Annotated in this window: 55 protein-coding genes and 1 pseudogene (2 of these 56 cut by a window edge); 33 read left to right on the forward strand and 23 right to left on the reverse strand. The window is 46.2% G+C overall.

The genetic code is table 11. The features are described from left to right. The 3 genes from E8M12_RS08110 to E8M12_RS08120 form a co-directional block, all read left to right on the forward strand. On the forward strand, window positions 1-318 hold the end of the coding sequence (locus tag E8M12_RS08110; protein WP_136735610.1) for a low temperature requirement protein A. It extends 849 nt beyond the left edge of the window; only the last 318 of its 1167 coding nucleotides appear in the window; its start codon lies beyond the left edge, outside the window; the stop codon is at window positions 316-318. Window positions 319-396: 78 nt separating this feature from the next. Then, on the forward strand, window positions 397-1122 hold the full coding sequence (locus E8M12_RS08115; RefSeq protein ID WP_136735611.1) for a YebC/PmpR family DNA-binding transcriptional regulator: 726 nt from the start codon (window positions 397-399) through the stop codon (window positions 1120-1122). A 222-nt stretch (window positions 1123-1344) separates the two neighbouring features. Next, on the forward strand, window positions 1345-1740 hold the full coding sequence (locus E8M12_RS08120) for a hypothetical protein (protein ID WP_136735613.1): 396 nt from the start codon (window positions 1345-1347) through the stop codon (window positions 1738-1740). A gap of 69 nt (window positions 1741-1809) precedes the next feature. Here the strand turns inward: E8M12_RS08120 and E8M12_RS08125 are convergent, their stop codons facing one another. The 3 genes from E8M12_RS08125 to E8M12_RS08135 all read right to left on the reverse strand — a co-directional run bounded on the left by E8M12_RS08125 (window position 1810) and on the right by E8M12_RS08135 (window position 4679). Then, complete coding sequence (locus E8M12_RS08125) at window positions 1810-2475, reverse strand: glutathione S-transferase family protein (RefSeq protein ID WP_136735615.1); 666 nt, start codon at window positions 2473-2475, stop codon at window positions 1810-1812. Window positions 2476-2846: 371 nt separating this feature from the next. Further along, window positions 2847-3503 (reverse strand): SDR family NAD(P)-dependent oxidoreductase, encoded by a 657-nt coding sequence (locus E8M12_RS08130; RefSeq protein WP_136735617.1) that lies wholly within the window; start codon window positions 3501-3503, stop codon window positions 2847-2849. 93 nt (window positions 3504-3596) lie between these two features. Further along, window positions 3597-4679, reverse strand: coding sequence for a polysaccharide deacetylase family protein (locus E8M12_RS08135; protein ID WP_136735619.1), 1083 nt, complete (start codon window positions 4677-4679; stop codon window positions 3597-3599). A gap of 96 nt (window positions 4680-4775) precedes the next feature. Between E8M12_RS08135 and dinF the strand changes: the two genes are divergently transcribed. Next, on the forward strand, window positions 4776-6137 hold the full coding sequence (gene dinF / locus E8M12_RS08140) for an MATE family efflux transporter DinF (RefSeq protein ID WP_246034060.1): 1362 nt from the start codon (window positions 4776-4778) through the stop codon (window positions 6135-6137). A 17-nt stretch (window positions 6138-6154) separates the two neighbouring features. Then, window positions 6155-7447 carry an MFS transporter gene (locus tag E8M12_RS08145; protein WP_136735620.1) on the forward strand — a complete coding sequence of 431 codons (1293 nt, stop codon included), beginning with the start codon at window positions 6155-6157 and terminating at the stop codon, window positions 7445-7447. On the opposite strand, the gene E8M12_RS08150 is transcribed toward E8M12_RS08145, so the two are convergent. The 4 genes from E8M12_RS08150 to E8M12_RS08165 form a co-directional block, all read right to left on the reverse strand. Further along, complete coding sequence (locus E8M12_RS08150; RefSeq protein ID WP_136735622.1) at window positions 7437-7868, reverse strand: hypothetical protein; 432 nt, start codon at window positions 7866-7868, stop codon at window positions 7437-7439. The genes E8M12_RS08145 and E8M12_RS08150 overlap by 11 nt on opposite strands. A gap of 163 nt (window positions 7869-8031) precedes the next feature. Continuing rightward, window positions 8032-9303 (reverse strand): amidohydrolase family protein, encoded by a 1272-nt coding sequence (locus E8M12_RS08155; protein WP_136735624.1) that lies wholly within the window; start codon window positions 9301-9303, stop codon window positions 8032-8034. After that, on the reverse strand, window positions 9300-10727 hold the full coding sequence (locus E8M12_RS08160; RefSeq protein WP_136735626.1) for an amidohydrolase: 1428 nt from the start codon (window positions 10725-10727) through the stop codon (window positions 9300-9302). The genes E8M12_RS08155 and E8M12_RS08160 overlap by 4 nt, the downstream gene beginning before the upstream one ends. 242 nt (window positions 10728-10969) lie before the next feature. Beyond that, window positions 10970-11497 (reverse strand): DUF1579 family protein, encoded by a 528-nt coding sequence (locus E8M12_RS08165; protein WP_169303077.1) that lies wholly within the window; start codon window positions 11495-11497, stop codon window positions 10970-10972. 171 nt (window positions 11498-11668) lie between these two features. Here E8M12_RS08165 and ubiD point away from each other — a divergent pair, with 171 nt between their 5' ends. The 4 genes from ubiD to E8M12_RS08185 all read left to right on the forward strand — a co-directional run bounded on the left by ubiD (window position 11669) and on the right by E8M12_RS08185 (window position 16151). Beyond that, window positions 11669-13135 (forward strand): 4-hydroxy-3-polyprenylbenzoate decarboxylase, encoded by a 1467-nt coding sequence (gene ubiD, locus E8M12_RS08170; RefSeq protein ID WP_136735630.1) that lies wholly within the window; start codon window positions 11669-11671, stop codon window positions 13133-13135. Between the two features lie 117 nt (window positions 13136-13252). Continuing rightward, window positions 13253-13951, forward strand: coding sequence for an NAD(P)H-flavin reductase (gene fre, locus E8M12_RS08175; protein WP_136735698.1), 699 nt, complete (start codon window positions 13253-13255; stop codon window positions 13949-13951). Between the two features lie 117 nt (window positions 13952-14068). Continuing rightward, window positions 14069-15259 carry a cation:proton antiporter gene (locus tag E8M12_RS08180; protein WP_246034061.1) on the forward strand — a complete coding sequence of 397 codons (1191 nt, stop codon included), beginning with the start codon at window positions 14069-14071 and terminating at the stop codon, window positions 15257-15259. 118 nt (window positions 15260-15377) lie between these two features. Beyond that, a complete protein-coding gene (locus E8M12_RS08185) occupies window positions 15378-16151 on the forward strand; it encodes a biotin/lipoyl-containing protein (protein ID WP_136735632.1) in 774 nt (257 codons plus the stop codon). On the opposite strand, the gene E8M12_RS08190 is transcribed toward E8M12_RS08185, so the two are convergent. Further along, window positions 16152-16631 carry a protease complex subunit PrcB family protein gene (locus E8M12_RS08190; RefSeq protein WP_136735634.1) on the reverse strand — a complete coding sequence of 160 codons (480 nt, stop codon included), beginning with the start codon at window positions 16629-16631 and terminating at the stop codon, window positions 16152-16154. Between the two features lie 235 nt (window positions 16632-16866). Between E8M12_RS08190 and E8M12_RS08195 the strand changes: the two genes are divergently transcribed. Continuing rightward, a complete protein-coding gene (locus tag E8M12_RS08195) occupies window positions 16867-17958 on the forward strand; it encodes a zinc-dependent alcohol dehydrogenase family protein (protein ID WP_136735635.1) in 1092 nt (363 codons plus the stop codon). A gap of 116 nt (window positions 17959-18074) precedes the next feature. Here the strand turns inward: E8M12_RS08195 and E8M12_RS08200 are convergent, their stop codons facing one another. The 7 genes from E8M12_RS08200 to E8M12_RS08230 form a co-directional block, all read right to left on the reverse strand. Continuing rightward, on the reverse strand, window positions 18075-18731 hold the full coding sequence (locus tag E8M12_RS08200; RefSeq protein ID WP_136735637.1) for a GNA1162 family protein: 657 nt from the start codon (window positions 18729-18731) through the stop codon (window positions 18075-18077). Between the two features lies 1 nt (window position 18732). Next, entirely contained in the window at window positions 18733-19077 is a 345-nt protein-coding gene (locus E8M12_RS08205) for a DUF4810 domain-containing protein (protein ID WP_136735639.1), read from the reverse strand. Continuing rightward, complete coding sequence (locus E8M12_RS08210) at window positions 19074-19400, reverse strand: hypothetical protein (protein ID WP_136735641.1); 327 nt, start codon at window positions 19398-19400, stop codon at window positions 19074-19076. Before E8M12_RS08210 ends, E8M12_RS08205 begins: the two co-directional genes overlap by 4 nt. A gap of 11 nt (window positions 19401-19411) precedes the next feature. Then, entirely contained in the window at window positions 19412-20356 is a 945-nt protein-coding gene (locus E8M12_RS08215) for a CsgG/HfaB family protein (protein WP_136735642.1), read from the reverse strand. A gap of 299 nt (window positions 20357-20655) precedes the next feature. After that, entirely contained in the window at window positions 20656-21984 is a 1329-nt protein-coding gene (locus E8M12_RS08220; RefSeq protein WP_246034062.1) for a hypothetical protein, read from the reverse strand. After that, window positions 21981-22568 (reverse strand): c-type cytochrome, encoded by a 588-nt coding sequence (locus E8M12_RS08225; RefSeq protein ID WP_136735644.1) that lies wholly within the window; start codon window positions 22566-22568, stop codon window positions 21981-21983. The genes E8M12_RS08220 and E8M12_RS08225 overlap by 4 nt, the downstream gene beginning before the upstream one ends. Window positions 22569-22631: 63 nt before the next feature. Further along, window positions 22632-22931: a c-type cytochrome gene (locus E8M12_RS08230; RefSeq protein WP_136735646.1), complete on the reverse strand. Its 300-nt coding sequence runs from the start codon at window positions 22929-22931 to the stop codon at window positions 22632-22634. 583 nt (window positions 22932-23514) lie between these two features. Between E8M12_RS08230 and E8M12_RS08235 the strand changes: the two genes are divergently transcribed. Together E8M12_RS08235 and E8M12_RS08240 are read left to right on the forward strand one after the other, a co-directional pair. Next, window positions 23515-25038 (forward strand): protein adenylyltransferase SelO, encoded by a 1524-nt coding sequence (locus tag E8M12_RS08235; RefSeq protein WP_136735647.1) that lies wholly within the window; start codon window positions 23515-23517, stop codon window positions 25036-25038. 15 nt (window positions 25039-25053) lie between these two features. Further along, window positions 25054-25362 (forward strand): DUF3630 family protein, encoded by a 309-nt coding sequence (locus E8M12_RS08240; protein WP_136735649.1) that lies wholly within the window; start codon window positions 25054-25056, stop codon window positions 25360-25362. 94 nt (window positions 25363-25456) lie between these two features. Here the strand turns inward: E8M12_RS08240 and E8M12_RS08245 are convergent, their stop codons facing one another. Then, complete coding sequence (locus tag E8M12_RS08245; protein WP_136735651.1) at window positions 25457-26530, reverse strand: zinc-binding dehydrogenase; 1074 nt, start codon at window positions 26528-26530, stop codon at window positions 25457-25459. A 110-nt stretch (window positions 26531-26640) separates the two neighbouring features. Further along, window positions 26641-27630: an HpcH/HpaI aldolase/citrate lyase family protein gene (locus tag E8M12_RS08250; RefSeq protein WP_136735653.1), complete on the reverse strand. Its 990-nt coding sequence runs from the start codon at window positions 27628-27630 to the stop codon at window positions 26641-26643. A 507-nt stretch (window positions 27631-28137) separates the two neighbouring features. Here E8M12_RS08250 and E8M12_RS08255 point away from each other — a divergent pair. The 8 genes from E8M12_RS08255 (at window position 28138) to E8M12_RS08290 (ending at window position 37442) form a co-directional block, all read left to right on the forward strand. Then, a complete protein-coding gene (locus E8M12_RS08255) occupies window positions 28138-29259 on the forward strand; it encodes an HpcH/HpaI aldolase/citrate lyase family protein (RefSeq protein ID WP_211245009.1) in 1122 nt (373 codons plus the stop codon). Continuing rightward, the gene (locus E8M12_RS08260) at window positions 29259-30932 is read left to right on the forward strand and encodes an acetate--CoA ligase (RefSeq protein WP_136735657.1); all 1674 of its coding nucleotides are present in this window, start codon (window positions 29259-29261) and stop codon (window positions 30930-30932) included. Before E8M12_RS08255 ends, E8M12_RS08260 begins: the two co-directional genes overlap by 1 nt. Beyond that, on the forward strand, window positions 30929-31846 hold the full coding sequence (locus tag E8M12_RS08265; protein WP_136735659.1) for an HpcH/HpaI aldolase/citrate lyase family protein: 918 nt from the start codon (window positions 30929-30931) through the stop codon (window positions 31844-31846). Before E8M12_RS08260 ends, E8M12_RS08265 begins: the two co-directional genes overlap by 4 nt. A 59-nt stretch (window positions 31847-31905) precedes the next feature. Continuing rightward, window positions 31906-33003 (forward strand): MaoC family dehydratase, encoded by a 1098-nt coding sequence (locus tag E8M12_RS08270; RefSeq protein WP_211245010.1) that lies wholly within the window; start codon window positions 31906-31908, stop codon window positions 33001-33003. A gap of 156 nt (window positions 33004-33159) precedes the next feature. Continuing rightward, window positions 33160-34617 (forward strand): sodium/proline symporter, encoded by a 1458-nt coding sequence (locus tag E8M12_RS08275; RefSeq protein ID WP_136735661.1) that lies wholly within the window; start codon window positions 33160-33162, stop codon window positions 34615-34617. Between the two features lie 122 nt (window positions 34618-34739). Beyond that, entirely contained in the window at window positions 34740-35672 is a 933-nt protein-coding gene (locus E8M12_RS08280; protein ID WP_136735663.1) for a peptidylprolyl isomerase, read from the forward strand. Window positions 35673-35685: 13 nt separating this feature from the next. Then, entirely contained in the window at window positions 35686-36048 is a 363-nt protein-coding gene (locus E8M12_RS08285) for a hypothetical protein (RefSeq protein ID WP_136735665.1), read from the forward strand. Window positions 36049-36512: 464 nt separating this feature from the next. Beyond that, entirely contained in the window at window positions 36513-37442 is a 930-nt protein-coding gene (locus E8M12_RS08290; protein ID WP_169303078.1) for an MBL fold metallo-hydrolase, read from the forward strand. A gap of 4 nt (window positions 37443-37446) precedes the next feature. On the opposite strand, the gene E8M12_RS16545 is transcribed toward E8M12_RS08290, so the two are convergent. Then, on the reverse strand, window positions 37447-37830 hold the full coding sequence (locus tag E8M12_RS16545; protein WP_136735669.1) for an amidohydrolase family protein: 384 nt from the start codon (window positions 37828-37830) through the stop codon (window positions 37447-37449). After that, window positions 37827-39143: pseudogene (locus E8M12_RS16470) on the reverse strand (amidohydrolase). The gene E8M12_RS16545 and the pseudogene E8M12_RS16470 overlap by 4 nt, the downstream one beginning before the upstream one ends. Window positions 39144-39431: 288 nt before the next feature. On the opposite strand from E8M12_RS16470, the gene E8M12_RS08310 reads away from it, so the two are divergent. Next, window positions 39432-39899, forward strand: a complete 468-nt coding sequence (locus E8M12_RS08310; RefSeq protein ID WP_136735675.1) for a DUF6174 domain-containing protein — start codon at window positions 39432-39434, stop codon at window positions 39897-39899. A gap of 26 nt (window positions 39900-39925) precedes the next feature. Here E8M12_RS08310 and E8M12_RS08315 read toward each other — a convergent pair whose 3' ends face one another. Continuing rightward, the gene (locus tag E8M12_RS08315; protein ID WP_136735676.1) at window positions 39926-41158 is read right to left on the reverse strand and encodes a M14 family metallopeptidase; all 1233 of its coding nucleotides are present in this window, start codon (window positions 41156-41158) and stop codon (window positions 39926-39928) included. Further along, entirely contained in the window at window positions 41145-41966 is an 822-nt protein-coding gene (locus E8M12_RS08320) for an SGNH/GDSL hydrolase family protein (RefSeq protein WP_136735678.1), read from the reverse strand. Before E8M12_RS08320 ends, E8M12_RS08315 begins: the two co-directional genes overlap by 14 nt. 184 nt (window positions 41967-42150) lie before the next feature. On the opposite strand from E8M12_RS08320, the gene E8M12_RS08325 reads away from it, so the two are divergent. From E8M12_RS08325 to E8M12_RS08350, 8 genes are all read left to right on the forward strand, one after another. Beyond that, the gene (locus tag E8M12_RS08325; protein ID WP_136735679.1) at window positions 42151-43542 is read left to right on the forward strand and encodes a lyase family protein; all 1392 of its coding nucleotides are present in this window, start codon (window positions 42151-42153) and stop codon (window positions 43540-43542) included. A 129-nt stretch (window positions 43543-43671) separates the two neighbouring features. Continuing rightward, window positions 43672-44232 carry a sigma-70 family RNA polymerase sigma factor gene (locus E8M12_RS08330; RefSeq protein ID WP_136735680.1) on the forward strand — a complete coding sequence of 187 codons (561 nt, stop codon included), beginning with the start codon at window positions 43672-43674 and terminating at the stop codon, window positions 44230-44232. Beyond that, window positions 44232-44585, forward strand: coding sequence for a FecR/PupR family sigma factor regulator (locus E8M12_RS08335; RefSeq protein WP_136735681.1), 354 nt, complete (start codon window positions 44232-44234; stop codon window positions 44583-44585). The genes E8M12_RS08330 and E8M12_RS08335 overlap by 1 nt, the downstream gene beginning before the upstream one ends. Before the next feature lie 115 nt (window positions 44586-44700). After that, a complete protein-coding gene (locus E8M12_RS16475) occupies window positions 44701-45954 on the forward strand; it encodes a TonB-dependent receptor plug domain-containing protein (protein ID WP_246034064.1) in 1254 nt (417 codons plus the stop codon). A gap of 149 nt (window positions 45955-46103) precedes the next feature. Next, a complete protein-coding gene (locus E8M12_RS16480) occupies window positions 46104-46610 on the forward strand; it encodes a hypothetical protein (protein ID WP_246034066.1) in 507 nt (168 codons plus the stop codon). Further along, the gene (locus tag E8M12_RS16485; RefSeq protein WP_246034067.1) at window positions 46594-47730 is read left to right on the forward strand and encodes a TonB-dependent receptor domain-containing protein; all 1137 of its coding nucleotides are present in this window, start codon (window positions 46594-46596) and stop codon (window positions 47728-47730) included. Before E8M12_RS16480 ends, E8M12_RS16485 begins: the two co-directional genes overlap by 17 nt. A gap of 63 nt (window positions 47731-47793) precedes the next feature. After that, window positions 47794-49269, forward strand: a complete 1476-nt coding sequence (locus E8M12_RS08345) for an SLC13 family permease (RefSeq protein WP_136735682.1) — start codon at window positions 47794-47796, stop codon at window positions 49267-49269. Window positions 49270-49499: 230 nt separating this feature from the next. Next, entirely contained in the window at window positions 49500-50321 is an 822-nt protein-coding gene (locus tag E8M12_RS08350; RefSeq protein WP_136735683.1) for a c-type cytochrome, read from the forward strand. A 75-nt stretch (window positions 50322-50396) separates the two neighbouring features. Here E8M12_RS08350 and E8M12_RS08355 read toward each other — a convergent pair whose 3' ends face one another. Next, the gene (locus tag E8M12_RS08355; protein WP_136735684.1) at window positions 50397-52457 is read right to left on the reverse strand and encodes a S9 family peptidase; all 2061 of its coding nucleotides are present in this window, start codon (window positions 52455-52457) and stop codon (window positions 50397-50399) included. 246 nt (window positions 52458-52703) lie between these two features. Here E8M12_RS08355 and E8M12_RS08360 point away from each other — a divergent pair, with 246 nt between their 5' ends. Beyond that, a complete protein-coding gene (locus tag E8M12_RS08360) occupies window positions 52704-52904 on the forward strand; it encodes a hypothetical protein (RefSeq protein ID WP_136735685.1) in 201 nt (66 codons plus the stop codon). Window positions 52905-53294: 390 nt separating this feature from the next. On the opposite strand, the gene E8M12_RS08370 is transcribed toward E8M12_RS08360, so the two are convergent. Beyond that, window positions 53295-53663, reverse strand: coding sequence for a PEGA domain-containing protein (locus tag E8M12_RS08370; RefSeq protein ID WP_136735687.1), 369 nt, complete (start codon window positions 53661-53663; stop codon window positions 53295-53297). Between the two features lie 117 nt (window positions 53664-53780). Between E8M12_RS08370 and E8M12_RS08375 the strand changes: the two genes are divergently transcribed. From E8M12_RS08375 to E8M12_RS08385, 3 genes are all read left to right on the forward strand, one after another. Further along, a complete protein-coding gene (locus E8M12_RS08375) occupies window positions 53781-55556 on the forward strand; it encodes an Lnb N-terminal periplasmic domain-containing protein (protein WP_136735688.1) in 1776 nt (591 codons plus the stop codon). Window positions 55557-55719: 163 nt separating this feature from the next. Next, a complete protein-coding gene (locus E8M12_RS08380; protein WP_169303080.1) occupies window positions 55720-56406 on the forward strand; it encodes a serine aminopeptidase domain-containing protein in 687 nt (228 codons plus the stop codon). Between the two features lie 77 nt (window positions 56407-56483). Then, window positions 56484-57671 carry the 5' portion of a DUF945 family protein gene (locus E8M12_RS08385; RefSeq protein ID WP_136735690.1) on the forward strand. Its footprint extends 105 nt past the window's final position, so the window shows 1188 of its 1293 coding nt (coding positions 1-1188); it begins with the start codon at window positions 56484-56486; the stop codon falls past the right edge of the window.

The raw sequence follows: 57671 nt of genomic DNA on the forward strand, positions 1-57671 counted from the left end.
CTCTGTGCGGTGATGGTAGGCTCAGGTCTTACCTATATGCATCATGGCTATGAGGAACATCATGTCGGCCAGAATGCCGCACTGACAGTATCGATACCTATTGGTTTATTTATCGTCAGCATATGGTTTGTTCGCGACCGATTGTTATTGTGCAGGAAAGGTCAGGCCATTGTGTTGCTGTTGGCGTTATTATTGATGGCTACGGGCTTTTTACCTTATGGTCTGGTTATTGCCACCATACTACTGATTGGTATTGTGGTGTACCGACAACATATGTGGCGAACAATGGAGAATATTGACAGAAATTTGTCAGACTAAAGTGGTCAGGAACTACACTCCGATGGCAATCCTTGCTAAAATTGCCGCCGGGCAGTAATCAATGAAAGAGACAAGTTAATGGGTAGAGCGTTCCAAAACCGTAAAGAGTCCATGGCTAAAACCCAGGGACAAAAGACTAAGGTGTATTCCAAATACGGTAAAGAAATCTATGTTTGCGCCAAGAATGGCGGTGTAGATCCTGATGGTAACCTGGCACTACGTCGTTTAATTGAAAAAGCGAAAAAAGATCAGGTACCAACTCACGTAATTGAAAAGGCCATTGATAAAGCCAAAGGTGGCGGCGGAGAAAACTACGAAACTGCGCGCTACGAGGGCTTTGGACCGGGTGGTTGCATGGTAATCGTTGACTGTCTTACCGATAACACTAACCGGACGATTAAAGACGTTCGTCAGGCCTTTACGAAAACGGATTCCAAAATCGGTGGTCCGGGCTCTGCGGCTCACATGTTTGACCATCAGGCACTGTTTTCTTTTGAACATGATGATGAAGAGGCAGTACTGGAAGCCCTGATGATGGCTGATGTCGATGTGACTGATATCGAAAATGAAGACGGCATGATGACCGTATTCGCGCCGCATACGGAATTCTTCAAAGCCAAAACCGCCTTAACCGATGCGTTTGACGGTATTAATTTCGAAATGGAAGAAATTACCTGGGTACCGCAAACCTATACCAAAATCAGTAGCGAAGAAGATTTGGCGAACTTTGAAAAGTTCATCAATATGCTAAATGACAGTGATGATGTGCAAAACATTTATCATAATGCGGAATTAGATAACTAGTCCTATCCGCATTAAGTTTTAACGTAAAAAAGCCAGCTTAAGTTAAGCTGGCTTTTTTGTGTTTAAAGTAAGCATCAGGCGCTGCCCCGGCAATATCTGGCCACCAGTCTGCAGCCGTTCAGATTTGTGCAAGATAAGCTCTTGAAAAAATTACCGTTACCTTTGATTTAAGCAATTTTCTGCTAATCTCATTACAAACATGAAAACTTTACAAGGTATCCGATGGAAGCAACAGTAACTACCTGGGCCCTGGAGTTTATTCGCTGGTTTACCATGCTTTTCGGTGCATTTGGGGTGGTTATCACTATCGTGCCGTCGCCGATATTTGCCTTGCTGGGCCGGCTCAAGCATCTCTTCTTTCTTCACTTCGTCGCGGTTGCCCTGCGCTTTCTATTCGGCGCTGCCTTGCTTTATACCGCAGGCCAAAGTAAGTTTCCGGAAGTGATCACCGTTCTTGGTTATATTTCCCTGGTTGCCGGCGTGGTACTGATGTTGATTGGCCGTAATCGCTTTATGCGCCTTATCGCCTTTATCGTACGCCTGACACCTTTGGTGCACGTGGTGGTTGGCCTGGTAACGGTAATACTTGCGGTTTTTATCCTCTACGCCTACCACTAACTAATGGGCCGGCGCTCCCGTTTTACCAACGATGGTTCGGAGCATCGGCCCTAAAAGTCGCTTAACCGCTTAGCTAATAAACGCCTGCATCATTGCCTTTTCTTCAGCAATGATGTTGGCAAAGATAGGCTGGTTATGTAAACGTTCAACATAAGCGGCTAGCTTCGGATATTGGCTGGCATCGACACGCTCATTACAATAATGCAGGGTCATAAACATCCCGCCGACCATAATGTCCGCAAACGTCATACTGTCACCGACCAGATAATCGTTGTTTAGCTCACTTTCTAAATAGGTAAGGATCGCTGGAATTTCCGTTTCCAGGGCAAGTTTTATATCGGCTTCGATAGGAGCGCGCTTAAAGACGAATGGCGCAAGAATGCGCTCAGCAAACAAGTGAGCACCGAATGCTGTCATCATTACGCTGCTGGCGTACTGGCTGAACCACAAGGCCCGGGCTGACAAAATCGGGTCGTTAGGAAGCAACGGCTTTTCCGCAAAGGCTTTTTCCAGATAGGCACAGATCACTTCAGAATCACTGATATATTGTTCACCAACCTTAAACAAAGGGATTTTGCCTAACGGACTGTTGTCTTTGAATTCTTCAGGGATATCACTACTGAAAGGCACCACATTGACCTGCTGGTAATCCAGGCCTTTATAGGCCAATACCAAGCGCACTTTACGAACAAAAGGTGATATTGGTGCACCAAACAGGGTTAATTCTTGACTCATTTATTTATACCAATTCCACTGAGTGTTTTCCCACTCAGTGAGAATTTAAAGGCGTTTAGGCAAGGCGTTGATTGCAGAGAATGGTCGCTCCATTGTCAAAATCAATAACGCAGAATAAACGCCTTTAAAACTCACCCGTAGGGAGTTTATCAGAGGCCCATTTACCGCCCTATATTTCATTAATATAGAATGACTATATCAATGAAATCTATGTTGTAAATGAGCTTCTGCCCTAACTCTGAGTTGTGCAAAAACTCAATGGAATTGGTATTAGTCTCTATTTACTTACGAAAACAGAGATATTGGGTTTGTTTGGCTAAATTCAATTGGTTGTCGTCATGGCAATCAGTAAATTCCATGGCGAGGTTTCACTACCATGAAATTTCCGTGCGATCGCGAAAGAAACCTCCGCTGGGGCCATCATCTGGCAAGGTTGCCAGCCAGATTCCGGTATCAGCGCCTTCTGCAACTGAACGATCCGCCTCTTTACCGCCCATTCGGGTTCGCACCCAGCCAGGACACATGGCGTTAATCTTTACGTTATCGGGCAGATCACGAGCGGCACAAACGGTAAGCGCATTGAGAGACGCTTTGGCAACGCCATATGCGCCGGGACCTTCGAGACCTGCGGCAAACGCCCCCCAACCGGAGGAGATGTTTACGACCCGGCCATAATTTTGCTGTATCATCGCTGGTACCAACAAATGCATCAGCAAAAAGGGTCCACGCACCATGACTGCCATCGATGAATCAAATTCATTAATTTCATCAAGGACATGGCCTTCGCCGAGAATTCCCGCGTTGTTTACCAGAACATCAACACTTCCTAACATTGCAACGGCACGTTTAATGCTGTTTTCATCACCAACATCTAATGCTATCGCTTCAGCACCTATCTCTTTAGCCGCTTTTTCTCCCAGGGAAATATCGCGAGCGCCGATAATGACCTGGTAGCCTTTGGTCGCCAATCCTTTGGCTATTTCCAGTCCGATGCCACGGTTTGCTCCGGTGACTAATGCGCGCTTCATAGCCAATGCCTCGCCATCAATGTGAACTTTGCTTCATGTAAAACAAAGTTTATACCAATGTGTCGAATGATCAGTCTTCAATAGGGATTGGTATTAATCGCTATACCAGCTACCATCGGCTTTTTTCACAAACCAGGGGCGGGAATACCAATAATATCGACCCGGATTATTGATACTCGGTGCGGTGCAGTTTGCCCTGACCCGACCCGTCGTTAACGGTTGCTTAATTAACAGGTTAACTGCCGATTTATCTTCTGCCCACTTAACATCAACTCGACCCTGTCCGGAAACAAAGCAACTTAATTGTGATGGCGAAAAATCATCTACGCTCAGATGGATGATCTTATCTAGTTCTTCCGGGTCAGTGCTAGCGGCAACAATCGTGTCACTTCGCTGGCTGTCACTGGCAATGTTAAAAGGTAAAGAGTTAAGCTTAGTGGCAAGCGGTTTTAACTTGTCATAGGGCTGAGAAGCCGGAAACCTTGGTACGGCGGTCAAATCGGTATTCAGGCCAACGGCTCCGGATTGCTGGGTAAATACCACATAATCCAGCGCCTGGAGTTGCTGTTGTATATCGGCATGGTATTCTCCGTAAGGCAAAGCAAAGTATTTCCATGACTGTCCCAGTTTCTCTTTGAGGATCTGTTCCGATTCCTGCAACTGCTTGATTTTTTCCGCTACCCAGCTCTGATTCGTCATCCCTGCAGGCGTTTTTATTAATGAATCATGGTGCAAACCATGATTGGCAATTAATACGCCATCATCAGACATGACTTTGAGCTGTGCCCAGGTCAGATAACCTGATTTTTGTTTCGCGACTTTGCCCGGGTTGATGAACAGGGTATAGGGATAATCGAACTCCTTCAGGATTGGATGGGCTTGCTCATAAATATCGGTATAGCCGTCGTCAAAGGTAATGACCACAGTTTTATCGGCAATTTTTTTGCCTGCTTTTAAATTATCTACCAGTTCATTTAACGGGATAACAGTAAAACCATGATCGCGTAAATAGGTTAAGTGCCTGGTAAATTGAGCCGGAGATAACGAGGTGCTGACGGGCGTGTCTTCACTGACATGGTGATAGACTAGGATCACCGCAGCCTGAGCGCTGGCAACTGGAAGTAATATTAATAGCGTTACTATTAGACGATGGATAAATGACTTTAGGAGCTTCATATAAGCCTCGTGAACGAACCGCTAATTTAATGCTGATGATCGCTTAACACGTGTTATTATTCAAGAAGTTAATCGCATCAGAGCAAAGGCAAATCCTTGACTGTATCGTCAACCCGGGACACTTCACCGATAAATGCAAAGACCGAACGAAAAGCTCTTTTCGCGCTTGCCGTTCCGATGATCTTATCGAATATCACGGTGCCACTTTTAGGCCTGGTAGATACTGGAGTGATTGGTCACTTACCTGAAGCTTACTTTCTTGGGGCTACTGCCGTCGGTGCGATGATCATCACCTTTATCACCTGGTTTTGTGGATTTCTCCGCATGTCAACGACCGGCCTGGTGGCCCAGGCATTCGGTAGTGAAAACCAGACTCAGATGTTTTTAGTATTAAGCCGCGGACTTATAGTGGCTCTGGCTATTGGCGTTCTGATGATAATGTGTCAGGTGCCATACATTCAATTTTCATTGGCACTCGCCGGAGGCAGCGAGCAGGTTCAGTATTACGCAGAGCAGTATGCCAGTATTCGCATCTGGGGCTTTCCCGCTTCTTTATGTAACCTGGTTATTCTCGGCTGGTTGCTCGGCATGCACAAAGCCAAATACGCCATGTGGCTGTTGATCATCACCAACGTCATCAACCTGTTACTCGACTTGCTGTTTGTTATCGGTTTTGACTGGCAGGTTCTGGGTATTGCCTGGGCGACGATCATCGCTGAATACACGAGTTTTATTCTCGGCTTGTATATGGTTCACAAAACCATTGGTCTGAACAAACGACAAAGACAGGAAATCTGGTCAGGTTTAAAGCAACACTTGCTGGATAAAGCGCAGCTTATTCCCTTTGTGAAACTGAATAGAGATATTGTTATTCGTACCCTGTGCCTGGAAATCTGCTTTGTTTTTATCACGTTTCAGGGAGCTCGCCTTGGTGATACGGTGGTTGCCGCCAATGCAATCTTGCTAAACTTTTTACTGTTAATATCCTTCGGACTCGATGGCATTGCCTATGGCGCTGAGGCCAGGGTGGGTCGCGCTAAAGGGGCAAAAGACCAGTCAGCCCTGGCGCTTTCCGTTAATACCGCCCTTATCTTCAATGGCTTATTCGCGGTTTTCTATAGCCTGTTATTTTTGTTTTTAGGACACTGGTTCATTACCTTGCTGACCAGTATTGATTCAGTGATTACCTATGCGGATCAATTTTTACCCTGGATGGTCGCCCTGCCGATTGTTGCCTGTTGGTGTTATCTGTTTGATGGCATTTATATCGGCCTTACCCAGGCCAAAGCGATGCGAAATTCGATGGTGATTGCGACGTTTGGCTGTTTTTTCCCGGCCTGGTGGCTGCTCCAGGATTTTGGTAATCATGGGCTTTGGGCAGCATTTACTATTTTTATGGCAAGCCGGGGAGTAACCTTAGGCCTGCATTATCAAAAACATCATCATAAATTTGTATAATTAGAGCTAATCAAACCATGGAATCGTTTTTATCGTGGATCAACCCAACCCTGTTTGTGGTTTGCCTGGCCATGCTGGCAGGTGTCTGGGTACTGAATAAAGTCTATCGTTACCCGAGAAATATCTGGGTGCTTGTCGTGTCTCAGCCTCTGCTGCTTTGTATTTCTCCAACGATGACATTTATCAGCGGCTTATTGGCCAGGGAGATTGCTCCGAATCCAACGCTTGCGACGTTACCGCTCAGTATGATGATCGTCGGATTGGCATTATCCACATTGTTAGCCGCTCGATTAAGCGCCGTATTTGGGCGTAAAGCATCCACCAATATTGGCTATAGTATTGCAATTTTCGGGGCGGTATTGGCGACATTGGCGGCAAAGCATCAAAATTTCTATTTATTAATTAGCGCAAGTGTTTGCTTTGGCTCCAGCCTGGCGTTTTCACAGCAGCTAAGGTTTGCGGCGCTGGAAAGTGTTGCTGAAAAAGATGGACCGAAAGTCATTTCTGCGCTGATGTTATCTGGTATAGCGGCAGCGATGATAGGTCCAGAGGTCGCCTTGATCAGCAAAGACTGGTTACCATCCCAGGGGGCTTACGCAGGCTCCTTTGTTGCCCTCGCGGGTTTGATTTTGCTGAGCATGGCAGTCTTTCAGTGGTTCAGTAATCCACAGGTGACGGAAATCGCAACCGTTGAGACTAAGGGCAGACCGTTAGGCGAGATTGCCAGGCAACCAGTATTCATGGTGGCGGTGTGCTCTGCGGCTATCGGCTATGGAGTGATGAGTTTGTTGATGACTGCCACGCCGTTAAGTATGCACGATGTTCATGGTCATAGCCTGTCGGATACCAAATGGGTGATTCAAAGCCATATTGCCGCCATGTTTTTGCCGTCCTTATTCACAGGTAGTCTGATTAAGCGCTTTGGCGCAGGAAATATTCTTATTGCGGGTACTATGGTGATGTTGCTTGTACTGGTAATCGCCTTACGCGGACATCAGGTTGTGCATTATTGGTGGGCTCTGGTGTTGCTTGGCATCGGCTGGAATTTTCTGTTTATTACTGGCACGGTCATTTTACCGCAGAGTTATCAGCATAATGAGAGATTTAAAGTCCAGGCCGTGAATGATTTTACGGTATTTACGGTCCAGGCTCTCGGCTCTTTACTAGCGGGGTACCTGTTGTTTTCCAGCAATTGGCACACATTAATTATGATTGCTTCGCCTTTGGTGGCTATTATGCTGCTGATCAGTGTCATTCAGTACCGACGAGAAAAACGAGCCAGGACAGAGTTGGTTAATTCTAACCTTTAGGTCCCGATGCGCCTTCATTGCACTCGCCGCGGATGCTTAAAAATTCGCGGCTGAGGTTTCGTTCAAACACCATATAGCCCTTAGTGCAAAATCCAGTTTCAGTCATCACCAGTTGCAGGCGCTGTTCAAGTAGTTCCGCCAGGCTTTCCGTCTGACGCTCAGCACCCATACCCCCTGAAAAATTTTCATCCCCTCTTCGTTTAACCGCTTTATCACCTTTTCGATCAGGTTTTGCTTTCTTGAGCTTTGCTAATTCGATAAATAACTCAAATCGTTTGGAACCATCATCGCTGATATTGGTGACAAAATTTTGATTGAGTACCTTAGGTTTGCTGGTGCAGGCGACGAGAGCGAGTGTGGCAGTTATTAGGGAAAGGTATTTGAGTTGGACAATCATCCGCAATCCAATTTTTATCAACAATATGTTGAGGTTACAGGGAAATTATCGGCATGTCTGTAAAGTAATCGTAAAAATCAAGGGGTCAGAGTAGTTGATTTTCAACAACTCTGACCCCTTGATTTTTTATTAAAGAAACCGGCAAATGCCGGTTTCTTTAAGGGTAGTTTTGGTTTCGCTTTAAAATTTATGGGCGAGTGTATTGCACTGGCTTGTCAGATTTTAAGCTCAGGTAACGGTCACGCAGCTTGGTCTGGCGTGATTCCAGTTTTACCTCTTCACCATTGATGATGACATTGGTTGGTGCATGCATAACCTCTAACGGGTCACCTGACCACACCACAACATCGGCGGTCATACCGGCTTTCAGGCTGCCATGGCTGTCTTCCAGACCATAGATTTTAGCCACTGAAGACGTTAACGCCGCCAGGCCTGCCTGATACGGCAAACCATTAGCAACCGCATTACCGGCATTTTGAGTAGCCAGGCGAATGTTATGAGTGTTCATACCAATGGCTACATTGACACCTGCTTCGTTTAAACGTCCGGCGTTCGCTAAGGTTGCCGCATTTTGCTCAAAACTGTATGGCAGGTTAGATTCCGGGTTAAGGATGACCGAGAAACCGGCTTTGCCAATGTCATCGGCAACGCGCCAGCCTTCGGCGGCACCCACTAACGTAATGTCTAATGCAGAAAACTCTTTTTTCAGGGCAATAACCTGACGGATATCGGTAGCGCGATGCGCGATCACTAACAGTGGCATCTCACCTTTCAGGACAGGGATCAGGGCTTTGACATCCGCGACTGGCATCCCATGCCACTCAGTTTGTGGGGTGAAACGAATGTTTTTTGCATACTCAGCCTGGTTTAATGCATCGCGAAGTTCAACCCATAGGGCAGCACGACTGCCACCGGCTTTCTCGGCACCATGTTCGCTGACATCAACGACCATAAAGGCACGAGCCTTAGTAACTGGTGTTTCATCATTGCCTAAGGTGACGATTGCGCCCTGGCCTTTAAACATAGTAGCCGTTTGCGACACGGCGCTGGCAACACTGGTAAAGCCTTCAATGCGGGTAATATTCCGTAAGCTGGTATCCGGTGTAATCGCATAGGAGGCATCTAAAGCCGCACTAATCGTTGCTTTGCCTGCATTGGCATCAACGCCTGAACCATAGGAAGGGACTTCCACCAAACCTAATGAAGTAAAAGCTCCCATTAAACCAGGCGTTACCACTTTACCTTTGGCATCAATAACGCGATAGTCGCCAGAAACCGTGATGTCTTTGCCAACTTTGCTGATTTTGTTATCTTCGATGAGCACGGTAGCATTATTCAGGGTACCGGTCGAAGTCATGGTATGCACTTTACCGCCAACGATGGCTATTTTTTCTGCCATCGCACCTGTGCTGACAGTCAGACCAGCGGCAATGATTGAGGCAATTAACGTCTTATTCATTTTTGATCTCCTTCGCCTGCTTGTCCTAATTCAAAGTCACTGACTGCCCAGCTTCCAGGGTTATTTCGGTCGAATGCCAGGCCACCGTCAATATAGACTAGCTCCGCCTGGGCGTAGGTTGAGAAAGGATCTGCAGACCAAAGCACTACATCGGCGTTTTTACCAACTTCCAGAGAACCTGTTTGTTCAAAAATACCTAAGGATTTTGCCGGGTTAGCCGATAACCAGGTCCATGCCTGGGCTTTAGAGATGTCGATACCTGCGCGTTGGCCGTCAGATAAGGCTTTGGCCGCTTCCTGATTCAGGCGTTGAATACCCTGGTCGGAATCGGAGTGAACAATAGCACAGGCGCCGGCCTGCTCGACCATTGGGATGTTCTCGCGAATACCATCATAGGCTTCCATTTTAAAGCCCCACCAGTCAGCCCACATTGCCGAGCAGATGTTATTTTCGGCAAGTTTGTCGGCAATTTTGTATGCTTCTACACCGTGTTGGAAACTGGCGATTTGATAATTAAACTCTTTCATCACATCGATCATGACCACCATTTCGTCGGCGCGGTAACAGTGCATGTGTACCAGGATGTCACCATCGAGGACGCCGGCTAAGGTGTCGTTTGCCAGATCGCGTTTTGGCGCTTTTGGATTTTTGCCAGCGTCATAATCGTCGTAATACTTTTCCCATTGCTCTTTATAGGCCTGTGCATCAATCCACGCCTGGCGATAACCAGCCACGTTACCCATGCGGGTCATTGGACCGCCTTTTTTGCCATAGACACGTTTCGGGTTTTCACCACAGGCCATTTTTAAGCCATAAGGCGCATCCGGAAATTTCATATCCTGAATGGTTCGGTTTGGCAGGTTTTTCACGGTAACGCTGCGACCACCTACCAGGTTGGCAGAACCTGGCAATATTTGCATTGAGGTGACACCGCCGGCTAAAGCACGACGAAAACCTGGATCCTGTGGCCAGATAGAGTGCTCAGCCCAAACTGCTGCGGTTACCGGCTTGGTCATTTCATTGCCATCCGCATGAGCATGTGCGTCGGGTGTTGCATAAACCCCTAAGTGAGAATGCGCATCAACAATACCTGGCGTTACCCATTTACCTTCACCATCGATGGTTTTAGCGCCATCTGGTGCACTAATATCTGTACCCACAGCAGTGATTTTGCCGTTTTCTAGCAAGATGGATGCATTTTCCATTTGCCCGCCAACACCATCAAGCAAGGTCACGTTGGTGATCAATGTGGTCTCTGAAGGCAGTGGCTTATACGTACTCGGGAAAGGGTTTTTGTTTATTTCGACCAGGGCGTCCTGTTCTTTGGAATCTTTATTTTCTGCTTCGCCGCAACCTGCAAGAGTTGCAAGTGCCAGCAGCGAGACTCCGGTGAACAACGCCTTGTTGAGCGTTTTATTAATCATAGTTTCTCTTACGTTATTGAAATAGTTGTTCGGATAGTCGATTGATGCTAACAGGGTGTCCAACATTTGTCATGGTCGTTGATCGGGAAAAACAGGGTGTTGGGCGGGAGGGAGATTGCATCGGCGAGGACGTTGTCGGTGAGGATTTCATCGCTGAGGACTGCGTCGAAGATAGCCTATTGTGATCAGCCTTCGTCACCTTTAGACACCCTTCGACACCCGAAGCAGCATTCTATGCTGCTTCAATCACTTGATTTGGGTGCCCTCACATACCGGCCATTAAATAGTACCTGCCACTCGCCAGCGGCACTGCGTTGCTGCCAAATTTGCCGGACATCGCCGTTATCCAACGCCTGCCAACTGATTTTCTGTTCGATGGTTTTGCCGTCTTTGTTGACAATTTCACCTTTAAGCACCATTTTGCCATCGCTGAACTGGCCATCGAGTTGCAATAGTAAACCAGAGTTATCTACCCAGGTCTGGTGCCAGCTGGCGTTTTGTTTATTAAATATATTCAGGCTCTTTCCGGCAAATCCATTGGCCGTCTGATATTCTTCCAAAATGCTGCAATCGCCGAGGATTTTGGTAATTTTACTACTCGAAGGAGCATTGCCATTATTGGCGCTGCCATTGGTTTCGTTGAAGACTTGCCACTCGCCAAGCCAAAAATCGAACTGACTATATCCGTCGCCTTTACAGTTACTATTTGCCATTGCGGGCCACGAAATCATCGCGATAATAATCACCAACAATCGGGTTTGCTTTTTCATTCCCATAAGAACCTAAATTAGCTTATTTAAAACAATAGATTACAACCTTTAGATTAGATTCTTCCCGGTTAACACTCAACTTTTTGATAAAACTGCCGCTTTGTTGGGCTTTCTTATCTCCAGCCGTTATAATAGCCAGCATTTGTGTAAACACAGCGTTTAGCGGACTTTATGAAATACAAAGATTTACGCGACTTTATTGATAAACTGGAACAACAAGGCCAGTTGAAGCGCATTCGCCAGCCAATATCTACAGATTTGGTGATGACGGAAATCAGTGATCGAACCCTGAAAGCTAAGGGCCCGGCATTGTTATTTGAAAACCCGATTGGCCACGATATGCCGGTTCTTACCAACTTATTTGGTACGCCTGAACGTGTTGCAATGGCAATGGGGCAGGAGAATGTCGCTGCGTTGCGTGAAGTTGGCAAGTTACTGGCGATGCTGAAGGAACCTGAACCACCGAAAGGGTTTAAAGACGCTATCGATAAAATGCCAATATTTAAGCAAGTCTTGAATATGCCCGCTAAACGCCTGAAAAAAGCGCCCTGTCAGGAGTTTGTAATGACTGGCGACGAGGTAGATTTAACCAAATTACCCATCCAGCGTTGCTGGCCGGGTGATGTGGCACCGCTTATTACCTGGGGCTTAACGGTAACCCGAGGGCCGGAAAAAGAGCGTCAGAATCTTGGTATTTACCGTCAGCAATTACTGGGTCCGAATAAAGTGATTATGCGCTGGTTGTCACATCGCGGCGGTGCTTTGGATTTTCAGGAGTTCAAACAACGTCACCCGGGGGAAAAGTTTCCGGTATCGGTTGCATTAGGGGCCGATCCTGCCACTATCCTTGGCGCCGTTACTCCGGTGCCAGATTCATTATCTGAGTATGCGTTTGCCGGTTTGTTGCGAGGCAGTAAAACCGAAGTGGTGAAGTGCCTGAGTAACGATCTGGAAGTACCCGCATCGGCCGAGATTGTTCTCGAAGGTTATATCGATCCAGATGAAATGGCACCGGAAGGGCCTTATGGCGATCATACCGGTTATTACAATGAAGTGGATGACTTCCCGGTATTCACTGTGACTCACGTTACTCATCGAAAAGAACCGATTTATCACAGCACTTATACCGGACGTCCACCAGATGAGCCGGCGATTTTGGGAGTGGCACTAAACGAAGTGTTTGTGCCACTGATTCAAAAGCAATTTCCGGAAATTGTCGATTTTTACCTGCCGCCAGAAGGTTGTTCGTATCGCATGGCAGTGGTGACCATGAAGAAGCAGTATCCAGGTCACGCTAAGCGAGTCATGATGGGCGTATGGTCGTTTTTACGTCAGTTTATGTACACCAAGTTTGTGATTGTCTGTGATGATGATGTCGACGCGCGCAACTGGGAAGACGTAATCTGGGCGATGACTACCCGTATGGATCCGGCACGAGATACGACGTTAGTGGAAAACACACCGATTGATTACCTGGATTTTGCGTCGCCGGTTTCTGGCTTAGGTTCAAAAATGGGCATGGATGCAACCAATAAATGGCCGGGAGAAACCGACCGTGAATGGGGTACCCCCATCGTTATGGATCAGGCTGTTATCGATGAAGTCGATGCCCTGTGGGATGACTTAGATATTAACTAACGACAGGCTTTGGGCACCATGCCTAAGGCCAGTTTCTATAACCCGATAAAAACGAAAGACCTGTTCTGGACTAGGCTTAAAGAGCCCGGAACACCTGAGATGAGAAATAATTTAGAAATGAACACCATTAGCTGTAACGTTCAATCCATTACGCCGCTAACGGCACATGTATATCAGATTCTGTTAAAACCAGAGCCGGCTTGCGAATTTAAAGCCGGTCAATACCTGAACTTTGTAATGGGTGACGAAGATAAACGCCCATTTTCGATTGCCAGTAGTCCGGGTGATGAGCTAATCGAATTGCAAATCGGCGCATTTTCTGCCGATGGTTGGGCGATGCAGGTTATCGATCATATCAAGGCGAATGATGTTGTTACCATTGAAATGCCTGCCGGCAACGCCTATCTGCGCGAAGATAGCCATCGTCCGGTTATCCTGCTTGCTGGTGGTACCGGTTTCTCCTATATCAAGTCTATTTTAGGACAGCTGGTAAAATCGCAAACCGAGCGCCCGGTATGGGTATATTGGGGACTTCGCGATGAAACGGCCTGTTATCAACTGGCGGAAACCAAGGCTTTGGTGAAGCAATTGCCGCGCGCTAAATTTTTCCCTATCGTTGAAAACGCTTCCGCAAACTGGAATGGTCGTGTGGGTAAAGTCCATGAGCCATTGATGGAGGATATCTTCTCGTTAGAGCCTTATGATATCTACCTGGCTGGACGCTTTGATATGGTGGGTTTTTTACGTGAAGAATTCATCAACAAAGGGGCTTTGGTAGAACATATGTACGCCGATGCTTTTGCATTTATTAAGTAAAGCAATGTATTAAACACTGATTGTGGCGAAATGATTCAACAAGGGTGGTAATCTTGCATTTGGTTTGAAAATGCATCTATTCTATTTCGATAAATAACAAATCAATAATGTGAGAGTATGCCACCTTCGTTCAGTGCATCAGCCATGCATCCCCCCGAGCTACTAGTCCTTGGTGGCTTGTTACTTTGTGGTTGGGTAGCACATCGGCTTGGCGGCATACTGCATGTACCTCGGGTTACCCTGTTGCTGATGCTGGGTATCCTAGCCGGACCGTCGGCGTTTAATATCATTCCTGAAGACGTCGCCCAATTATTTCCCCAAGTTACTCACCTGGCCCTGGCGATGGTCGGCTTTTTACTTGGCGAAAGTCTGGCTGGTCGCGATATCAAAAAAAGCGGTGCTAAAGTCCTGACCATATCCATTGGAGAGACTCTTGGCGCGGCTGTCCTGGTTTTTATCTGCGTTGTTTTATTTACGCAGGATATCATCCTTGCTCTGTTGCTTGCCGGCATTGCCCCTGCTTCCGCACCGGCGGCGATACTCGATGTGGTAAGAGAGCATCGAGCCAAAGGCCCCCTGACCAGCACGGTGTTAGGCGTTGTTGCTATTGATGATGCCTGGGGTGTGATAATTTTCAGCCTGTTGCTGGTTATTGCCGAAGTCATGTTAGGGGAAAGTACCGGTTTTGCCGAGCTGGCGTTAGGCTTATGGGATGTGGGCGGTGCGATATTGCTGGGTATTGGCTGTGGCATACCTATGGCCTTTTTCACCGGCCGCCTGAAAAAAGGCGAACCATCGATTCTTGAGGCCTCCGGGTTTGTATTTATTACCGGAGGCCTCGCTCTGTATTTACAGGTCTCATACATTCTTGCCTGCATTGTCCTTGGTGCTACCGTTGCATTACGGGCTAAACACCACATCAGGCCATTTCGTGAAATTGAAGGCGCTAGCGAACCCTTTTTAGTTATCTTTTTCCTGCTGGCGGGTTACAAGTGTGAAATTGATTTGCTCACCACGATTGGCCTGCTTGGTATCGTCTATATTTTTGCCCGTAGTGCCGGCTTGATTATTGGTGGCGGCTTTGGAGCCAGAATCTCAGGCAGCAGCCCGCAGATTCAGACCAAAGTCGGCTGGTGTTTGTTGCCTCAGGCTGGTGTCGCACTTGGCTTGGCACTGTTGGCAAGTGAGCGATTACCAGCTTACAGTGAAATCATTCTGCCACTAATTGTCTCTACTACTGTGGTATTTGAGATTGCGGGACCCTTGATTACCCAATTGCAGTTAAAACGATCTGGAGAGATCCGCTAAGAGTCTTTTCTTGCTGAATCTCAGTTTCTAGCACCGCTAAGTTGTTGCATTTATTGCCTGTGTTTTCTGATGCGGGTGTCTATAGTTATTCTATCGATGATAAAAATAATGGATTCTTATGTCAGGTGTGCCTACCAATATTTATCTGCCGACGTTAAAGAATGGCCAGCAACCCGGTCGCATCTTCGGTGTTTATGTGGAACCGGGACAGAGCGTTCAGCAGGGAGATATCCTGTTTTCTTATGAAGATGGCGAGGTGATTAGAGAAATTACCGCACCGGCAGATGGCATGGTTAATGAACTCTTTATCGGTGAAACCGACCCGATAGCAAGTCGGCAACGAGCCTTATCCTTTGCTGCTGTCGAAGGGATGACAGACAATGACAATCGAAACATTGATGAGTCATCATTGCAGGTGGCGGCAGACTTCAATGAAACATCGGAGCCTGTCTGCCAGGAAGTAGAATCTGAAAAGCAGGCCATTGATGCATCGCCACCAGAATCATTAGCTGATACTCCTGATGCGGGGTCGGAGCAAGGTGCTCCTGCAATCGAACCGATGCTAGATAATGACAATCAATACATTGATGATTCATCATTGCAGATGACGGAAGATTTCAATGAAACAGCGGATCCTGTCTGCCAGGAAGTTGAATCTGAAATGCAGGCCATTGAATCATCGTCATCAGAGTCATTGGCTGATACTCCTGACGGGGAGTCGGCGCAATGTGATCCTGTACTTCAACCAAGGATCGTTGCAGACAAGCCTGACGACGTAACTGACATGAATGAAGAGCTTCCGACACATGCCAGCTTTTCTCCCTGGCAGATTATCTTTTTACTCGTGGCAGTTTGTGCAATTGGTTTAGTGATTAGCGAAGTGATCAGGTAGCTAACACGGATCACTCTTATATTTTTCGCGAACGATAATTTCTTTTTGTGAATTTATCTTCAGAATAACAATGGGGTTGGTAATGGCCTCTCCCGGAAGACATTCGCCGGAGCTATAATCGCCCACACTAAACTTGGTATAAACCACAATATAATCGTCAAATTCCAGAACGCTGCTTATCTTTACACCGTAGCCAGTGTTGGGACGATTACCCATGTCGATTACCACCACCTGAGATTCAGAAAAATTAACATCAATTATCGCTTCCTGAGTATGTTTGATCACCTCATCTGCATAGGTATTCCAGTCTCTAATCACTTTAATGGATTTGTTGCCAAACGCATTATCATCGTAGTATTCAGAGTCCTGATAAAGGACCTGGTATAAGATTGAACGTTTGGCGGCTAATGAGTTTGCAGTAAAGAATAACAAGGTGCAGGAAAAAAGAAGTAAAATAATTCCATTTTTAGATTGCGTCATAAGTACGTCTCACTTTCACATTATTATTTACCGGCCAGAGTATAAAAAGTTGATTAATGGCCAGACTTTAAAACTAGAAGAGAATGGCGATTTTTCCAGCTCTGTTGCGTACTCAGGACGATGTCATGGTGAGCAGGGTAACGCGAGGAGACTATCTTTAATCACGTAAAACATTTAAAACTTGTTGAAAATATTCAAAAACACGCGGCGTTAAGGTGGCAGGAACAATAATTTTATGAAAGCGATTCAACTTAACCAATTTACTTCCAATTTGCATGAATTAGAGGTTGTGGAAACCAAAATTCCAACGCCTGGCAAAGGTCAGGTTTTGGTCAAAATGCTATACAGCGCGGTCAATCCCAGTGATCTCAACTATATCCGTGGCGATTATCAGGAGGCACTGAGTCGCCTAATCTGGAATCAAAACAAACAACAAAAGATGCCATTTTTTCAACCCGGTGAACAGAATCCCCATCCGACACCACCCTATATCCCGGGTGGGGAAGGCGTGGGTATGGTTGTTGGTGCTGGCGGCGGCCTGCTGGCGAAACAGTTGCAGGGGAAACGGGTTGCCGTGTCTGCCGGTCCACCAATGGGTACCTGGCAGGAATACACAGTCGTCGATGCCAAAAAAGCCGTTGTTATTCCTGCGGCTATCGATGATCAGCAAGCGGCCATGATGTTGATTAATCCATTGTCTTCGTTCGGTATGCTGACGGACGTCTTAAACGTTAAAAAAGGACGTTGGCTATTGCAAAGCGGCGGGGCCTCGGCGCTTGGCAAAATGATTATTCGCATGTCTGTCGAACTTGGGATCAAGACCATAAGCATTGTCCGTCGCGATGAGCAAGTGGCAGAGTTACAGGAAATTGGTGCCGCTCAGGTGATTTCATTACAGGGATGCGATGACGACAATATTGCTGCTTATATCCAACAACAGGTTTATCAGGCAACCCATGGCAAAGGCGTTGATTACGGGCTTGACTGTATCGGCGGCTATATGCTTGAAGCTATGTTGCCATGCTTAACCGTAAACGGCCAAATGCTTGTCTACGGAACATTAGCTCAAGCCGATGCGCGGATATTCTCACGCGACTTAATGATGCCGTGTGCCAGTATTCACGGATTTTTCGCCGGCAACTGGCTGGCGCAAAAAACCTTGCTACAAAAAGTAATGTTGATGCGAGGCATGAAGAAAATGGCGCTCAAAGGCTGTTTTGAATCGCCAATTGATTCGGTATTTTCCCTCGAAGATATTCATGAAGCGCTATTCGCTGCAACCAAACCGGGTAAGTCGGGCAAGATATTATTGAAGATTACAAGCTAAAAATAGCGATATCAAAGCGTCGTCGGATTTACCAATTCTGTGCATCGATAATCAGAAATAAAAACGCCGCCAGGAGGCGGCATTTTGGGTATCTGGGTTAAGGCAAATTACATACCTTAATTTGTTGCCACTACCACATTTTTATCTTTACCGTCGGCATTGTGACGTTGGTGATATTTTCCAACCGGTAACGTCGTTACGATGCGGGTATTCACCTGGTCGGCAACAGGAACGTAATCGACCATTGCGGTAGTTATTGCCGTCGCAATTATATCGGCAACCAGATTGCCTGAGTTACCCGAGGTGTTATGAACAACGATGCCGTCATATTCCCAAATGGTATCCATACTTTGTGTTGATTTGAGTACAAATTTAGCCGCTACGGTAACATCGCCCCCGGTAACATAATAATTAGTATCCCAACTTTTTATGGTGACGAATAGCACGGCGTCTGCACCGAAGGTTTCCTTGTATTTATTTAACGGAACTCCTTCCAGTTGCTTGCCATCGACAACGCCTTCACGGAATAAAAACTGCTGTGTGTACGGAACAGATAACACATAATATCCCGCTTCCGCCAAAGGCTTTGCTATCGTTGTTGCGTATAAATCGGCGGCGTCGGCAGCTGTTGTCTCATTGATTGCAGGAACAACCAATAGTGCAGTTGGCTTTTCCTTATACATGTTTGGAAATGCTTCATCCTTGGTCACCGTTGTTGTCTGGCAACCGGTCATCAAAATGACCGCAGTTAGCAATAATATTTTTTTCATCATGTTAAATTACCTCTATTTCCTTTAGAGCAAGCGCAACATAGGTTTCTGATTCAGGGAAAAGAGCCTGTTCTTTTTGCAGATAGGCAGTGGCCATTTTTATATTGCCAGCTTTTGCCTCTATCATACCGAGTTCAAAGTAAATGCCTGGTGGAACTTTCTTTTGTTTTGTCTCGGCAACATCAATGATTTTCATCAGTTCATTGCGATGAGCGGCTAGTGTTTCCTGAGTTGGTTCTTTCGTATACTGATACAAGGTATCGGAATAATCACCCCAGTAATAAATTGTCGGAGCGGCACAACCGGTTGTTATGATTATGGCAAGGCTGATTAGTATTTTTCTGATCATGGTACGGTTACCTCGAATGAATTGCCTGCAGATACATAGATAGAGCGCATTACCAACACTTCTCCACCTCGTGTGATTTTTATTTTATGGCTACCCGTAGTAATGGGAAGTTTTGCAATTGTCTTCCCTTCAAACTTGTAGGTGTTGATAGTATCTGTCGTTATATTGATCGGTGTGGCATCGTTTAGGGTTAATTGCGTGTTTAAAAAGTTGCCTTGCAGCTGCAAGTAAGCCGATTCGTCGACTTGTTGGGCCGTGTTATATTCACCCGCGCAAGCACTTAATACCAATACCAGACAAATACTCAGTATTTTTTTTAGCATCTTCAATGTCCTTATAATTCTCTGATGACATAATCATTTAGTTTGGCCGCATCAATCTGACCACTAACCAATTTCGTAAATGACAACGAATTCATTCCCTCACCGATGAAGTCGACGACTTCTATTTGAGCCACTTCTTTGCCAGGTAATTCAACCATCATCCCGGTTTGTGGGTTTTTGATTTGCTTTCCCTTGCTGATGACGGCAAACCTGTCACTCTTTTTAATGCCTTGGTTTTCACCACCCGACATGAAGAAACCATCATTTTCTTGGCTTAACAAATAGGCTTGCCATGGGGCATCTAAAAGATTTTCCATGATGTCAGAAACTAGTTTGGATATTGCCGCGGATAGTGCTTTGTCATCGAGGGAGCTGTCATAACCGGCGCTATCACCAACTCCAAAGACTTTATTTGCTTCGGTAAGAGCTTCGCCAGAAGCTTCTTCAGAAAAGATCACCTGAGAAGTTTTGGTATTAACCAACCGCACATTAACCGTGACATAGGCTTTTTGTTTTTTATTACGTGAAAAAATGCCAACATCACTGACATTAGAACGCCCATACTCTGATACGGAGCCAATAATCAGGTAATCAGCCGCCGCGATTTCTGGGGCTCCATCACTTACCATGCTTTCTTCATACACAGCGTTAATATCGGTGCGCTCTAGCATGATAAATTTACCACTATCAGTCAGACGAGCCGACAGGATATCTGCGGCTTGCTTACCGATGCGATCGTTATTCTGATCGACCAGAAAGCTATTGCCTCGTTTGGTTTCGTCGGTAAAGCGAGAGATTGCAACAACTCGTTTTAGCGATTTGTCGGGCGCTTCGGTGATAGTTTTACTTACTTGCGGAGTGGTATCGATAGGCTGGTTGGTAGCTTCTCTGGTCGCACTGGTACACGCGCTAACCGCCAGGATTGCCGTGATGACGGGCACTAACGTTAACTTCATATCAGGTATCGTCCTTTTTGATGATTGTAATTCCATATCGACATTAAATTTTGCATGCAGCACCATTCAGGTCGATTCGTTTTTTGTTTAAAAACTAATCCACTATAAATCCTTTTGGCTAATTATCAAACAGCAAGGAAGAACTCTTTGCCAGGCGGCATGTTGGAAAGTCGAAAGCATGTGTCTGGCGCAAAACGTGTGTGGGAACTTTATTTCGAATCTACTGAAAAGGGAAAAGCGGCTGGAAGGTTAGTCCTGGAAAGAACAAAGCCGCTGTTCAAAGCGGCTTTGTTGACATTCTAGTGCCTCATCATTGAGGCGGTTTTCGGATACGCTAACAATTCGCTGAATACCTGCCAACGCTTTTCAGCATTACCTTTACTAAGCTGTTCCACATAGTCCCGAACGATATCCTGGCCCAGATTGTAATTGATAACATAGGCACGATTTTGTTCGATAAAACCAATTCGCTGTAATGCTTTTTGTTCGCTGCTTAGGGCATATTTCATCAACATTTGCTGCGCGGTCTGCTTGTCAATTTGCCCATCCAGGTAGCGCTTGGCCACGACATTGTCGATATAGGAAAGCTTGCTTCGAACCGCCTGAACGGCATAGTATAAATCCACTTTGCTACTGTCTAAGCCTGCCAAAGGAAACAATACTTCTTTTTCAAATGCGATGCGTTCATGCTCGGGGAAGGCAACGTCGATACCGTAATTGGCACTGCCTTCAGCCAGTAACGACATTGGAGAAAACAACGGGTAAACGGAATATTCAATCCAGCCGTTAGCGTTTACCAAATGTTTCTCCATCAGTGAATTAAACACGTGATGGCCCGGATACCCTTCGTGACTGGCTAAATCAATGGCCCGGTCAATAGTGATTGGGAAATCTGTATTCATCTGGATCAGGCTAAAGCTATTACCTTTATACCAGTTATAACCCGACCAGACTTTGTCGGTGACGTACTCCAGGGTAAAGTTTTCCTGAGTAGGCAAATCGATAAATTGCCGGGTTCGCTGACGCGATTCCTTGATTGCCGCCCTAAATACCGTATCGAGCTTATCCTTCGGTATCTCAAATTGTTTGCTGAATACAGCCATCCGCTGATTTAGTGGACCATCCCCCGGTAATAAATCATCAAGTTCCGCCAGCGCCTGATCAAATTCAGACTCATCAATCGTTGGCGATATCGCATCATAAAGCGCTTTTGACTCTTCATCGAAACTGAATTGCTCGCCTTGCAGGTGTTTGATGAAAAACAATACCGACTCCGTCTGTATCGTCAGAAATTCATGACGGGATTTTTCATGGTTGGTAGCGTCAATCTTTGCCAAATCCGCATGCAAATTTTCGCCAAGCTGCAATAACTCACCGAGTGGTTGCTTATCCTGCTCACGCCATGCTTCGGGTCCGTAGTAAGCATCAATGTAATAGTCATGATGTTGACCGACCGCTAAGGTCAGCTTTACGTAACGCTCTGCTAATTCATTCATGGTGATTTCTCTGTTTTGGGTCTCAGTGTCGGGTGCAGAATTTTCACTACAACCGGTGAATAATAGAGCCAGCAATACAGCAGTGATCACCCGTGAACAGAAAAAAGAGCGTATAGATAATGGGTAAATCATGGATTAATTTCCGTATTATTTTCTTCAGGGGAAGTCAGGTTGTCATTATTTGCAAGGTCCATGGACTCAACGGCTTCGTTTACCAGTAATTCAGTATCGGGTTGCGATTGCTGAGCATAATAATCAGCAAGCGCCCGTAAATCGTCTTCCTGCAATGGTGCCACCATGCCATTCATGATTGGACTTCTGGTTCGTTTAGATTTGTAAGCCTTTAGCTTGGATAACAGGTATTGCTGAGATTTACCGGCTAAATCCGGGTACAGTGCCTGGTGCGACACACCATTGATACCGTGACAGGGTGAACAGAACTGGATTTGAGCGTTGAGGCGTCGCTGTTTTCGCAATCGTTGCGCCGGAGTCAGGTGAACTTTTGATGTTACCGCGGCTTTGCTTTCATCGGTAATTGAATTATTCGATTCATCAACCAAGTAGCTTGATTCAGCTTGCTCTGTAATTGGCGGTAAAGTCGCAGCAATCTCGTCTGCTTCTGTAGCAAACGCCTTGCTAATGGCATGAAGATAAATGAGCACGCCAACGCTGATACAAAGCAAACGTCGGATCACGCCAATGTCGGGGGCTGTCATTGGATTTCCTTTATTCAGGCACAAAAAAAGCGCAGTTAATGCGCTTTTTTGCTCAGGCCTTTATTACTTCAGGCTTGCGAAGTAGGCAGCAAGATTAGCAATGTCTTCATCAGTTAATGGCATTGCCATCGGCGCCATCACCGGGTCTTTACGAGTACCCGCTTTAAAATCTTTCAACTGCTTGGCAATGTATGCTTCTTTCTGACCAGCAAGGTTAGGATACATTGGTACGGCGGAAATTCCGTTGGCACCGTGACAGGCGGCACAAACTGCAGCTTTCGCTTTACCGGCTTCAATATCAGCCGCCATGGCTGGAGCAGCGAAAACTACTGATGCTGCAAGAGCTAGAGTGATTTTCTTCATAATGACTTCTCTTTAAATACCTAATAATTATTAAGTTAACTAACAACGATTATATGGGAAAAACCCCTGGGTGTCTGCGATTTTTTCATTTATACCAATCACATTAAGTTTGTGCACAACTCAGAGTTAGGGCAGAGGTTCAGTTACAACATAGATTTCATTGATATAGTCATTCTATATTAATGAAATATAGGGCCGTAAATGGACCTCTGATAAACTCCCTCAGGGTGAGTTTTAAAGGCGTTTATCCTGCGTTACTGATTTTGGCTAATTTTGACTGGGGAACGACCATTCTCTGCAATCAAAGCCTTGTCTAAACGCCTTCAAATTCTCACTGAGTGAGCAATAATTTAATGTGATTGGTATTACGCCCTTAGCATTCGCCTTTATTACCACATTGGCTGTATATTTTTTAACGCATTTGACTGGACAAATAAAGCAATCTTCAACGTTCTTGATGAATTTCAATTGTCTCATGGAAAGAACTAAGTAAAAGGCGACCTTCAGGATAGCGGCTGATAACCTAAATGAACTGAGTTACAATGGGTTATCTTAATGGCGAGCGATTTCGGTGGGAAGCATAATGAAATTTGAAAATTCATACCTGGATCTGGGGAAAGCCTTTTATCAACAGACATTGCCCGTACCGGTTGCTGCACCGCAATTATTGTTATGGAATACTGGTCTTGGCGATTCTTTTGGCCTGGGCCAGGGCAGTCCGGATGACGAGCAAAAAGCGCTGATATTTTCCGGTAATCGAATCATGGAGGATTCAACGCCGATTGCGCTGGCTTATTCCGGGCATCAGTTTGGGCATTTTAATCCACAACTTGGTGATGGCCGGGCGCATTTATTAGGGGAGCTTCTCGATGGTCAGCAACGTCGTTTCGATGTTCAGCTAAAAGGCTCAGGACCTACCCGGTTTTCCCGCCAGGGAGACGGCCGGTGTGCACTAAAACCGGCATTGCGTGAATTCATTATGAGTGAAGCTCTGCACGCACTGAAGGTACCGACCAGTCGCTGCCTCGCCGTTGTCAGCAGTGGTGAGACAGTTTATCGGGAAACACCGCAGCCAGGGGCGATTGTCACCCGCATCGCTCAAAGTCATCTTCGGGTAGGAAGCTTTCAGCACTTTGCCAGTCGCGGTGATCTAAAATCCCTGCATCAATTGCTGGATTATGCCATTGCCCGGCATTATCCGAACATTGCCGGGGATACCAGCGCCAAAGCGCTGCAGTTTCTGCAACAGGTTGCGCAGCGGCAAATTGAGCTAATTTGCCACTGGATGCGGATTGGTTTTATTCATGGCGTAATGAATACCGATAATACCGCGATAAGCGGTGAAACCATCGATTACGGTCCATGTGCCATGATGGGCGATTATCATCCGGGAACTGTCTATAGTTCCATCGACAGCCAGGGGCGCTACGCCTATGGTAATCAAATGAATATCGCTATCTGGAATATGGCGCGACTGGCGGAAAGCCTGTTACCCTTGCTAGCAGACGATCAGCAGCAGGCCATTAATCTGGCAGAAACTTCAATTGGCCAGCTGGTGGATGATTTTTCGGTTGCTTATCGGCAGATGCTGGTATCGAAACTGGGCATCGAACAGGCTAATGCAGATACCGGCCCCCTGATTGAATCTTTGCTGAGTATCATGCAGGAAAAAGAGCTGGACTACACTCAAACCTTCCATTCGCTTACTAAGTTTATTGAACGGGGAGAGTTGTCAGAAGGACTTACCCAGGCACTTCACCCCTGGTTAGGAAAATGGCTAACGGCGCTGGGGGTTGCTGAGGTAACTGAAGATAACAATATGTTTGCAAGAATCGGCGATGCCCGTGGTGAGCAATTAAAGCGAGCGGTGACGACAATGAAGGCGATGAATCCGGTCCTGATACCCAGAAACCATCATGTGGAAACCACGCTGGATATGTACCAGGATGCGATGTTAACGGGTGAAAACTGGCAACAGGCTGAAACCCGGTTACAGCAGTTCTTAATCGCACTTCGAAGTCCGTATCAGCAGACCGAATACACCGGCCAGTTTCAGGATGCAGCTGCCGATAAAGATAAGGGATATCGCACGTTTTGCGGTACTTAAAATAGGGTATATTTTATGCGACTGGCAGGCACGCAGGCAATCACATTAACCGAAGATAACATTATCCTGATTCGCTTTAACCAGGAATGGCAGCTCGATGATATCGAACATCTAATTGTGCTGGTGATGGATAAAATTGCCGGTGCCCAGGTGCTTGAGCATGTAATCGGTGCCGATCGCGAATATTTGCGTTTTACCTGCAATGGATTGTACTTTTTATTGCAGTTTGAAAGTTATAGTAATTCATGTTGGATAGAGGCTGAAGATGAGTTCAGCCAACCGGGTATCAGTGCCCTATATCGACAATTATACCAATCACATTAAGTTTGTGCACAACTCAGAGTTAGGGCAGAGGTTCAGTTACAACATAGATTTCATTGATATAGTCATTCTATATTAATGAAATATGGTATTACTGTCATAGGCTGACAGCATTGGGATGCAGTATAACTTTGCCGTCACTTTTGTTGACCGCATAGTGCTCCAGTCCATCGCTAAAGTTATGAAAATCATACTCGCCAAAAATATCGGTATCAAAAATTCCCAGGGCAAATAGCTTTTGCACCTTACGACTCAAACTTAATACCTGCCAGGGTTTAGCTTGACCGAAGTAGGTCGCGAGCCAGAATCCTTCTACTTTATGATCGCGAAATATCACATCGGCAACGGAAAATTGTCCGCCAATGGGGTGCTGAGTTTCCGTCAGGCGACCATAGACCACCGCCGTCGAATGTCTTGGCATGCAACTCATGACGGTAGGCGTATCAACATCAGCAACAGCGTCCAGCAATACAGTTGCCTTGAACTGATGGCAGATGTCTTTAAGTTGGGCCAGGTAATCTTCGCTTGTTGTCAACAATACCGCGTCGGCACCTAAGTCCATTAAAGGTTTTACATTTTTTTGCGAACGAACCGTGGCAATGGTTTTAATATTATGCATTTTGGCATAACGAATAATGCCTTTCCCAACCTGGGAAGCGGCAGCATTCAGGACAACTGCTTTGCTGCCTAATTGCCTGGCCCGGTCGACCAGGCAAACGGATGTGCAGGGATTGACGATCAGCGTTGCCGCCTGGGCGTCACTGAGTTCTTTGCGAACCGGCAGGCAAAGGTTGGCTCGGGTGATGGCATATTGTGCCCACAGGCCATCATTGCCTGGCTCGGCTGAAACAGCGACTCGCTTACCAATCAACCAACGGCCATACATCCCGGCATTGGCCGCAACGACGGTGCCAGCGCCTTCAAATCCTGCGTATGCCCCGTCTTGCGGCGGTAATCCATATTTACCCATCAGATAAACCAAATCCGATGGGTTTATTGGTGATGCAAGCATTTTTACCAGCACCTGACCCGGTTTTAGTTCTGGGATTGGTTTCTCGGCCAGGGCGATACGCTCGGCAAACGGGATATTCATTTTTTCAGAATATTTTAAACTGATGCCTTTATTAATGGCGGGTATAGTCATTGGCATGGAATGGGTCGGTTGAGTCACAAAAAAGCCTTGCTTTGTGGAAATACATCACCCGCAATAATAGCGGGCGATGTTAATGTTTTCCAAATTTTCTTCTTTAAATCAGTATGTAGTAAAGATTTAATCGAGAATTAGAAAAATGCCGCCTTGGCCTGATCGCTGATATCAATGCCGCTTACATGGGCACGTTGCAGCAACTGCCAGTAATAACGGTAAGTGGCGCGATCGTGTAGCTCTCCCTTGTGTTGGATTGGTCCCCAGTCATTCGCTTGCGCAGATAACAGGATCGCTTCGGCATCTTCCACTTCCTGGTAATCCGGCTTCATCGCATCGACTATCGCCTGAATTTGGGTTGGATAAATGCTCCACATTCGTAAAAACCCGAACTCCTGACGCGCGCGGGTTGCGTCATCCCGGGTTTGTTGGGCATTTTTCAAATCCAGGGTGACATTGTGTGATGGCACAACACCATTGGCTAATGCTGCGGCAACCATTTCGCTTTTTGCCCGGGCCAATAGGGCGTGATCAAACTGCCCGGGTGAGCGCATGCATGACGCCGGAATGGCACCATTATGCCCAGAAACAAAATCCATCATGCCAAAATCAAGCACCTGTACCCAGTCAATGGCGGCAAGTTCCCAGGCTTCGCGCAGTGCGCCATGGGTTTCGATCAGTACGTGAACCGGAATTTCACGGCGAATATTGTTGGCGCTGGCGACTGATTTAATGTAGTCAACCATCTCTTTGATTTGCGCCGCTGCGGTGCACTTGGGCAGGGTAATATAAGCGACCTTGTCGCCAATTTGCGGAATCAGGATATCCACATCTTTACGCCAGTGCGGATGGGTATAGTCATGAATCCTGACACCGAGCATGTTAAATTTATTAGCATCGCTGGCAATCATATTCGCCACCATTTGTGCGTGCTCCGCTTCCGTGCCGGCAGCGGCACCATCTTCACAATCACAGGTGATATCAAAGACAGGTCCATATTCTTGTTGCATCTGCATTGCCTTGCCGATCAGCTTTTCACTTCCGGCAAAATGTTCGCAACTGGGCAGCACCGGAAATGGTTGCTCCCCCTCAAATAAAGCTTCATCTGGGTGTACAGGTAATGACATGGATCCTCCTGGTATTAATCATCGTTCCGGGAAACGTATTCGCCTGCACCGGTGCGGTTTTTAGCTCACCAAAAAGTGAAAGTTAATAAGTAATATTTCAAAAAGCGCGAAATTTTTGTAAGTGCTCGCCTGATCTTGCCTAAACTAACTAATAAGACTGTGCGTTGTCACGGTTCGTCTGCTTTTTCAATCCGGACAAACTAGCAAATTTAAGAATAATTTAGGGCTAATTCATCATGTTATCAATACCACTAAAGCACTAGATACAGCCACTGCCTAAGGGTTTATAAACTAATTGTTTATTAAACTACCTTAGATTGTAGACATTTTTCAAACACTTTTTAAAACAAAAGTTTGAAATAAATACTCTAATGCTGTAAGTATAAATAAAAGTCGATGTGAAAACTTTCATGGTAATTACATCGGGTGAATGTCCATTCATGCACATGCTTAGTTTGGAACAATAACCAATCATTAAAATTATCGCCTGAAATGCCGGAGGGTACTTTGAATTATCATAATGAATTTTTAGATCAGGTTAATGAAGAAGATGTGCTGGGTGGATTCTGGCCCGGTATTCAACTGTACTATCCGCCGATCAAATACTCTCCAAAAGACGGTGAGTATGAAACCATGGAGCAGGCAACGGAAAGAATGCGTAAGCATGCGCACTTGTGCCAGGCACATACCCTGCTGTTCGACCTGGAAGACGGCTGTCGTCAAAAAGCGCTATCCAGGGAGCTGTTGATCAAAGAATTGCCGCAATTTCCGGAGCGAAACTTTCAGATTGCGGTAAGAATTAATCCGTTTCGTACTGAAGAGTATGAAAAAGACCTGCAAATGATCATGAAAGTCGCGAAGCACATTGATGTGATTGTGCTTGCGAAAGCAGGCGAATTATATGGCGCCGCTGAAATTCGTGATTTAAGTGCCTGGTTGGTTGGGGTGAACCCGGACATCGAAATCCAACCAATTATTGAGCATCCCAGGTCGCTAAAGATTGCGGCAGAATTAATGGCCTTTCCTGCGGTGAAGCATGTGGTATTTGGCATCCATGACTTTTCCAAAGCGATGGCCATTCACTTAACCCCGGAAGGCTGGATTGACGAGTTACTTACCTACCTGCGCACCTTGTTGCTGGAAGCCAGAATTGCCGGTAAAGGGGTGATTGGTGGGGTGGAAGTATTGATTAACGATACTCCCATGCCGGAAAAAAACATTGAGCCGGATGATGTGCGTCGCTGGCTGGATTTACACGGCGATCATGAATCGCATGTCGTTCATGGCCATGCATTAATTGAAGCGCAAATGGGGCTGACCGGTAAACAGTTAATTCACCCTTATCATATCCATTTATGTAAGGTCGCCTTCACCCCTTCGCCAAAGGAAATCAAACGTAATGTTGAGATTTTGCAGGCTGCCATCGCCGCTGATGCGCTGCTTGGTGGCGCGATTAAGTTCGAAGGTGAGATGCTTGACCCGCCGATGTTTGGTAAGGCGTTGCAAACGCTGTTACGTGCTTACGCGCTGAAATCTCTCGACGACAAGGACAAAAAGTTTGCCATGGAAGTATTAAAGAAACTTCCAATTACGGTAATTCGCGAAAACTGGCCATATGGACGTATCTGATGCTGAATTTTGAAAACTTACTAACCCAGGACGCCAATGGCTGGCATTGGCACCTACCCAATTATTTTAATATTGCTTACGGTTGTGTGCGCCAGCATGTTGAGAAGGGACAGGGCGATAAGCTGGCGATGATCGTCGAAGACCAGTTTCAGGGCACATCACAGCTGACATACCGGGATCTCGATCAGGCCAGCGGCCGCTTCAATTACTTATTGAAATCGCTCAATATCAGCGATGGCGAGCGAGTGTTAATTCGACTGCCTAATGCGACCAGTTATCCAATCAGTTTTTTTGGATGTCTGAAACATGGCGCTGTCGCCGTGCCAACGTCCACCTTATTATCAGCCCATGAAGTGGCCTACCTGGCAAAAGACTCTGGTGCCAAAGTATTAGTGACCGCTAAATCCATGTGGCCTGAATTAAGCGCTACGTTAGGTAAGCATGATAACCTGCAAACCGTATTGCTGGCTGGCCAGGGAAATGTTCCTGACACCAGCAATGATTCCGGAATCGAGGTGATCGACTTGGATCAGGCTCTTGCCCAGAGCCCGGTGGATGACAGCATCTTCGCATCACGTCCGGATGATCCGGCGTACCTGGTATACACCTCGGGTACCACAGGGTTTCCCAAAGGCGTTTTGCATGGCCATCGTTCTTTGATTGGTCGCATGCCTGCCAGTCGTTACTGGTTTAATTTCCAGTCTGGCGATCGGATACTTCATTCCGGTAAATTTAACTGGACCTATGTACTCGGTTCTGCGTTGATGGATCCGCTGTTTCACGGACACACGGTGATTGTGCATGAGGGCAAAAACGATGCCAATACCTGGCCGCAGTTGATTGCCAAGCACCAGTGTACGATTTTTATCGGCGTGCCGACCATCTATCGGCAGATTATTCAAAAAACCAATTTTAGCGCTGATGATGTACCAAGCCTCAGGCATTGTATGAGCGCCGGTGAGCACTTGAGTGATGAGATGCTGCTCGCCTGGCGTGAGCGGTTTGCGATGGACGTTTATGAGGCCATCGGCATGTCGGAATTTTCTTATTACATTTCCCAGCACACCGGGGCACCAATTCGCCCGGGTGCCGCAGGGTTTATTCAGCCGGGTCACCAGGTCATGCTTGTTGATGAAAATCTGCAGCCGGTTGCCTCGGGTCAGGAAGGCATGATTGCCATAAAGACCGACGATCCAGGCTTGTTTTTAGAATATTGGCAGCTTCCTGATGAAACCACTGAGAGTCGTCAGGCAGGCTATTTCCTGACCGGGGATTACGCCCGCCAGGATGAAGATGGCTACATCTGGTTTATTGGCCGCAAAGACGACATTATCAATACCTTTGGTTACCGGGTTTCTCCCCATGAAATCGAGCGGGTCATTAAGACTCACCCCCAGGTGGCTGACTGTGTCGCACTCGGCGATACCATTGGCAAAGATAAAACCATTGTCAGTGTCTGCGTGATCCCGGTTAATGAACAGGCTTTGGATGAGCAAGAATTGCTCGAGTTTGGTAATCAGCACCTGGCTCGATATAAAGCGCCGAAGCAGGTTCATCTATATCAGGATTTTCCTCGCACCAAAAATGGCAAAGTATTGCGCAAGCAACTACTGGCAGATTTAACCAACAAACGACAATCACTGACCGTGAGCCAAACGGAGGTACAAGCATGAACAGTAACCAGTTAAACGATTATCGTCCCCGTCGAAGTGCCCTGTATGTTCCCGGACATCAGCGTCGTTTTATTGAGAAATCCCGCAAACTGAACGCAGACTGCATCATATTTGACTTGCAGGAATCGGTGCCACCGGCGGGCAAGGCCGATGCCCGAAGTTTACTGACGAAAGAGCTAAGCAACAGTGATTTTGGCTACTCGGAACGAATCGTAAGGGTGAATAAACTCGACTCTCCCTGGGGCATGGATGATTTGCAGGCCATTGCCGGCCTGGATATAGATGCGGTGCTGTTTCCCAACATTGAATCGAAACATGAATTACAACGAGCCATTGATGCGCTTGATCAGGCTGGCGGTCGTGATAAAGCGGTAATGGCCAATATTGAATCGCCGATGGGAGTGTTGCGCGCAGAGGAAATTGCTGGTTGTAGCGAACGACTCACCACTATTGTTATGGGTACCAGTGATTTAGCCGATTCCCTGCGCGTTAACCTGACTCTCGATCGCCAGGGCCTACTGACCTATTTATCCATGTGTCTGCTGGCAGCCCGCGCCCATCACAAAAGCATTATCGATGGACCACATTTTAATTTAAAAGATGTGGTGGCCTGCGAATACAGTTGTCGCCAGGCTCGAGATTTAGGCTTTGACGGCAAAGCGGTAATACACCCTGTGCAGCTGACTTATACCAATGATGCAATGACACCAAAACAGGAAGATGTAGCCAAAGCGAAAGCCATCATTACGGCGATTGAGCATGCAAAAACTCAGGGACAATCGGTTGCGGTGATTGATGACCGTTTAATCGAGCCTTGTCTGGAACATTGGGCTAATCGGGTTCTCTGCCTGTGTGACATGGTGAATAAAATCGGTCAGAGTGAGTTACTCGGCCCGGTGTCTCGCGCCAGATAAATCATAAAAAATACATCCATAAGGTTGAACCTTAATCGCCAGAAAAGCGGAGAATGACGATGTTGCCAGAGACAAATATGAGCCCCCAGGACAATTATTTAGCGACCCCGAGTGGCCTGTTTTTTGAAGATTTTACATTGGATCAGGAGTTGGTTCATGGCGTGCCGCGAACCATAACCGAAGGCGATAGTAGTCTCTATGTCGCCCTGACCGGATCCCGGTTTGCCCTAAATTGCGCTGAAACCGTTGCCCGGGCGGCGGGTTTTTATCGCACACCCGTCGATAACCTGCTGGTGTTCCATATTGCCTTTGGCAAAACGGTCAATGATATTTCGTTAAATGCGGTAGCCAACCTGGGTTACGCCGAAGTGTTATTTAAGACCCCGGTTTTTGCCGGAGATACGTTGGAAGTGACAAGTAAGGTTATTGGCCTGAAGGAAAATTCTGATGGAAAAACCGGGATTGTATATGTGCACTCAGTTGCAACCAATCAGTATCATCAGAAAGTGTTGTGTTTTAAACGGTGGGTGATGGTCCATAAGAAACAGGGCGAAGTACATTTGGATACGCCGATCATCCCGAAAATGCAGGCGGTGATCGACAATGATGAACAATTGGTTCCGAAAAACCTGGATTTAAAGCTGTGGAAAGAGCATTACAGCGATCACCAGATTAAAGCTGACGATTTAAATCCCGGTGACATCTTATTTCACCGGGATGGTATCACCTTAAACGACAGTGATCATTCAATGGCTACCCGCCTCTATCAAAACAATGCCCGGGTACATTTTGACCAGCACCTGATGGACAATACGGCGGCAGGAAAACGCCTGGTTTACGGTGGCCATATTATTTCCCTGTGTCGGGCGCTTTCCTATAACGGACTGGGTAATGGCCTGTGGCTCGGAGCTATCCATGGTGGTACACACGCGAATCCCAGCTATGCGGGTGATACCATATATTGTCAGTCGAAAATCCTCGACGTAAAACAATTTAATCGTCGTGATGATATCGCCCTGGTTCGTATTCAGAGTCTTGGCATCAAAAATAGTATGCCAGATGAGCTACCGTATCTGATGCGCGAAGAAAATGGTCGTAAACGTTACCATGACAATCTGGTTTTGGATTTGGATTACAGTGTATTGATGCGCCGTTAATTTATTATATGATTTGCTATGCCTCGGGCCTGTATGTTTCGCCAGGCCTTTTTTGTTCTTTAGGTATTTTCCACTTTACTCCCTCCCATCGCTCGATTTTGACTCGAATTTCCATCTTAATATATGATGGTTAAAAAATAACAATATTGCCTGGCCATGGATTATTCAACCACCGTACTCGTCACCCTGATTGCATACAAACTTGTGCTGATAGCCATTGGTTTCTGGAGCCAGAAACGCACGAAAAGCAGCGAAGACTATTTTATCGGTGGCAGGCGTTTGGGACCCTGGGTTGCGGCGGTAAGCTCTGCTGCGAGTGCATCTTCCGCCTGGACGTTACTGGGGATGAGTGGCGCCGCCTATACTATGGGAGTCAGTGCCATTTGGATTGTGCCGGCGGTGGTGCTTGGCTATTGTTTTAACTGGATTTGGATAGCACCGCGATTACAGCAACTTGCGGATCAGCAACAGGCAATCACCCTCTCTCAATTACTAGCGAATCAGACCGGTCAGTGGCGCAAACCCATTTTGTACCTGTCGAGTTTCTGTATCGTATTTTCATTTACCTTTTATATTGCCGCTCAGTTCCAGGCTGCCGGAAATACCTTTGCCAGTACCTTCGATGTATCCATGCAGTGGAGCATTATTACTGGTGCTTTGATTATCCTGATATATACCTTGCTCGGCGGTTTTTGGGCGGTCAGTATTACTGACACCTTGCAGGGGTTGTTAATGGCGGTTGCAGCGGTCGTGCTGCCAGTTGCAGGCTTGCTTACCTTAGGCGGGCCGATGGAATTATGGCAGCAGATGCATTCGACCTTTTCTCTCGAACAAATGAGTATTACCGGGCCACATCAGGGGCTGGTGGGGCTGGCGTTTGTCATCGGTTTGCTGGGCATTGGTTTGGGTAATCCTGGCCAACCGCACGTTGTTAATCGGATGATGGCCCTGCGAGATAGCCGTTCAGTTCATCAGGCAAAAGTCATTGCCATTGGTTGGTCGATGATTGTGATCAGCGGTATGCTGATATTAGGGTGGTGTGCCAAGGTTATTATTGCACCGGTAAGTGATGGCGAGCAGGCGTTACTGAACTTCACTAACCATTTATTTCCTGCCGTGGTAGCAGGCATTATGATCGCCGCAATTTTGTCGGCTATCATGTCGACCGCGGACAGCCAATTGCTGGTCAGTGCCGCCGCGATTTCTTATGATGTCAGGGTGCAGGATGAACAGTTAGCAACTCAGCATTCTTTATTGATTTCGCGCCTCACCGTTGTGGTGATGTGTATGATCTCCGTCGCGATTGCCTTGTTTGCACCGAAAGATATATTTTCCCGGGTGTTATTTGCCTGGAACGCATTAGGGGCCGCGTTCGGACCATTGCTTATTGTGCGCCTGCTTGGGCATCCCGTTTCTGGCCGAGCCAGCTTTGCGGCAATGTTTTGTGGTTTTTTTGGTGCCGTCATTTTAAGTATGTTTGAATCTCCCCCTGGTGATTACCTGGAGCGAATAATTCCTTTTGGCTTAGCACTTTATATCGCCTACCTTGGGCGAGTGAAAGAGCCTGCATTATCCGCAGCAATCGACAAACCTGGTTCAATGCACAATTCTTGATGAATTTTGCGTCGATATGAATTAACCTTGCGGTCCTAATAAGAACTTCGTAGTCACTTTCCCAGGCGTTAAGATCTCCTGAGGTAATTGACTGAGAAACAATCCATATTTGGGATACGCTAATGAAATTTTCAAAAACAAAATTATTGCGCCGCAGCCTGGCGCTCACTGCAGCAGCCTTAATCACTAGCGCACAAGCTACGGTGGTGCACTTTAAAACCAATATGGGCGATTTTGATGTAAACCTGTTTGATTCGTCAACGCCGGAAACCGTCGCCAACTTTTTAGAGTACGTCGAAGCTGAAAGTTATAAAAACTCGTTAATTCATCGCTCTGTTTCAGACTTTGTGGTCCAGGGTGGTGGATTTCATTACTTTGCTGCCGACAATACTGTAGATGCCGTTCCTGTGTTTGACCCGGTTATCAACGAGCCAGTCTTTTCCAATGTCCGCGGTACCATTGCCATGGCGAAACTGGGCGGTGACCCGGACAGTGCCACCAGCCAGTGGTTTTTCAATGTCGTAGACAATAGTGCCAACCTGGATCTGCAAAACGGTGGTTTTACCGTGTTCGGTGTAGTAATGGGCAATGGCATGGAAATCGTTGATGCCATCAACGGCTTAACGCTATACAACCTGGGTGAAGGTTTTACGAGTACACCGTTAATCAGCCTACCAGCAGAAGGTGACAACATTACTGATGAGCACCTGGTAATGATTGAATCAATAACGGTGACCGACAACAATGTCGATACCAATCTTGAGTTGTTGCCACCAGTGACTATTGACGGCGACCATGATGGTTACCCGAATGACGACGATGCATTCCCGGAAGATAGCAGCGAATGGCTGGATACGGATGGTGATGGCATTGGTAATAACGCTGATAGCGATGATGATAATGATGGTGTTGCCGACGTAGATGATGCCTATCCATTGGATCCTAGTAAGTCTGAGCGAGAGACTAATGACTCTTCCGGTGGAGGTAGTTTATCGTTGTGGGCGCTGTTGGGACTTGGTTTAATCGCCAGACTGCGCACCAAGGCGAATAAGTAATTTTTGCCGATTAATGTTTAAAGCCCGATATTATTTAATTAAAGCGCCGGTTCGCACGGTTCAGATCAAACGTAAACGCAGCAGTGTCAGATTAAAAAGACAGATGCTGCTGCTGAAAACGGCGCTAAGTCAGGAAAAGGCCGAGACCCGGGAAATGCTGATTATTTATCGGCAATATACCAAGGGGCAGGCATCACGTGAACAACTGACAAAGGCCAATGAGCAATTTTTGGATGTGCTCAAAGGCATCGGGCTTGGTGTTTTTGCCGTCTTACCATTCGCACCGATCACCATCCCTGTGGTGATCAAGGTAGGGCAATGGGTAGGTGTTGATATCCTGCCCAGTTCATTTTCCGACTCTAAATCGCAACGATAACACATCAAAAAATCAAGGGGTCAGAGTTGTTGATTTTCAAGAACTCTGACCCCTTGATTTTTTACTTACTCATAGGCAAACACATCGGAGAAGGTAAAAGCTACTTCCAGCGAGTGTAAGTACTTACCTTTTTCTTGGTTGATACAACCGTCTGGCGAGAAACGTTTACGGCATCAGCGAGAGCCTGCTAGGTCATTTCTTTGTTTTCAAAGCCCTAATCCCCTAATTTAAATATTGATGCTATGTTAAGCCTTGTTACCATCCTTTAGCTCAGTGCAAGGCGCATATGATCCATTAGTGTCATTGGCTGGTATGTCAAAACATAATAATCAATTAACGGAACCCTGCTAATGGTACACACTTGTGTAGAGAAAACCTCATCTTGCATTGGTACAATCTGGCTTGTGCTGATTACGGTAGTAATTATGCTCTCAGGGTGTAAAGTCACAGATGACGAAGCTCAGATGTTTGAAAATAATCATGTCGAGCACATGGACAAGAATTTTTTTGAATTTTTAAAAATGCGGCTATTTGGTGACGAAGAGTGGGCAGATCCCGCCAATCAGGCACACCTGGTGCCCACCACAAGCATCAATCAGTCCATGCTTGATAATCCTGGACAAGCTTTACAGGTATCCTGGTTGGGTCATTCAACATTTTTAATCCAATATCAGGGGCTTAATATACTGACCGATCCGGTCTTTTCCGAACGGGCGTCACCGGTTCCGTTTGCGGGCCCGATGCGATATACGCCGGTAGCGATGAATATTGACTCATTGCCTGCCATAGATTACGTCATTATTTCCCATAATCATTACGATCACTTAGACACGGAGAGCATAAAAGTCTTGAATAAGGGCGCCAGATTTATGGTTCCTGAGGCTATGGGGGACTATTTTCAGGACTTGGGCGTAGACGAAAATAATATATATGAACTTGCCTGGTGGCAGCATGAAAAATTTGACGGTATCGGGATCACCGCAACGCCAAGTCAGCATTGGTCGGCACGCAGCTTATTTGACCGAAATAATACACACTGGGCCAGTTGGGCTCTGGAATTTGACGATAAAAAAATCTGGTTTGCGGGGGATACGGGTTATAACCGATTCGATTTCACAACCATTGGTGAGAAGTTTAACGGTTTTGACCTGGCGTTGATTCCTATTGGTGCTTATGCACCTCGTTCGTTTATGAAGCTATATCACGTCAATGTTGACGAGGCGATTCAAATCCATCGTGATATTAACGCCAGCCTCTCCGTGGGCATGCACTGGGGCACGTTCCCATTAACCGCGGAACCGGTAATGGAACCGAAACAGTGGCTGGAGCGAAAACAGGCCGAATTAACCCGCCCGTTCATTACCATGGCTATCGGAGCGACGTTAATTTTGTGAGCCGTTAACGTTTGAACACCGTTTCTCCTTCTTTTATGGTCTCCATCACCTGAATGTCTTTGATTGTCATTGGCTCGACTTTAAGCGGATTTTTATCGAGGATCACCAAATCCGCCAGCTTGCCGGGTTTGAGACTGCCTTTTTGGTTTTCTTCAAAATGTTGCCATGCGGCCCAGATTGTAATCGTTTTTAATGCTTCATAGGGACTTAGTCGTTCCGATTCGCCCATAATAGTGCCATTACGACTAACCCGGTTGATGGTCGTCCACAGGATCATCATTAAATTTGGCAGGGCAACCGGGGCGTCGGTGTGACTGGTGACATGGATGCCCATGTCTAACGCCGATTTAATCGGACTGATTTGTTGTGCTGATTCCGCCCCTATTATTTTTTATACCAGTCGCCCCAGTAAAATGTGTGCATCGGAAAAAACGAGCCGGCAATATCGTATTTTTTCATTTGCGAGAGCTGATCCATACGCACCAGTTGCCCATGAACTAAGGTTGTGCGCCTGTCTTCATTGCCGTATTTCGCACTGGCTTTGGCCACCGCTGAAATCAATTGGTCTGCAGCGGCATCGCCGTTAGTGTGACTGAGTAATTGCCAGTTATTAGCGAACGCCATGTTGACAATGTTCTCCACATCTTTGTCGTTGGGAATTGCTGGATAGCCTTTATAACCCTACTCCTGACCATCGGGAGGTAGCAAGTACTCTTTAGTTCGCCACGCAGTTCTACCCTGTGGGGAGCCGTCCAAAGTTAATTTCAAGCCAGCAATTCGATAGCCATTTTTATAATCCCGTCCAAACCATTTGCTATTCATATACTGCGGCATCGAATAATCAACATAGCTATTGACATCGATATAAAATTTACCGGCTTCGGCAAAGGCCGCTAACTGTTCATGGTTGCCCATCGCCCGACCTTCCTGAGCAGTTGTGTAACCATAACTGACCGCCGTTTTTTGCGCTTGCTCGATATAGTAGTTGGCAATTTCAGGGGTTGCTGGGCTTATCATTTTTATCATTGCAGGGATTGCAGCCAACTCTTCTAGTACACCGTTTGGGGTTTTATCATCCTGCTCTCGCCTAATCACTCCTCCGCTTGGGTTTTCAGAGTTGGCATCAATGCCAAGCATTGCCAACCCTTTGCTATTTACAACACTGAAATGCCCGGATATATGAACCACCATGATTGGTATGTTTTCAGATACCTGATCAAGATCATGTCGGGTCGGAAATCGATTTTCCTTTAAAACCGCATCATCGAATCCCATTCCAACTATCCAGCCTTGAGTTTTATCGGTACCATTTTCCTGATACCAGCTTTTTAGCGTTTTCAGCATTGTTGGAATGTCATTCACCTCACCATCCGGGCTTGCCAGCAGGTTGGCGGTAACTGCTTGAGCCCCGAACCCGAAGAAATGGCTGTGCCCGTCGATGAATCCCGGTACCAGAGTCATTCCCTGTAAATCTATTAAGGTCACTGAATTATCGCTCAGCTTCTCTGCATCTTTTCGGTTACCGGTGAATATAATTTTACCCCGGTCTACTAACAGGGATTCAACATACTGTGGCGAGTCTCCTTCCATTGTCAGGATGTCCCCACCGTAATACAAAGTGGCGGTTAATGCCTGGAAGTGCGCCAGTGCCAGCGCAACGGAACAGAAGAGAGAAAAAGGCTTTAAGGTGGTTCGGAACATACTAGTCCTCCGAGTTTAAAACGGTTTTCTGGAGTAGAGCCGATCGCTTTACTATAGCTAATCCAGTAAATATAGATGCTGGTATCTCATGAAAATTTACGAACAAAATCGAGATTTCTATTTAACTGGCTGAAAATGTTGATATATTGGTTTCGGGGTGAATAAAGTGAGGCATCTGATGTGTATCGCAAAACCTCATCGTTATTTAACATGGTTGCTGTAAGGTCAATACGCATTTTCAATTATATTCGGCCGTGAGACACTAATAGCCCAAAGTAGGGATGCTTAATGAATCGATTATTACTGTTAACACTGACACTATTATTAACCGCTTGTGGCTCAGATGATGAACCAGAGCAACAGAGCCTTAGTGAATTAGTTACCGAGAATCAGCAGCTTTGGGTGGCCCAGGGGTTGATGGATTATCAGTATTCTGTACAAATTGCATTACCGGATTGCGAGACGGCAGATGAGTTGCCGCCTGTCGATATCGTTGTTGAAGATAACCAGGTGGTTGGGGTCTACATCCAGGGCAGTGGCGAACCGTTGGAGCTTGAAGAGTCACCCACCATCGATGATCTATTCTACTTTATGCTGGCGATACTAATTGAACAACCGCTGCAATTCAGTGCCACCGCAGAAGATGATAATCTACCTGTTTTTGATGCCAACCTTGGCTATCCGGTCAGCTTTTTTATCGATTATTCCGCGGCAAGCTGTGATGCTTATCAGTACCAGATTCTTAGCTTTAATTAATAGCCAATGCAAATGCTTCGTTCTCATTACTGAGTCCTAAGCTCCAGCAACTGCTGCATATACGTCCTGGCGATTACCCGGCCTAAACTTTCTGCCTCAGACTGATTGTTTACGTCATCAAGTTCAACTGTGATCGCCGGAATATCATAACGTTCATAAAAGTAGCGTTTGGCAGTATTTAATTTGGGGTTGTGAGAGCCTTTGCGAGCCATGGTAATGTCTTGGTTTTGCTCTCGGAGTTCCTGATTGATGGCCTGATGCCAGTTATTAGCAAATTGCGGAAAACGGCTTTGTCCGTCTTTCTGGGTATACAGGATATTTTTCTTAGTTGAGTGAAAATCCAGCATCGACATCAGGGGGTTTTCACCAAGGAATTTCTCGATCGCGGCATTGGCGTGTTGGATTTCTGGCTCGTTAAATGCTCCCCAGTCGCGATTCAAATCGGTGAAATTGTTATTCAGGCGCCAATATCCCTGAGCTACACCATCAGGATTTAAGTTAGGCAAAATTAACAGGTTGAAGTGTTCCCGGAAATCTTGCGCTAAAGCATCGTTCGCCATTAGTGTTTCCACAAATGTAAATAACGCCATGGCACCGGTTACCTCTGGCGGATGCTGGCGGCCGAGAATCACAATGTTGGCTTTCGAGTCGTCCACCGACGTCTGCAATGCCAGTAGTGCTCTGCCGCCGTCGGATTGCCCAAACTGACTTGCGCTCAAATCAGAAAGAGCGCTGATTTTATTGACCCATTGCTGATAATGTTGGTTATCGACAATCGGTTGTGCGGCGATATAAAAATCTCCTTGCTCCGCTAAATTCAGGGTTAAGGTCTTTTGCTCATCATTAGCGATGACTTGCTCCCTGGATAAGGACTGCCATGAGTGCTTGTCGCGGCTGAATTTAGGCCAGTATCGATACCAATAACCGGAAAAGTGTAGTTGTACGTTAATGTTTTCGGCATCGGGATTGGCGACCTTAAAGGCATACCAGGGACTTGGATTGATCGGTGTTGCTTCCGGAACAATGTTCAGATAAAAGTTGCCTTTAGCATCGACCCGACATTCACCAAATTGTCCACTTTCAAAGTCTTGTTCAATAACAATATTGCCGTGCTCACACGGTTCGCTAGGCACGAGAGTCGGAGCTTGAGTGCTATCATTGCTTGATTTTTGGTACTGGCAACCAGCAGTAATAACCAATGCGCAGCCTAAAACAACGACGCTGGCACATTTAAATATGGACCGTTTATTCAGGCTCATTTTCGCTCCCTGTTTTACCGACCTGGCGATAACTTTCGACTGTACTCCAGGCAATGTTTTGTAATTTAGTTATATGTTCTGTAGATAATCCAGGGTTGTAGTCGAGTCCCTGTGGCGAGGTTTGCTGCAATAGACTGTAAAATACGCAGGCGGCCAGGTAAGTGCCCGCCATGCTGGGATGTTTCAGGTTGTTGGAAAAAATCGCCTGGCCATCATCAAAGCCGACTATGTCAGCGGTAAATAGTGAAATATCGGGATAATGTCTGGCGGTTTTTGCAAACGCCAGGCCAACCGGTGCTATTCGCAATAAATGTTGTTTAGCGACGCGCTCATAACCGGCAATAATCGCATTTAGCATTTCTGGCTTGTTACCATAAGCCCAGGTCATAAATAAAACGGGTTCTGCGCCGATACCGCGAATCTCGGGGAGCAGACGAGTAATTGCGGGTAACAGGAATTGTTGGTAGTTAGACCCGATAGCTCCAGTGGAATGCTCTTGCAATACGACAATGTCCCAGGCCTTGCCATTTTCTCGATTTATCAGGGCTTTTATTCCGGCGCTGTGCTCTGAAAGTCGACCACCTGAGAGGGTGAGCAACCGGCTTCGATGCACACCTGGTCGCCAGTTCCCTGATGCTTTAAGTAAGTTGAGATAATGACGGTGAACGCCATTATTGAAATAACTAAAGCTGTTACCGACGAAAAGTACAGTGTCGGGAGAGTTTTTCTCGTAGCTAGCTTCGGAATAAGCATAAAGTCCTGTCGAGAAAAGCGATGCCAGTAGCAGAATCAATAGATTAGGTTTCATGGAAATTTATGATGATGAATGTTGTGTCACCTTATCAGCATTTTTATCGCTTTGAAAAGTAGGGGATTTGATTCCCACAAACGACTATGTATAAGTTTAGATTTCAGATACGAATAATTTCCCCTAATTTTTATCGCTTCAAACTAGGATACAAGGGTTTCAGCACCAAAACGGATCAAGGCTAATGAAAGTTAACTATTTCTTTTTTATCGCAACGATTTTCTGTACGACTCAGGTTGTGGCTAAAGACGTCGAGGCGATTTTTTCTGAGCGAAATCGTACCCAGCAAGTGTTGGATATTGAAGCTGCGTTGGCTAGAGCGCAGGGAGAATTAGGGATTATTCCAGTATGGGCTGCGGATGAAATCAGCGCTAAAGCCCGAAGTGAAAATGTGCCTGCGGATGAATACCAAAACGAGTATGAGAAGGTTCGTCATCGCATGGTTGCATTGTTAAATGTGTGGCAGCGATCACTCGATAATGGTGCCGAACAATATATGCATTATGGAGCGACCACGGTTGATATCTACGACACCTTATTGGTACTGCAGCTTAAATCGGCGACGGATGCTCTGCTTGAATTGATGCGAGAAAATGAGTTGCTGATGATTGATCTTGCCAAAGAGCACGCCGATACCTTAATGATTGGCCGTACTCTGGGGCAACACGCATTACCGATTACCTTTGGTAAAAAAGTCAGCACCTGGTTAGGCGAAAACCGCCGTAATATAGAGCGGCTGCAACAAGTAAGGGGATCGCTACAGCAGTCAGCGATATTGAAAGGAGCGGTTGGCAGTTATCTGGGGCTTGGCAGTGAAGGAATGGCTCTGGAGAACGCATTCAGCATGGAATTGGGGTTGTCTGATAATCCTTACGTTAGTGACTGGCACCCAAGTCGCGATGTATTCGCTCATTACGCGTATGTTGTGGCAATGATTAGTCGTTCCTATGGGCGAATCGGCCAGGAGATATTTCTGCTGCAATCGACGGATATTGGCGAGATTGAGGAAGTTCGTCGAAAAACTGCTGTTGGCAGCAGTACGATGCCGCACAAAAAGAATCCCAGCAAATCCGAAGCATTGATCCACTACTCCCGGACCATTCCACGCCTTGCCGAGGTGATAGGCGATGATATGGTGAATTTCTATGAACGAGACAACACCTCACGCCCGAATCGCGTCATTGAGGAAATCAGTATCGACACCGCGAACATGCTAATTACCGCCAGGGCGTTATTGAAGAATTTGCAAGTCAATGCCGACATGATGAAAGCCAATGTGATGAAAACGAATGGGCTGGTGATGTCGCAGCGCCTGGTTTTTACCCTGGCACCGCACATGGGGAAAACCAGTGCCAACGACCTCATTCACCAGCTGGCTGTGCAATCGATAGAACAACAGGTTAACCTTGAAAACCTTGTGCTGGCAAATGATGATATTATGTCGCTGCTAACCGCAGAGCAAATCCGTCAGGTATTTACCCCGGAAAGCTACACCGGATTAGCGAAACAGCAAACGATGGCGGTGATTGATTATTGTCTTCAGCAGCGCGTGAATGACGCAAAATTTGTCGATTAAACAAACGTTATACATTGCCTGTAAAATTGCATATATTGGTATGGGGCAGCTCAGAGTCACCAGCTAATATCATGATTTTATGTGATAAAATAATTCAGATTTAAAAATAACAATAAGCTTCAGATCGCGATGAATAACAATAATCAGTGGTTTTTGGAATTCTCAAAACAAACGAAAATCAAATTAACGGCTTCTTTGTCAAAGCTGGTCAGCCTTGATGAGGTGGATGATATCGTTCAGGAAGCGTATCTTAAGTTATTTGAAATCAGCCAACAAAAAAACATCGAAAACCCCCAGGCCTTATTGTTTCGTATTGCCCGTAATATCACTATCAGTCGTTTGCGGCATGAAAATGTCGTACGTGCTTCTGTTCGTAGTGTCTATGACATTGATCAGGATCGACTTAATCAACTTAGTAATGAGGAAAAAATCCGTCAGGAAGACGAACGACGCTTGCTGGACGAGGCCATCGCAAACCTTCCTAATGCCTGTCGCCAGGTATTTTTACTAAGAAAAGTACAGCAGAAATCTCATAAAGAAATCGCTACCCTGTTAAATGTCTCCACAAAAACCGTAGAAAATCATATCACTAAAGCTATGAAACTATGTCGAGAATATGTGATGCGTGACATTAAAATGCGGGCAACAAAAATGGCTAACTCCAGGCAAGATACAGATAAGGTTGCCTAATGTCCCTTGAAGAATGGTTGGCCATTGGCGTGCCCGACGAGGTAGCCGACGAAGCGATGCAGTGGATAGCAAAACTTGATAGTGAAGGCTTCGACCTCGAGCAGCAAGAAGCATTTCAAGCCTGGCTAAGTGCGGACGCCACTCATTTGTGGGCCTTTGAAGAGTTATCAGAATTCTGGGCCAAAACCAGTTTTCTGGAGGCTGGGTCGCACAACGAATTACAAACCTTTCCTGCAAATCAAAGTACGGATGATACCGTCGCAGAGTTTGAATCTGTGCGCTACAGCAAAGTTGCCAGTGCCGCCCTATGGTTGGTATTCCTGGGTTTTGTTTTCGCAATGTTAAATTCTTGAAAATTATTTGAGTCGGCAGTAGGGGGTTTTTCTTACCCAGGCGTCTATATAAGGTTACTGACAATAAAAATAACTAACCAAGCATAATAAAACCTATAAAAATCAGGGGAATGCGATGAAATCCACTACTAAGACGGTGTTTAACCGATCCTTACTTAATCAATCTGTGCGTAATGCGCTGTATTTCAGCGGCTTAGTGTTGGCGATGCCAGCATTGGCACAGGATGCACAAACTACAGAAAAAACCGAAGAAGTCGAAACCATTACCGTGGTTGGTTCGCAAATCCGCGGTGGCGCGATAAGCGAAGCACTGGCGGTATCCGTGGTCAATGCTGAAGACATAGAAACCATGGGGGTTGATTCCGGTGATGAACTGATGAGCCTGATCCCGGAAAATGGACAGAACTTTTTTAATGAAGCGGAAAATATCTCCGGTGGCGTCAATGCTGCTCGTGGTGATGTTGGCGCCTTTAACCTGCGCAACCTGGGGACCGGCAATACCCTGGTATTGTTAAATGGTCGCCGCCTGGTTAACTCGGCAACGTTTCAGACCGAGGAAGTCGGTGGTAGTTTTGTACCGGTCAATTCCGTTAACTCTAACACCATACCGGTAGTCGGTCTGCAGCGGGTGGAAGTTCTGCGTGATGGTGCCTCGGCAATCTATGGTGCGGACGCGGTTGCTGGTGTTGTTAACCATGTGCTGAAAAGTAATTACGAAGGCTTTACCTTCCGCGGTAAATTATCCGAATACGATAATTTTTCCCGAGGCAGCCGTTCATTTTCCATCGAAGCCGGTAAAGATTTTAACGATGGCGCCACCAATGTCAGTGTCTTCTATAGTTTTTACGATCGCGATCGGGTAAGTTCACTGGATGATGAACGCTGGGCCAGTTCCGATTTTCGCGATCGATTACCGGAAGATTCACCCTGGGCGGGCAGCACCGATTTTCGTAATGATACCGCCAACTCGTTATACGGGAAGTTTGATATCGTACCCGGTAATGAGGGGGATCTGGATAATAATGGCTTAGTCGATTCGGGTGGTGAATTTCATGTCTACCCAATTTCCGACCCGGCCTGTGCTGATGGTTATCAACTAAGCGCTTATACATGTGGTATCTCTGATGATGATGCCGGCTTTTATCGTCTTGATTACAATGCGGTAGGCCGTGACATTCGCTCGGATTTGCAACGTAACAATGTCTTTGTTTTTGTAAACCATGAATTTGATAATGACATGGAGTCGTTCTCTGAGCTGTCGTTTTATAAGTCACAAACTAATATGGTACGCCACGCTTCGGCATCCTTTTCCACCTCTGAGCTAGTCGTATCAGCCAATAACTATTACAACCCATTTGGGGGGCTATAGGATCGCCAAATCGTCTGGATGAGTCGATTACTGGTACGTTCCCGGATGAAGGCTTTGATATCGTCCTTGATAATTATCGGTTTGCTGAGTTTCCACGTATCGTTGACAATGATGGCGATACTTACCGTTTACTACAGGGTTTCAGAGGGATGATCGGTGATTGGGACTGGGAAACCGCAGTCTCTCATTCAAAGGCAACGAAAGAAGATATCACCCACAACCGGGTATCGAATCTTTTAATGCAGGAAGCCTTGAACGATCCGACGCCTGCGGCCTATAACCCGTTTTCCGGCGGCATCGATTCGAATATTGAACGCGCCTTGATTGATGTTGAGCGTATCAGTGAGACCAAACTAACAACCTTTGATTTAAAATTCTCAACGGCCGATTTATTTAGTTTACCGGCAGGCCCTGTGGCCTTCTTAGCCGGGTTTGAGTGGCGTAAAGAAAGCTTTGTCGATGATCGCGACGATCGTCTCGATGGTACTATCGTTTTTACCGATAGTGATGGCGATACCTATCCGTACGTGTCTGATGTGGTGAATTCAAGCCCGACACCGGATAACGAAGGGGAGCGCCAGGTAACCCTCTCTGTTTACCGAGGTTCAGATTCCGGTACTGGACAGCCTGGATGTGCAAATGGCGCTGCGTTATGAAGACTTTGATGATATTGATGACAGCACTACGGTCGGGAAAATTGCCTTTGGCTGGCGCCCGGTGGAACAACTACTGGTTCGCGGTTCCTGGTCGGAAGCATTCCGTGCGCCAAACCTGGTAACGGTTAATGAAGATATTGTTGCCCGGAATAATACCCGTACTGACTGGGCCTGTGAGTATGCAGCGGACAATGGCGGCGATCCGGATCAGGATATTCTCGATTGTACCAACTCCACTCAACGTATTGCCATGGGTAGCGATAAGTTGAAACCGGAACAGTCTACCAATACCTCAATTGGCCTTGCCTGGACACCAACCGATAACCTGTCGATGACCATCGATTTCTGGTCGATCAAAAAAGAAGATACCATTGGCTTATTTGGTGAAGAAAACCATACCCTGTTAGATCTGGTGTATCGTCTGCAAGCGGGTACCGCTAATTGTGATATGACATTTAATGGCGCGGTAGAGCGTGAAGGTTCTTCATTGGATGCGGAAGAGTTAGCAGTTTACCAGGCTGCGGGCATATGTCCGGCGGGTGACATTAAATTTATTAATGATCAGTATGCCAACCTGGATGACCGAACCGTGGAAGGTTTTGATGTTGGTATTTACTACAACATTGATACCGCTTACGGCACCTTTGATGTGAAATATAACGGTTCATTCCTGGAAACCTATGAGCAGGATGCGGGTGGTGATGCGAAAGTGTTGGTAGATGCGCAAAATGCCGGAATTCTTCCGGATAATTACCCGGTTGCAGGTTTTGCCGATTTGATTGGTATGGATGGTAATCAGGATGAGCGTCATACGGCTAAGCTTCGTTGGTATAACGATGCCTTTGGTGCCTCATTAAGTGCCTTTAAAGTGGGCAGCTTTTATCAAAGTTCATTAACGCTGGAAGATGGTACTCGCTATAATGTGCCGTCGATGACGACTTACAATGCCAGCTTTGATTATAAGTTTGACGCGTTTGGCGCTGACTCTCGGGTTCGCCTGGGTATCAAGAACTTTACCGATGAGCGAGCTCCGCTTGCGGATCGCTACTTCGGTTATTTCTCCGATGCTCACTCGGATTATGGCCGGGAATTTTATCTTGAAGTGAAAGCCTCGCTTTAATCCATGACCCCTCCATCCTCAGGGGTGGAGGGTAACTTTCCCCATAAAAAATAAAATAATTTCATGTCAGAACAACACTCTTATTCACCCACAAGGGCAGGTTATCAGAATATTGGTCTTATTCTCGGACCGGGCTTGTTTGCCCTGATGATGATATTTGCCAATATGCAATCGACCATGGACCCTGTGGCCTGGAAAACCGCCGCTATCGCTATCTGGATGGCAGTATGGTGGTCAACCGAAGCGGTGCCCGTGCCGGTGACGGCATTTCTCCCCTTGGTGACCTTCCACCTGTTAGGAATATCTACGGCCAAAGAAGCCGCGATGCCCTATTCAAACCCGATTATTTATTTGTTTTTGGGAGCCTTCATTCTGGCGCTGGCGGTAGAACGCTGGAATTTGCACAAACGCCTGGCGTTGCTGATTTTGAGCCATACGGGCACCGATGGGCGTAAATTGATTCTCGGTTTTATGGTGGTCGCTGCGTTGCTTTCTATGTGGATGACCAATACATCGACGACCATGATGCTGATGCCGATAGCCTTGTCGGTTGCCTCGGTCATTACGGAGAACGTAGTCAATTTGACTGATAAAGAAAAAGCCTCTTTTCAGATCGCGATGTTACTTGGCCTTGCCTACGCAGCTACCATTGGTGGCCTGGCAACCCTGGTCGGTACTCCGCCAAACGCCTTGCTGGCGGCATTTGTTCAGGAAAATTACGGCATCGAGATTTCGTTTGCCAGCTGGATGGCGGTAGGTGTGCCGGTGATGATCATTATGTTGCCTCTGGCCTGGGTGACGTTAACCCGGATTCTTTACAAAGTGAACATTCCTGAATCGGACGAGGTAAAGCAGCACCTGAATCAGTTAAAATTGGAACTTGGCCCTATCAGCAAGCCGGAAAAACGTGTCGCTATCGTATTCGCCATCGTAATTTTGTTATGGATGGTGCGCAGGCCTCTGGCTACTTACCTTGGCGTCGAAGGTCTGTCAGATACTGGCATTGTTATGGCCGCGGCAATGTTGCTGTTTATCCTACCCAGTGGGAATCGCGCGCAGGCTCAGTTGATGACCTGGCATGATGTTAATAAATTACCCTGGGGGGTACTGGTGTTGTTTGGTGGTGGACTGAGCCTGGCCAGTGCATTCTCGTCGTCCGGGCTAGCGCAGTGGCTGGGCGAGAGCCTGACACCAATCAGCGCATTTGGAGTACTATTCCTGATCCTGGCAGCAACCGCGCTGGTTATTTTCCTGACTGAAATTACCAGCAACCTGGCAACTACTGCCACATTTTTACCGGTGATGGGCGCTATTGCCCTGCAAGGTGAAATTAATCCATTATTGCTTTGCGTGCCAATTACATTAGCGGCAAGTTGTGCCTTTATGTTGCCGGTAGCAACGCCTCCTAATGCCATCGTTTTTGCCTCCGGAAAACTTACTATTCCACAGATGGTCAGGGCCGGGGTGATGCTAAATATTATCGGCCTGATACTTATTACCCTATTAGGGATCTGGTGGGCGCCGGCGATGTTGAATTAATTAATCAAAAGACAGTTGTAGATGATTTAACAAAAGTAACGAAAAAGCCGGGAGTTTATCTCGGCTTTTTACTTTTGATTTTGCAACAAACGAAACCGTTAGATGTCAGTATCCTTCACTGCTCCCATAATGTAATTTAAAGCTCGGGCTAACTTATTGTTAATTGTAAAATATCTCGCTGCGCTACTAAAATTCAGTGAATCAATGCTTAAAATAACAAGGTACCTGAGATGAAACATGGCATCGTCGTAATTATCCTCACGTTAGTCATTAACACACCGTTAATGGCTTTTGAAACGAACCCAGAGATTGAGCGAGGTCATTACCTGGTTCGCGATATGCTTTCCTGTACCCATTGTCATGGTGAGGATTTAGGGGGCGCTGAGGGAGTCCAGGTTGCCGGAATAACGAGCAACGCTCCCAATATCACCGATGACGAGGATACCGGCATTGGCGGTTGGACTGATAAACAAGTTAGCCAATCAATACGCAATGGCATTCGACCGGATGGCAGTTACATTGGTGCGCCGATGCCAGTCAATACCTACAAAAATATTTCCGATGATGATTTAAAAGCCATCGTCGCCTATCTGCGCTCACTACCCCTAGTTAACAGAACGATTAAACCGAGTGAAATGACGGTAAAATCCCGCAAACAGCATGGCCCTGTTATCGATAAAGTACCAGCACCAGACGGGCAAGATCCGGTGGCAAAAGGCAAGTATGTCTATGAGTTAATTTACTGTAGTTTATGCCATAACGCCTTTCAGAATAATGAACTGTATGTCGGCGTTGGTGGCAATCCCTTTAAACAGCCGGATGGCTCTGTGGTCATCAGCAGCAATTTAACGCCATCTGGAAACCTGCCCGGCTACAGTGATGAAGAGTTAAAAAAGGTGATTAAATACGGCGTTCGCCCAGACGGTAGCAAGCTCAGGCCACCAATGCCAACGGAGATTTATCACAACGTTGCCGATACTGACTTAAACGATCTAATCGATTTCTTAAGAAGCTTACCGGCTGGTGAAGCTCCGTCGCCAGCGGCTAACTGATAGCCGATTTTTAATAGGATAAATAATAAGCAAGCCCGATATTGTTATCGGGCTTGCTTGTGTATTACTGATAGGCTATTCCGTTTCGGGCTTGTATTTATCGAACCAGGCAAGAATGTAACCGATTTTCTGAATAAGATTACTTGGCCGTGCGGCAATACCGTGACTTGCCTTAGGTATGCGCACCATTGCAGAGTCAATATTACGCAGTTGTAAAGCCTGATAGTATTGCTCGGTTTCGCTCATCGGTGTGCGGTAATCTTCTTCACCCGTTAATAACATGGTCGGCGTCGATACATTGCCCACCAGGCTTAATGGCGAATGTTTCCATAAGTGATCGACCTGCTCCCATGGCATGCCGGGCATCCAGTACTGGGTGAAATAGGCATAACCATCCGCAGTTAAACTAAAGCTCAACCAGTTAATCACCGGCTTGGCAACCACGGCGGCTTTGAAGCGATCGGTTTTACCTATGATCCAGGCGGTTAGCGTACCACCGCCACTACCACCGGTGACATATAACTGCGATTCATCCACATAACCTTCTTCGATTACGCCATCGACAACATCCATCAGGTCGTTATAGTCTTCAGATGGGTAATTATGATGAATCAGGTTGGCAAACTCCTCGCCATAAGATGTGCTACCCCTGGGGTTTGCCCAGACTACCACATAGCCTTTAGCGGCCATTAACTGTACTTCCAGGCTGAACTGTGGACCATAGGCGGCATGAGGGCCACCATGAATTTCGAGAATCAACGGATATTTTTTATCGGGATCAAAATCCGGCGGTAATGCCAGCCAGGCTTCAACCGGGCGCTCATCGACCGACGATTTAACCGTCAGTGAACGAACCTTTGCCAGCTCTTTTGACCCCAGAGCATCGAGATTTAACTGGGTCAGCTGTTTTGTCGCACCACCTTTACTTAAGCTTGCCAAATCGGCCGGGCGCTGGGTTTTGGCCAGGGTATAAAAAAGTTTGTCATTATTACCAACCACGTAATTACCCGATGTATATGGGCGCCCCAGGGATTGTCCGCCAAGCTCCGCATCCAGGCGAGATATTTTTCCGCCCAAATTAACGTATCCGAGTTTTTTCTTACCGTGGTCATCGTAACTGAAGTAAAGGCCATCGCCAGCCCGATCCCATTGAACATTGCCAAGTGGACGATCCAGCTTAGTGACCAGACCTTTGACATTACTACCATCACTATTCATGACATATAATTGCGCATTCTGGCTGGCAAGCTTGCGATCATCTATCTGCAAAAATGCAATTCTATCGCCCTTGGGGCTGATGACTGGCGCAAATTCCGGACCTTGTCGCTGCAACAATGTGGTGATTTCGCCGGTTTTAACATTCACCCGGTAAATATCTGACTCGAGTGGCCGGCGCTGCCAGTCCTCGTGGCGATCGGAACTAAAGACAATATGCTGACTGTCTGCGGTCCAGGAAAGTTGTCCATCATGATGAAAATCGCCCTGGGTGATCTGCCGGGCACTGCCGCCTTCACTGGGGACAACATAAATATGATTAAAACCAGATGGCAGGAACCCGGCGCCGTCGCTACGATAAGCGAGGGAGTCGATATAAGTCGCATTACCTGCCCACTTCGCTCCTTTTGGTTTTTTCGGCATGTTTATGTTTAGGTTTGAAGGTTTAGCTGGCGTAAACATTACAAACGCCAGCCATTTGCCATCTGGAGAAAAGCTGACGCTCTGGGGAGAATGCGAGAGGTTGGAAACCCGCGCCGTTTGTCCGGTATCGAGCCAGCGCATATACAATTGGTTATCGCCTTCCGCACTGGAAACGTAAGCCAAGCGAGCACCATCGGGTGAAAATACCGGCATCCGATAATTGGTTTTACCTGATAGTACCGGGCGGTGGTTGCTGCCATCAGCTTCGATTTGCCATAAATTAGAACGGGTGCTGTCGGCCATAATATCGAGCGAACGACGCTCATAAATCACGTAATCTTTATTCGGATGCGCGGCGATCGAACCTACGTATTCGATATTAAATACGTCCTGGAAGTCGAGTAAGGCATCATTTGCTGATGCCATTGCCGACAAGCCCAGCGAAACGATAGCCAAACCACTGAACACCGTAGTTTTGGCGCGGCTAAAATAACCCATTTTATTTACTCCGTTTGGTCACTGAAAAAGTCAAACAACCCAACAGGTTAGCTAGCTTTTCCATACATAATAGTAACTAACTCTAACCAATGGTTGCGATTCTGTAAATGAATCCGCCTGCAGTCATACCAATCACATTAAATTATTGCTCACTCTGAGTTGTGCACAAACTTTATGTGATTGGTATTAAATTTCAATTACCGATATCCTGAGGTTAACAGGCACTGGAATCTGGACGGAGATCCGATGAAATTAATTATGCGCAGTGAATTTGATGATTTACGGTTAAACCCGAATCATGCTTATGACACGGATAGCAATGGCGACAAGCAAGTGGTTAAAATTTACTGCGGTGAAAAGCTGATAGCTAAAAAAATTACTCACAAAAAAAGTATTCGCTATTTCGGTGTTAAAGAATACAGGCAGTACTTACAGGAAGTCAGATAAACAAGGGCAGTGGTTGTTTCTGGTCTGCCTGGAACTGGCTAAGAAATTTTTCTGACTGGAGAGCAAATTGATAGCGTTGTGGATGACTTATTACCATTTTTTTTAATTCAGGTAACAATGATGCTCGTATCGTGGGCGGAACGCTGGCCGCATCCAGAAATGCAGTCAGGTAATCGCCGTGACCGACAAGAATATTTTTGCAAATGTTGTGGTAATTAAGCAGTACAAAATGCTGTAAATTTACCGTTTCCTGAAAATTATCGATTTGCGTATCAAATTTTTTTGCAGGACCTTGCGCACAACCAAGTGTCGCGGTTGCTATGGCAACAAACAAACAGGTGAAATAAAAGGGGCGGTAAGTGCCCCTTTTGTTAGATCGAAGCCGCACTGTTATTTGGCTTCAAGGTTGAAGTAGTGAACGCCAGGAGCGTACTCAATACTGGCACCAGTAGCGGCATCGGTAGTCGAACCAGGTAAGCCACCAATGATTACATTACCCCAGAAAGTAGAGTTTAACTTGGTTGTCATAGTGATCGTTTGATCAGTATAGCCTTCCTTGCGCACCGTCAAAGAGGTGTTGTCTGCACGCTTTACGTCAATGGTTAATGGTGTTACGCCTTGAGATACACCATTAATTAAAACTTCAGCACCAGCTGGTGTTGATTGGATAGTAACTTGTTGAGTTGAACCATCAACAATACTGGCACAACCACTTAACGCAGTCAGAACCACTAGCGCAGATACGATCTTCTTTAGCATTTTTTATTCCTTTATAATTCATTATTATTCTTCGATAACCAGTAACTTTTCATTGGATATCGTTTGAGCATTTTTGCACTATTTTTTAATAAAATAAAGAACGGAATTTAAACAGTCATGGATGTCGTATTGGCAAAAATCAAAGCTTGGCCTCTTTTCCTATTGGTGATGATTTGCAACTTTTCATTCGCAGAACAAGCATCTCTCGCTGACTCACCGCAATGGCGAGCACTACTGCATTATCAAACATCTCCTTATCCATTCAGCCGCCAGCAGTTTTCTCAAGTTGCCGACTCAGAGTTTTTTTTAGATAAAAATGGCAAGCATGATCCTGAAGCCGAACTGAACGCAAATCTGCAGCAACTACAGAGCAATAAGTGTAGGTTTCCTGCAAGAACATTATGGTTAGCGAAACAAACGGGACAACAGATAACCCTGGAGGATTGCGATGAATTGAATGATTGGCTAAAACAATTTGCTAGTGATGAGGTTTATCTGCATTTTCCTTCCAATTATCTTAACAATCCTTCTTCGGTGTTCGGTCACACATTTTTGCGACTACACAAACGCGATCGCTCAGCTTTGCTGGATCCTATTATTAATTATGCCGCGGTCAGCAATACCCAGAATCCAGCAAAATACATAGTTAGTGGACTGACGGGTGGTTTTCCTGGGGTGTTTGCAATGCATCCTCATTATTTGAAAAAACGCGAATACACGGTGACAGAAAATCGAGAAATTTGGAGCTACAAAATAAAGCTAACGCAGGAGGAAATTAATCGTTTTTTATTACATTTTTGGGAAATAAAAGATCGGCAGTTTAATTATTACTTTCTGAATCAAAACTGTTCATATCAATTGATGGCTTTGCTTGATGTCGCGATTAGCGATATTAGTTTACTTGACGAGTTCCATAATGTGGCGCTGCCAATCGATACGATAAAGTTTCTGCATAATCACCAGCGACTTGAACTGGCAAATTTTCACCCGTCGTTTATTGATGAGTTTCGCTTGCACTCTACCACATTGAATAACGCCGAGAAGCAAAGAGTGCTTGCGCTGACTCAATGTCCTGCGAGCAATGTCTTAGAAGAGGATACCGGCCAGATATTGCGATTGAGTAGTGATTATTTAGAATACTTGATCCAACAGGATCTGCGCCCAAGAAAATGCGCACACCAGCAAATGGCAATCTTGCAGAAAGCAAGCAAGGAAAAATCATATTTGCCACCAGTCTTCCCATCGCCCGAGGTTGCCCCGCAGGACGCTCACCCGAGCGCCAAAATAGGTGTAGGTTTTCAATCGGTTTCTGGTGCTTTGTTAAATTTCCGTTTGGGGTATCATGATTTATTGGATTCCATTGCAGGGTTTAAGCCTGGCCAGGAAATCATTTTGGGAGATTTTGCATATGACATTGAGCGCAATAAAATTGCTGACTACAAGCTAATTGGCCTGAAATCCCTTTCCGCCAGCGACGAATTTTTTCAGCCGTTGTCATGGGCATTTGAAATATCCGGTCGCCGTTATGATGACGAGCTCAACTCTGCGCTACATCACCAGGTAATTCTGGGAGTGGGTAAATCCCTTCAAATTGGACGAGGTTTGGCCTTTGTGCTTTTAAATACATCATTATCCTACAATCGGGATAGCAATACGGATGTTTTACTTACACCCGAATTCGGATATTTATACAACGGTGAGACAATCAATTCGTCTCAAACCCTGAGAATAGAAATGCCTGCTAGTGACTGGCAAGAGAAGCGGTTGGTATTGGCAAGTAAACAAACTGTGAATTTTACCAATGATGTTCAGCTATCTTTTTCTGCTGAATGGCTTCACCATGACAGCTACCAACAAGGGAATATTGCACTATCCTTAAGTTATCTTTTCTAATCAATAATTGGGTATGTTGCGCAACATTCAAGTGCTGATTTTTTATCTGTTCCTATGTGGCTGTGCAAACCAGGTTTTTCTTCATCCCAGTATAAGTAAGTCGAGTTCCGGATTATCCTCACTGCCTGAATTTTTGGGGCGTGATGACCTGCAACATACATTTTTGACTTTAGAAAATGGTGTTAAATTACAGGTAAGCTTGTATACGCCAGATAACCCTACAGCCTCTGTTATGGTTTCAGGTGGTAATGCCGCGTCGTTAAGTGAAGTCATTTATTACCATCGGTATTTGCTCAACCAGAATCTACAGGTGACCTTTTTTTCCTTTCAGGGGTTCGATAAAAGCAGTGGACAAGCATCACTGTCGACGATGTTTTCCGATGCCGAGCAGGTGTTGGCCCGGCAACAGCGAGAGTATCCAGATATTCCGCACTTTTACGTAACTCACTCAATATCAACATCCATTGGGTTGTGCCTTTCACGTCATGCAGCTCTGCGAGGGGTGGTTCTGGAGTCAGCCATGGATATCAATAATATTGCGGATTATCATGCCAATAAGAGTAGCTTGTCCTGGTTACTCACTCCTGTTGCAAGGCTGATGACAATATCGATACCCGACTCGCTGGCTGACTGTACTCTAAACTCGCATAACCAAAAGGCGCGAGCGATGTTTATACATCACCCTAACGATGTCCTCACTCCTTATGTCCAGGCTGTTGATATCTTTGATGCATATCAGGGAGAAAAGGTATTTATAGAAGCTCGAGTTTCGCTACCACCTCAATATCATCAAAGCATCTGGTATGATTCAGAGCTCCAATCTCAGATCTTACGTTTTATCAGTCAGTAAACGTTTAAGTGTGTGCTACACTAAATCGCCCCCAGCAAATAAAAAATAATACGATTGGATAAATCCAGGGATTGATAATGAAAAAATTATTGGCAGCGATTGCTGTCGGGGCAGCCGTGGCCAGCCCGTATCTTATTGGCATCAAAACTGAGCAACAGCTTAACGATTTGTACCAGAGAATGTCTGCCAACCCTTCCGTGAATATTGAAATTGCCCATTACCAGCGCGGCTGGTTTTATTCTGCGGCTCAAATCCATATGTCGATGCCAGTGACTGATGATCAGGGTAATGTGACGGAAATTTCTTTCCAGGGGCGTCATGATATTCAACATGGACCATTACTCTGGACCGCAGATGGTTTGGGGTTTGGATTGGCCGATTCGGTCATCAGTGCGCAACTACTCACTGAAATACAACAGCAAATCATAAACTTTGAGCAATTACCTGATGATACGGTAAGCAGCGTTATGCGCACGCATTTTGGTGGCGAAACAGATACCATAATGAAGATAAAACCGGTGACGGTTGAACTGATTGCCGCCAGTTTGCATATTCTGCCCGGTCTCTTTACCGGCACTATGACACCTGCGGGTGAAGTGACTACCTCGGGTCAGTGGCAGGGCATGAAAATCGTCGAAGATGACCGCGAAGTACTAAGACTTGGCAATACGGAACTGGAAATTGCGCAGCATTTCATTCTTTCGGATATGTTTTCTCCGGCATCACTGGCCATTGGCAGCGTTAAATTTTCACTGGCAGAAGCAGCCGTACTTGGTGAATCCGACGCTGACAGCATGAGTATTAATGATTTGAGCGTTTACAGTGAATCAGCGGTCGAAAATGAGCTGATGGTCAGTCAGATAACGGCAGATGCTAAAGATATCAGGTTTGCCGGCCAGCAGTTTACCGATTTCAATTATGTGATGAGCATGGAAAATATGAACATTAATGTGATCAGCAAGTTAAAACAATTGCTGGTTGAATTACAATCGGACGATCCGGAACAACAACAGTTATTGGTAACTGGCATCCAGCAACAAATACCACATCTGCTTGTCGGTGATCCGAAAATTAGCATTGATAATTTGTCCGTTAATACCAGTGCCGGGCCTATTGAGTCTGATCTGAAAATCACTGTCGACCCACAGAAATTTGATGCCAATAACCCGGTCAGTATGATGTTTGCCGTGCAGGCGGTCGCTCACGGTTCGGCACCGGTGGCATTTTTTGAAGATCTTGGCATGCAAGCCAATATAGATGACCTG

Source organism: Thalassotalea mangrovi, from assembly GCF_005116735.1.
In the GTDB taxonomy this organism is placed as follows: Bacteria; Pseudomonadota; Gammaproteobacteria; order Enterobacterales; family Alteromonadaceae; genus Thalassotalea_A; species Thalassotalea_A mangrovi.

What these genes read in the sequence shown, in the direction of transcription:
- E8M12_RS08115 (WP_136735611.1), top strand. Translation starts at nt 397, where the DNA reads ATGGGTAGAGCGTTCCAAAACCGTAAAGAGTCCATGGCTAAAACCCAG.
- E8M12_RS08120 (WP_136735613.1), top strand. Translation starts at nt 1,345, where the DNA reads ATGGAAGCAACAGTAACTACCTGGGCCCTGGAGTTTATTCGCTGGTTT.
- E8M12_RS08125 (WP_136735615.1), bottom strand. Translation starts at nt 2,475, where the DNA reads ATGAGTCAAGAATTAACCCTGTTTGGTGCACCAATATCACCTTTTGTT.
- E8M12_RS08130 (WP_136735617.1), bottom strand. Translation starts at nt 3,503, where the DNA reads ATGAAGCGCGCATTAGTCACCGGAGCAAACCGTGGCATCGGACTGGAA.
- E8M12_RS08135 (WP_136735619.1), bottom strand. Translation starts at nt 4,679, where the DNA reads ATGAAGCTCCTAAAGTCATTTATCCATCGTCTAATAGTAACGCTATTA.
- E8M12_RS08145 (WP_136735620.1), top strand. Translation starts at nt 6,155, where the DNA reads ATGGAATCGTTTTTATCGTGGATCAACCCAACCCTGTTTGTGGTTTGC.
- E8M12_RS08155 (WP_136735624.1), bottom strand. Translation starts at nt 9,303, where the DNA reads ATGAATAAGACGTTAATTGCCTCAATCATTGCCGCTGGTCTGACTGTC.
- E8M12_RS08160 (WP_136735626.1), bottom strand. Translation starts at nt 10,727, where the DNA reads ATGATTAATAAAACGCTCAACAAGGCGTTGTTCACCGGAGTCTCGCTG.
- E8M12_RS08165 (WP_169303077.1), bottom strand. Translation starts at nt 11,497, where the DNA reads ATGAAAAAGCAAACCCGATTGTTGGTGATTATTATCGCGATGATTTCG.
- ubiD (WP_136735630.1), top strand. Translation starts at nt 11,669, where the DNA reads ATGAAATACAAAGATTTACGCGACTTTATTGATAAACTGGAACAACAA.
- fre (WP_136735698.1), top strand. Translation starts at nt 13,253, where the DNA reads ATGAACACCATTAGCTGTAACGTTCAATCCATTACGCCGCTAACGGCA.
- E8M12_RS08180 (WP_246034061.1), top strand. Translation starts at nt 14,069, where the DNA reads ATGCCACCTTCGTTCAGTGCATCAGCCATGCATCCCCCCGAGCTACTA.
- E8M12_RS08185 (WP_136735632.1), top strand. Translation starts at nt 15,378, where the DNA reads ATGTCAGGTGTGCCTACCAATATTTATCTGCCGACGTTAAAGAATGGC.
- E8M12_RS08190 (WP_136735634.1), bottom strand. Translation starts at nt 16,631, where the DNA reads ATGACGCAATCTAAAAATGGAATTATTTTACTTCTTTTTTCCTGCACC.
- E8M12_RS08195 (WP_136735635.1), top strand. Translation starts at nt 16,867, where the DNA reads ATGAAAGCGATTCAACTTAACCAATTTACTTCCAATTTGCATGAATTA.
- E8M12_RS08200 (WP_136735637.1), bottom strand. Translation starts at nt 18,731, where the DNA reads ATGATGAAAAAAATATTATTGCTAACTGCGGTCATTTTGATGACCGGT.
- E8M12_RS08205 (WP_136735639.1), bottom strand. Translation starts at nt 19,077, where the DNA reads ATGATCAGAAAAATACTAATCAGCCTTGCCATAATCATAACAACCGGT.
- E8M12_RS08210 (WP_136735641.1), bottom strand. Translation starts at nt 19,400, where the DNA reads ATGCTAAAAAAAATACTGAGTATTTGTCTGGTATTGGTATTAAGTGCT.
- E8M12_RS08215 (WP_136735642.1), bottom strand. Translation starts at nt 20,356, where the DNA reads ATGAAGTTAACGTTAGTGCCCGTCATCACGGCAATCCTGGCGGTTAGC.
- E8M12_RS08220 (WP_246034062.1), bottom strand. Translation starts at nt 21,984, where the DNA reads ATGATTTACCCATTATCTATACGCTCTTTTTTCTGTTCACGGGTGATC.
- E8M12_RS08225 (WP_136735644.1), bottom strand. Translation starts at nt 22,568, where the DNA reads ATGACAGCCCCCGACATTGGCGTGATCCGACGTTTGCTTTGTATCAGC.
- E8M12_RS08230 (WP_136735646.1), bottom strand. Translation starts at nt 22,931, where the DNA reads ATGAAGAAAATCACTCTAGCTCTTGCAGCATCAGTAGTTTTCGCTGCT.
- E8M12_RS08235 (WP_136735647.1), top strand. Translation starts at nt 23,515, where the DNA reads ATGAAATTTGAAAATTCATACCTGGATCTGGGGAAAGCCTTTTATCAA.
- E8M12_RS08240 (WP_136735649.1), top strand. Translation starts at nt 25,054, where the DNA reads ATGCGACTGGCAGGCACGCAGGCAATCACATTAACCGAAGATAACATT.
- E8M12_RS08250 (WP_136735653.1), bottom strand. Translation starts at nt 27,630, where the DNA reads ATGTCATTACCTGTACACCCAGATGAAGCTTTATTTGAGGGGGAGCAA.
- E8M12_RS08260 (WP_136735657.1), top strand. Translation starts at nt 29,259, where the DNA reads ATGCTGAATTTTGAAAACTTACTAACCCAGGACGCCAATGGCTGGCAT.
- E8M12_RS08265 (WP_136735659.1), top strand. Translation starts at nt 30,929, where the DNA reads ATGAACAGTAACCAGTTAAACGATTATCGTCCCCGTCGAAGTGCCCTG.
- E8M12_RS08270 (WP_211245010.1), top strand. Translation starts at nt 31,906, where the DNA reads ATGTTGCCAGAGACAAATATGAGCCCCCAGGACAATTATTTAGCGACC.
- E8M12_RS08275 (WP_136735661.1), top strand. Translation starts at nt 33,160, where the DNA reads ATGGATTATTCAACCACCGTACTCGTCACCCTGATTGCATACAAACTT.
- E8M12_RS08280 (WP_136735663.1), top strand. Translation starts at nt 34,740, where the DNA reads ATGAAATTTTCAAAAACAAAATTATTGCGCCGCAGCCTGGCGCTCACT.
- E8M12_RS08285 (WP_136735665.1), top strand. Translation starts at nt 35,686, where the DNA reads ATGTTTAAAGCCCGATATTATTTAATTAAAGCGCCGGTTCGCACGGTT.
- E8M12_RS08290 (WP_169303078.1), top strand. Translation starts at nt 36,513, where the DNA reads ATGTTTGAAAATAATCATGTCGAGCACATGGACAAGAATTTTTTTGAA.
- E8M12_RS08310 (WP_136735675.1), top strand. Translation starts at nt 39,432, where the DNA reads ATGAATCGATTATTACTGTTAACACTGACACTATTATTAACCGCTTGT.
- E8M12_RS08315 (WP_136735676.1), bottom strand. Translation starts at nt 41,158, where the DNA reads ATGAGCCTGAATAAACGGTCCATATTTAAATGTGCCAGCGTCGTTGTT.
- E8M12_RS08320 (WP_136735678.1), bottom strand. Translation starts at nt 41,966, where the DNA reads ATGAAACCTAATCTATTGATTCTGCTACTGGCATCGCTTTTCTCGACA.
- E8M12_RS08325 (WP_136735679.1), top strand. Translation starts at nt 42,151, where the DNA reads ATGAAAGTTAACTATTTCTTTTTTATCGCAACGATTTTCTGTACGACT.
- E8M12_RS08330 (WP_136735680.1), top strand. Translation starts at nt 43,672, where the DNA reads ATGAATAACAATAATCAGTGGTTTTTGGAATTCTCAAAACAAACGAAA.
- E8M12_RS08335 (WP_136735681.1), top strand. Translation starts at nt 44,232, where the DNA reads ATGTCCCTTGAAGAATGGTTGGCCATTGGCGTGCCCGACGAGGTAGCC.
- E8M12_RS16475 (WP_246034064.1), top strand. Translation starts at nt 44,701, where the DNA reads ATGAAATCCACTACTAAGACGGTGTTTAACCGATCCTTACTTAATCAA.
- E8M12_RS16480 (WP_246034066.1), top strand. Translation starts at nt 46,104, where the DNA reads ATGATCGGTGATTGGGACTGGGAAACCGCAGTCTCTCATTCAAAGGCA.
- E8M12_RS16485 (WP_246034067.1), top strand. Translation starts at nt 46,594, where the DNA reads ATGGCGCTGCGTTATGAAGACTTTGATGATATTGATGACAGCACTACG.
- E8M12_RS08345 (WP_136735682.1), top strand. Translation starts at nt 47,794, where the DNA reads ATGTCAGAACAACACTCTTATTCACCCACAAGGGCAGGTTATCAGAAT.
- E8M12_RS08350 (WP_136735683.1), top strand. Translation starts at nt 49,500, where the DNA reads ATGAAACATGGCATCGTCGTAATTATCCTCACGTTAGTCATTAACACA.
- E8M12_RS08355 (WP_136735684.1), bottom strand. Translation starts at nt 52,457, where the DNA reads ATGGGTTATTTTAGCCGCGCCAAAACTACGGTGTTCAGTGGTTTGGCT.
- E8M12_RS08360 (WP_136735685.1), top strand. Translation starts at nt 52,704, where the DNA reads ATGAAATTAATTATGCGCAGTGAATTTGATGATTTACGGTTAAACCCG.
- E8M12_RS08370 (WP_136735687.1), bottom strand. Translation starts at nt 53,663, where the DNA reads ATGCTAAAGAAGATCGTATCTGCGCTAGTGGTTCTGACTGCGTTAAGT.
- E8M12_RS08375 (WP_136735688.1), top strand. Translation starts at nt 53,781, where the DNA reads ATGGATGTCGTATTGGCAAAAATCAAAGCTTGGCCTCTTTTCCTATTG.